Origin of the sequence: Acidovorax sp. Root217 (genome assembly GCF_001428645.1) — a bacterium.
Classification (GTDB): Bacteria; Pseudomonadota; Gammaproteobacteria; order Burkholderiales; family Burkholderiaceae_C; genus Acidovorax.
The window spans coordinates 27789-84305 of record NZ_LMIH01000005.1 but is presented as its reverse complement, the minus strand read 5'-3'; the positions used below and the strand labels follow the sequence as shown (position 1 = coordinate 84305).

Genomic DNA, 56517 nt, shown 5'->3' with positions numbered 1-56517 from the left:
CCTCGGAGGTGCAACTGCCGGAGTTGCGCGGCGCGACACCCCAGCAGCAGGCCACATTTGACCGCTATCTGCGCGCACTGTCGCAGCATGAGCAGGGTCACGTACAAGTCGGGCGCGATGCGGCCCAGGCCATCGACCAGGGCATTGCCCGGCTGCCTGCGGCCGCCGATTGCGCCACGCTGGAGCGCAACGCCGACGCGCTGGGCCGCCGCCGGCTCCAGGAGCATGTGGAGCGGGAAAAGCAGTACGACCGCGACACCGGCCATGGCACCGCCCAAGGTGCACGCCTGGACTGAGGGCGACTATTCGGGCGCCAAGGCAGACAGCAGGCGCGACACGCTGGCCAGCACCGCAGGCACGGGCTCGCCCAACTGCGCGCGCACGATGGCGCCCTCCACCACCAGCGCCAGGGCCTGGGCGTCATGCGCCTTCGTGGCCGCTGGCGGTAGCAGGGTCTCCAGCAGGTCCGCCATGTCCCGCTTGTGGCGGCGGGCAATGGCCTTCACATCGGGCACGGTGTCGCCCAGTTCGCTCACGCTGTTGATGAAGGCACAGCCACGAAAGTCCGCGCGCCCGAACCATTCGGCCAAGGCCGGTGGCAAGGCGGCCAGGCCTTTTTTCGCCCGGCCATGCCGTTGCAGCGCATCGGCAAACCAGCCCATCCACAGCACGTGCCGGTATTCCAGGTAGGCGCAGACGAGATCGTTCTTGCTCGGAAAGTGCCGGTAGAAGGTCACCTTGGTCACCCCCGACTCGGCGATCACCTTGTCGATGCCGGTGGCGCGAATGCCCTCGCGGTAGAAGAGCCGGTGCGCCGTGTGCAGCAGGCGGTCCCGGGCAGGCAGGTCTTTGACGTCAGTGGTCGGGGCAAGCAGCATGGCGCATTGTAGACAAGTCTGTCTACATGCGGATATGATGAGCATGTAGACAGACCTGTCCACATGCATTCCACCCTTTCCGACCGAGGTACTGCCCATGGAATCCCGCCCGCCCCTGCCCCCCTTCACCCTGGAGACCGCGATCCAGAAAGTCCGTCTGGCCGAAGACGGCTGGAACTCGCGCGACCCGGCGCGCGTGGCGCTGGCCTATACGGAAGACACACGCTGGCGCAACCGGGCGGAGTTCCCCGTGGGGCGCGAGGCCGCACGGCAGTTTCTCGAACGCAAATGGGCACGCGAGCTCGACTATCGGCTCATCAAGGAGATCTGGGCGTTCAGCTCGCACCGCATCGGGGTGCGCTTTGCCTACGAATGGCACGACGACGCCGGCAACTGGTACCGCAGCCACGGCAATGAGAACTGGGAGTTCAGCGACGCCGGGCTGATGGCCGTGCGCCACGCCAGCATCAACGACCAACCGATCAAGGCGGCCGACCGGCTATTCTTCTGGCCCCAGGGCCGGCGCCCGGACGACCATCCGGGGCTGACCGAGCTGGGGCTGTAAGGAGAATCAGCTTGCCAGACCGTCCACCGCTTGGAACATGGACTGGCGCGCCTGGCTCACGATCTGGCCCTTCCAGGCGTCCGTGTCGGTGTAGAACGCTTCCATCATCTGCGCCTTGATCTGTTTCGCCTGTTCGGCCGGCGCATCCGGGTGCAGGTTGAGCCACTGCTCGGCGCGGATCGCGTTCATCACGTCGAGCACGGGCACGGTGCCGTATTCCATGGCGATGCCGGTGCTTTCGGCGTGCGGGCATTCGTCGTAGATCGCGTTCCACATCAGCCCGGTGAGGAAGGCCGAGGTCGAGGAGCCGTCGTAGATCGAGGTGACCGGCGTGGCGCCGCCGCCGTCCCACCAGGCGCGAGCGCGGGCCACCGAGGCGTCGTCGTCCTTGCCGGCGTAGATGCGTTCGCCGTGGCCGCTGGGGCCCAGGCCGGTGTGCAGGTCGATCCAGGCGATCTGCGAGGCCCGGGCACCATGCTGGCGCAGCACCTGGCGCAGCGTGCGGTTGCTCCAGGTGGGCTGCGTTCCTCCGAAGAACACGCCTTCGGGAAACTCGTGCTGGCCGCGCGAGATGGCGGCCTGCCAGGATGCCTCGCCTTTGGTGTCTATGTACCGCTGCACGGCCGCCAGGTTGTCGGCCGACGGTGGCCACACTTCGGGCAGCAGCAGCGGCTGCACCTCGCGGTAGGCCTCGTTCACGGGCAGGGGCTTTGAAAAGTCCTGGAAGTTGCGGTTCAGGTCCACGTTCTCGTGCGTGAAGCGGCGCACGTGCGAAAACCCGTAGGGGTTGAGCGCATGGATGTAGAGCGTGGCCACGCCCGCCGCGTGCGCCTTGTCGCGCCACTCCTGGTCGTGCAGCGCAAACACCTGCACGCCGGTGCCGCAGTAGCCTTCCACGCCATGGCAGGCGCTGCTCACGATGAGCAGCTTGGTCGCATCGCCCGGCCCGTCGCGCACCACGTCCATGGCAAGGTCTTCACCATCGCGCCCTTTGAGTGGGTGGGCATGCGACTCGATGGGCAGGCCCGCCGCGGCCGCGCCCTCCAGAAACTTCTTGCGGGCCTGGGCGTAGCTGGGCGAAAAGGCGTCGACGATGCCGATCATGGGCGGTTGCTTTCGTGGGTGGGGTCGGGAACACAAGAAAACCCGGGGCCCGCGAGGGAGCCCTGGGCTTCAGGAAAGAGACGACAACGGGTGCCGGTGTCAGGCCGCCGTGGGCTGCGCCAGCCAATCCTCGGCCAGCTTGACCCAGTAGGTCGCGCCCAGAGGGATCAGGTCGTCGTTGAAGTCGTAGCTCGGGTTGTGCAGCGTGCAGGGGCCGCCGCCATGGCCCATCTCGCGGTGCGCACCGTCGCCGTTGGCGATGAAGCAGTAGGCACCGGGCTTGGCCTGCAGCATGAAGGCGAAGTCTTCTGCGCCCATGGTGGGCTCCTGTACCAGCACGTTGGCCTCGCCCACAATGCCGGCCATCACCTTGCGGGCAAAGTCGGCCTCGGCGGCCGAGTTCACGGTGGGCGGGTAGTTGCGGTGGAAGTGGAACTCGCAGGTGGCGTCGTGCGCGGCGCAGGTGTGCTCGGCCACCTGCTTCATGCGCTTTTCGATCATGTCCAGCACCTCGATGGAGAAGGTGCGCACCGTGCCCTGCAGCTCGCAGCTGTCGGGCACCACGTTGGTGGCCTCGCCGGCATGCACCATGGTCACCGAGATCACGCCGGCATCCACCGGCTTCTTGTTGCGGCTGATGATGGTCTGGAAGGCCTGCACCATCTGGCAGGCGATCGGCACCGGGTCGATGCCGTTGTGCGGCAGCGCCGCATGGCTGCCCTTGCCGCGGATGGTGATCTTGAACTCGTTGCTCGACGCCATCACCGGGCCGGGGCTCACGGCGAACTGGCCCACGGGCATGCCCGGCCAGTTGTGCATGCCGTACACGGCCTGCATCGGGAATTGTTCGAACAGGCCGTCGGTGATCATCTCGCGCGCACCGCCACCGCCCTCTTCGGCCGGCTGGAAGATCAGGTACACGGTGCCATCGAAATTGCGGTGCTTGGCAAAATGCTGCGCTGCAGCAAGCAGCATGGCCGTGTGGCCGTCATGCCCGCAGGCGTGCATCTTGCCGGTGTGCTTGCTGGCGTGGGCAAAGGTGTTGAACTCCTGCATGGGCAGGGCGTCCATGTCGGCGCGCAGGCCGATGGCCCGGCCACTGGCCCCCCCGTCACGCCCCTTGACGATGCCGACCACGCCCGTGGTGCCCAGGCCGCGGTGGATCGGAATGCCCCACTCAGTGAGCTTGTTGGCCACCACGTCGGCCGTGCGCACCTCTTCGAAGCACAGCTCGGGGTGGGCGTGAATGTCCCGGCGCACCGCTGCAATACTGGCCGCCTGGGTGACGATGGAGTCAATAACGTTCATGATATGTGTCCTTACGATTTCACAGTCTAGCGCGAGAACGTATTTACGGCTTTTCCGGGGATCGCGCAAGTTCCTTGCCGGGATGGGATGCTAGGCGCGGTGCGCTGCCAATAGCCCAGCTATTGGCGAGCGCCGCAACGCCGCAGACCGCCCGACAAGGCACTTGCCCTTCGGGTTGAGGTGAAATCGGGCGATTGCGGGGCCAAGTCGCTTGCATGGGCACAAGCCCATGCGGCGCAACATTGGCACCGCACTCATCCCGATTGCACCTCAACGCGACCCCGGAAAAGCCGTAAATACGTTCTCACAGCAACCTATATGCCAACCCGGGTTAATCACCAGTCCAAGCCCATGATTTCTTCCCCCGCCCTCGAATTCGCGCAGACCCTGGTGCGCATGAACACCGTGAGCCAGAACTCCAACCTGGAGTTGATCCACTTCATCCGCGACCACTTGGCGAAACTGGGCGTGCAAAGCCGCCTGACCTACAACGCCGACAAGACCAAGGCCAACCTGTTCGCTACGCTGGGCGAGGGCAAGCCCGCCGGGGTGATCCTCTCGGGCCACACCGACACCGTGCCATGGGACGGCCAGGATTGGACGATGGACCCGCTGAGCGCCCTCGTCAAGGACGGCAACCTGTACGGCCGGGGCAGCGCCGACATGAAGGCCTTCATCGGCATCGCGGTATCGCATGCCGAGCAGTTCCTTGCCAGCGATGCGCCGTTCGCCCTGCACTTTGCCTTCAGCTACGACGAAGAGGTGGGCTGCTTCGGCGTCAAGGAGCTGATCGCCGACCTGCGCGACGCCAGCATCCGCCCGCTGGCCTGCATCGTGGGCGAGCCCACGAGCATGGTGCCGGCCATCGCGCACAAGGGTGTGTACCGCTACAAATGCTGCGTGCGCGGCAAGGAGGCACATTCGTCCCTCACGCCGCAGTCGGTGAACGCCATCGAGATGGCGGCGCGCGTGGTCGGCCGGGTGCGTGACATGGCCGAGGGCTTCGAGCGCAGCGAGCCGCGCTTCGAGGGCTTTGATGTGCCGTTCTCCACCGCCAGCGTGGGCCAATTCCATGGCGGCATTGCCGACAACGTGGTGCCGCGCGACGCCGAGTTCCGCTACGAGTTCCGCGACCTGCCGACTGCCAACGCCGCCCAGATGCAGTCCGAGGTGCTGGCCTATGCGCGCTCGCTCGAACCCGCCATGCAGAAGGTGGCCCCGCAGACCGGCTTTTCCTTCGAGACCATCTGCGAGATCCCGAGCTTTCTGGGAAGCAAGGACGATGCCGTGACCCGCCTGGCGCAGGAACTCAGCGGCGAGCAAGGCACCACCCTGGTGGCCTTCGGCACCGAAGCGGGGCTGTTCAAGAACGCCGGCATCCCCACCGTGGTGTGCGGCCCCGGCAGCATCCAGCAGGCGCACCAGCCCGATGAGTTCGTGAGCCTGGAGCAACTGGGCCGCTGCGAGGCCTTCATGCAGGGGCTGGCACGCACCAAGGCCTTCGGCTGAAACAGGAGGGCCGTCAGGTCCTCACGCGCCCATCACCGGTCAGCATCGACATTTCCACAAAATGCGATGCCGCATGGTCCGTGGCGCTGTACGACACCTGAAAGCCCGAGATGGCCTGCGAGCCCAGGCCTTCGAGCCCGGCAATCAGGCCGTCGCGGGTGAACTTGCCGCTGCCATTGGCCTGGCGCAGGCCCTCGGCAAAGACGCGTGCAGCGACATAGCCTTCCATGCTGGAGTAATTGGCCTGCACCTTGTCGCCGCCTTTCTTGATGGCTTCAAGGAACTCGCGCGTGATCTGGCGCGAGGGCTGGTAGGGCGAGGGCATGACCTGCGAGACGACCACCCCGGCACCGTCCTTGCCCAATTCATCGGCGAGGGCCTGCGTCCCCACGAAGGACACGTTGTAGAACGTGCCGCCAAAACCCGCCTTGCGCGCCGCGCGCACGAAGGCTGCGCTGCCCGCATAGGCAGCGATCTGCACCACCGCGTCGGGCTTGGCGGCCACCAGCTTGTCCACCGCGGCCTTCACATCCACCGAATTGCGCTCCACCGTGGCCGTGGCGGCGGGCGCCAGCTTCTGCTCGGTCAGCGCGCGCACCACGCCGTCGAGCCCGGCCTTGCCATAGGCATCGTTCTGGTAGAAGACCGCGATCTTCTTGATCCCCAGGTTGGTGAGCTGGCGCACGATGAGCGCGGTTTCGTCGTAGTACGAGGCGCGCACATGGAACACCAGCCGGTTGAACGGCTGGCGCAATGCCTCGGCCCCCGTGAACGGGCCGAAGAACGGCACCTTCTCCTTGGTGAACAGGGGCAGCGCGGCCAGGCTGGTAGGGGTGCCGATGTAGCCGAACAGCGCAAACACGTCGTCGGCCATGAGCTTCTTGGTGTTCTCGGCGCAGCGGTCGGGCTCGTAGCCATCGTCGAGCGTGCGGATCTCGACCTGCCGCTTGCCCACGCCGCCCTGGGCATTGAGCTGGTCGAAGAACAGCTTGGCGCCCTGGTGGAACTGAATGCCCAGTTGCGCCGCCGGGCCGGTGAAAGGGGCCGACTGGCCCAGCACGATGCGCCCTTCGCCTTGCGCCCGGGCCATCTGGAAGCCGCCAAGCGCCGCAGCGCCCAGCCCCACCGAAAACTGCCTGCGCCCCACTACAGTCTGGTTCATGGTGAAATCCTGGTTTCAGGGCTTTGCGCCCCATTTGCCATCGCCGCAAGGCGACCCCTCTGGAAGGGCGCGCCACGAGCGCGCAGCCTCCAGCCCCGCAGCCAGTTTAACGACCAGCCCACCAAATGCCCACGATTTCGGCCTCTGTCCCCACTGATTCCGTGCCCTTTGCCGTGCGCGGCGCCTGCCCCCATGACTGCCCCGACACCTGTGCGCTGCTGACCACCGTGGTCGATGGCGTGGCCACCCGGGTGCAGGGCAACCCCGAACATGCACACACCGATGGCGTGCTGTGTGCCAAGGTTTCGCGCTACACCGAGCGCAGCTACCACCCGGAGCGTGTGCTCACCCCCCTCAAGCGCAGCGGCCCCAAGGGCAGCGGACAGTTCACGCCCGTTAGCTGGGACGAAGCCCTGGCCGACATCGCGCAGCGCCTGTCCACCATCGCCGCGCACGACCCTGAGGCCATACTGCCCTACAGCTACGCCGGCACCATGGGCATGGTGCAGGGCGAGAGCATGGACCGGCGCTTCTTCAATCGGTTGGGCGCCTCGCTGCTGGACCGCACCATCTGTGCGTCGGCCGGTGCCGAGGCCCTGGTGCAGACCCTGGGTGGCAAGGTCGGCATGAAGGTCGAGTTCTTCGCCGAGGCGCAGCTGATCCTGATCTGGGGCAGCAACTCCATCGGCAGCAACCTGCACTTCTGGCGCTATGCGCAGCAGGCCAAACGCAATGGCGCCCGGCTGGTCTGCATCGACCCGCGCAAGACCGAGACGGCCGACAAGTGCCACGAGCACATCGCCCTGCGCCCCGGCACCGATGCGGCGCTGGCCCTGGCGCTGATGCACGAGCTGATCGCCCACGACTGGCTGGACCACGACTACATCGCGCACCACACCCTGGGCTGGGAGGGCCTGCGCGAGCGCGCCCTGCAGTGGCCGCCCGAGCGCGCGGCCGAGGTCTGTGGCGTGCCCGTGGAGCAGATCCGCCAGCTGGCGAAGGACTACGGCACCACCCAACCCGCCGCCATCCGCCTGAACTACGGCATGCAGCGCGTGCGCGGTGGCGGCAACGCCGTGCGCGCCGTCACCTGCCTGCCCGCGCTCACGGGCGCCTGGCGCCACCGCGCGGGCGGCATGCTGCTGTCGAGTTCGGGCCAGTACCCGGTGCAGCGCGCCGTGCTGCAGCGCCCCGACCTGCTGGCGGGGCGCCAGCCGCGCACCATCAACATGTCCACCATCGGCGACGACCTGCTGCGCCCGGCCTCGCCCCCCTTCGGCCCGCAGGTGCAGGCCGTGGTGGTCTACAACAGCAATCCCGTGGCCGTGGCGCCCGAATCGGGCAAGGTGGTGCAGGGCTTTGCGCGCGAAGACCTGTTCACCGTGGTGCTGGAGCACTTTCGCACCGACACGGCCGATTACGCCGACTACATCCTGCCCGCCACCACGCAGCTCGAGCACTGGGACGTGCACCTGTCGTACGGCCACACCGATGTGGTGCTCAACCGCCCGGCCATCGAACCGCTGGGCCAGGCGCGCTCCAACGCCCAGATCTTCCGCGACCTGGCCGCCCGCATGGGCTACACCGACCCTTGCTTTGCCGACGACGACGCCACCCTGTGCCGCCAGGCCTTCGGCGATGCGGTGGACTTCGCGCTGCTCGAATCGCAGGGCTTTGCCACGCTGGCCATGCCCGATGCGCCGTTTGCCGAGGGGCAGTTCCCCTCGCCTTCGGGCAAGTGCGAGTTCTACAGTGCCCGCCTGGCCGCCCAAGGCCTGGACGGCCTGCCCGACCACCTGCCCAACTACGAGCTGCAGGGCAGCTCGGCCCAGTACCCGCTGGCCATGATCTCGCCGCCGGCGCGCAACTTCCTGAACTCCAGCTTCGTCAACGTGAAGAGCCTGCGCGACATCGAAGGCCGGCCGCTGCTGGAGATCCACCCCGACGACGCCGAAGCGCGCGGCATTGCCAACGACAGCATCGTGCGCGTGTTCAATGCCCGGGGCAGCTACCGCTGCCACGCCAGCGTGTCGCGCCGCGCCCGGCCCGGCGTGGTCAACGGCATGGGCATCTGGTGGCGCAAGCTGGGGCTCGATGGCACCAACGTGAACGAGATCACCAGCCAGGCCCTGACCGACCTCGGCCGCGCCCCCACCTTCTATGACTGCCTGGTGGAGGTGGAGGCCGTGGACGCGACGGACGCCGTGGCCTGATCCTTCACCCGGGCGCCAGCGCCAGGAAGTGGTGTACTGCGGGCTTGTCCGGCCCCTGGTGAAAGCGCAGCGCCTGGGCCTGCAGGTCGGCATCGGCCTGGGAAACGCGGTCGTGCTGGCGCAGGTGCTCGGCCCAGGATTCGACCAGGAACCATTCGATCACACGCTCCGGCTCGCCCGTGTGCTCGGCCACGCCCCAGGCATAGGCCCCGTCGCGCCGGCGCTCTGCCGCCACGAGTTGCATGGCCTGCAGGAAGGCGGGCTGGTCCTCCTTGCGGATGCAGTATTCGACCTGCACCATGACCGGACCGCGATCGTGCGCCACAGGTTCTGCCAACAGGGGCTCGGGCCAGTGGCGCGAGGGCTGCAGGTCCGCCTCGCCCGTGGGCAGCTTCACGCGGTGGAACAGGAAGGCCACCACCACCAGCCCGGCCGCGCCGATGAGCAGCGTTGCCGCCAACCCCAATTGCCCCGCCACCAGGCCCCAGCCCAGGCTGCCGGCGGCCATGGCGCCGTTGAACACCATGAGGTAGATGGCCAGGCCGCGCCCGCGCACCCAGTTGGGCAGCACGGCCTGGGCCACGCCGTTGAGGGTCGTCAGCGCGATGATCCAGCCCAGGCCCAGCACCATCATCAGCGCCACGGCGGCCCATTGCGGCGGCGCCAGGGTCAGCGCGCCCATCACAACCGCCGTGAGCAGCGAGGCGGTGAGCACCAGGCCATCGGTATCGAGCCTGCGGCGCAGGCGCGGCAGCAGCACGGCGCCCAGGATGGCGCCCGCCCCCACGGCACCCAGCAGCACGCCATAGAATCCAGCCGAGCCGCCCAGCATGCGCCGGGCCACCAGCGGCAACAGCGCCCACACGGAACTGGCGAACAGAAAGAACACCGCCGCGCGCAGCAGCACCACGTGCAGCTCGCGGCTGGCGCGGGCATAGCGCACGCCGGCCCGGAAGGCGCCGAAGAACTGCTCGTTGCGCCCCGTGTCCACGGCCGGCGGCCGGCGCCACCACAGCAGTGCCGCCACCACGAACACATAGCTCAGCACGTCGAGGCCATAGGCCGCAGCCGCACCGAAGCTGGCCAGCAGCAGGCCGCCCACTGCGGGCCCCACGGCCCGTGCGATGTTGATGCCCAGCGAGTTGAGCGCCACGGCGTTGCGCAGCTCGCTGCGCGGCACCAGCTCGGGCACGATGGACTGCCAGGTGGGGCCCATGAGGGCCGCGCCCACGCCGCCCAGGAAGGTCAGCGCGATCAGGTACTCCACCGTGAGGGTGTGGGTCTGCGCCAGCAGCAGCAGGGCACCGCTCACGCCGGCCAGCAGGATCTGCACGCCGATCAGAAAGCGCCGGCGGTCCAGGATGTCCGACAGCACGCCCGCCGGCAGCGCCAGCAAAAAGATCGGCAGCGTGGCCGCCGTCTGCACCAGGGCCACGGCCGTGGGGCTGGTGGACAGCTCGGTCACCATCCAGGCGCTGGCCACATCGCGCATGAAGCTGCCGATATTGCCCAGCACCGTGGCAGCCCACAGCACCGCGAACACCGGCAGGCGCAACGGTGCGAAGCTGCCGGACTGCGCAGCGGGCACTGCCGCTGGCGCAGGGGTTTCAGGATGGTGGTGGTCGTTTTCATGTGCCATGCAGGCCTCCCAGGTCGTGCCAGGCCACGAGCACGAAACCGCCCGCCAGACCCCAGTGTTCAAAGAATGCGTTGGCCGCGCGCCGGCGCTCGGCCGGTGCTGCCTGCCAGAAGCGGTCGGCCAGAAATGCTGCCAGCACCGTGAAGCCTGCGAGCGCCAGCGCCCCGACCCACCGATACCAGCCCGAAACCACGAGGGCCGAGGCCCCGAGCTGCAATGCGATGGTGGCGGCCGCCAGCGGCGCGGCCGGCGCCAGGCCGAAGTGCCGCATCTCGGCCACGGCACCGGCGAAGTCGCGTGCCTTGGCGAGGCCGCCCTGCAGGTAGGCCGCGCACAGGCATAGCAGGGCCAGCGACTGCACCCAGGGTGCGGTCGCGGCGGAATGGAGGGCTTGTGCCATCACACCGCCCAGCAGGCGCAACCGAGCGCACCCCAGAAGCCCTTGAGGTCGGCAATCGGCAGCTGGCTGCTCCAGGCCGTGGCGTGCTGGTGGCCATGCACATTGCAGTCGTTGGCGCAGGCACAGGCGGCCGCCGCGCGGCGCACCACGGCCTGCAGCGGCGCGCCTTCCTGGTCGCCCCAGCCGCCGTAGCCGCCGAAGGTGCGCACGGGCGACCAGTCGGGCATGGCCGGCGGCGGCGCAGCGCCATCGTGCGCGGCGAAGTCGCCCACGCCGTAGACCACCTTGCCGCCCACCACGGTGAGCAGGGCCGTGGTGTCGGCGATGTCGGACTCGGGGCAGGCGAAGAAGTCGCGGTCGGGCACCACCAGGTCGGCGAGCTGGCCCACCTCGATGCGGCCCTTCTTGCCCTCTTCGTTGGAAAACCAGGTCACGTTCTCGGTCCACATGCGCAGCGCGGCTTCGCGGTCCAGGCAGTTGCGCTGGGGGGTCAGCTGCAGGCCGCCCACCGTCTTGCCCGTGACCAGCCAGGACAGCGAGACCCAGGGGTTGTACGAAGCCACGCGCGTGGCGTCGGTGCCGGCGGAGACCTTGACGCCTTTCTCCAACATGCGCTTGACCGGTGGCGTGGCCTCGGCGGCGCCTGCGCCGTAACGCTCGACGAAATACTCGCCCTGGTAGGCCATGCGGTGCTGCACGGCCACGCCGCCGCCCAGCGCGGCAATGCGGTCGATGGAGCGCTCGGAGATGGTCTCGGCATGGTCGAAGAACCAGTTCAGGCCGGCCAGCGGCGTGTCGCGGTTCACCTTCTCGAACACGTCGAGCGCGCGGGTGACGGTCTCGTCGTAGGTGGCGTGCATGCGCCAGGGCCAGCGGTTCTGCGCCAGGATGCGCACCACGTCCTCCAGGTCGTCTTCCATCTCCGGGCCCATGTCGGGCCGGGGCTGGCGGAAGTCCTCGAAGTCGGCGGCCGAGAACACCAGCATCTCGCCCGCGCCGTTGTGGCGAAAGTAGTCCGTGCCCTGCTTGTACTGCGAGGTCGCCGTCCAGTGCAGGAAGTCCTCTTTCTCCCCTTTGGGCTTTTGCGTGAACAGGTTGTAGGCCAAGCGGATGGTGAGTTGCTCCGCGTCGGCCAGCTCCTGGATCACGGCGTAGTCGTCCGGGTAGGCCTGGAAGCCCCCGCCTGCATCGATGGCGCCCGTGACGCCCAGGCGGTTGAGCTCGCGCATGAAGTGGCGCGTGGAGTTGACCTGGTAGTCGTGCGGCAGCCTGGGGCCCTTGGCCAGCGTGGCGTACAGGATGGCGGCATTGGGCTTGGCCAGCAGCAGGCCCGTGGGGTTGCCCGCGCTGTCGCGCACGATCTCGCCGCCCGGGGGCGCGGGGGTCTCGCGCGTGTAGCCCACGGCGCGCAGCGCCGCGGCGTTGAGCAAGGCCCGGTCGTACAGGTGCAGGATGAACACCGGCGTATCGGGCGCCACGGCATTGAGCTCGGCAATCGTGGGCAGGCGCTTTTCGGCGAACTGGTGTTCGGTGAAGCCCCCCACCACGCGCACCCACTGCGGCGCAGGCGTCACCGCCACCTGGCGGCGCAGCATGGCCATGGCGTCGGCCAGGCTGCGCACGCCGTCCCAGCGCAGCTCCATGTTGAAGTTCAGGCCGCCACGGATGATGTGCAGGTGGTTGTCGATGAGCCCGGGCAGCACAGAGCGGCCCTGCAGGTCGATGACGCGCGTGCCGGGGCCGGCCAGCGGCAGGATCTCGCGGTCCGCACCGACCTGGGCGAAGCGGCCGCCCGCGATGGCCACGGCGCTGGCCGTGGGCTGGGCCCGGTTGAGCGTGGTGAAGCGGCCGTGGTGCAGGATCAGGTCGGGCGTGCTGGTCTGGGCCATGGGAGAGGTTCCTTCAGAGGCGGGAGATGGCGAGGTGCCGCAGTATCGGGCACCCCTCGGGGCTGTTGGGTGACTCGGGGAAAGCGCAGCCCATCAACCTTCGTGCGCGTTGAACATGCTTTTCGCGTAGGTGATGCCCAAGCCGTAACCCCCGCCGAACTTCTTCGCGATGCCCGTCGTCATGTCATAGGTGTCGGTGCGGGCCCAGTCGCGCTGCAGCTCCAGCAGGTACTGCAGCGCGGTGATGGGCCGTGCGCCGGCCTGCACCATGCGCTCCATGGCGCGGTTGTGGGCCTCGGTGGAGATGTCGCCGCTGGCATCGGCGATCACGTAGACCTCGAACCCCTGGTCCAGTGCCGACAGGGCCGGCCCGACGATGCAGACGCTGGTCCACAGGCCGGCCAGCACGATGCGTGGCTTGCCGATGGCGTTGATGCGATCGATCACCGCGGCATCCTCCCAGGTGTTCATGGAGGTGCGGTCCAGTAGCGCCTGGCCGGGGAACGGGGCCGTGACTTCCTCGAACATGGGGCCCGAGAAGCTCTTTTCGGCCACGGTGGTGAGGATGGTCGGCACCTTGAAGCCGGCCGCTGCGCTGGCCACCAGGCCGGCATTGGAGCGCAGCGTGATCGCATCGATGGAGTGCGTGGCAAAGGCCATCTGCGACTGGAAGTCGATCATCACCAGGGTGTGGTCGTTCGGGGTCAGTAGCGTGGAACCGGCGGCGGGCTTGGCGATGGGCATCATGGGAATCTCCTAAAAATTGGAAAAAGGCCTTGGAAAAAGGGATCGGACTCAGCCGGGCATCACAGGCAACTCGTTGGGGCGCAGGTCGAACACCAGCACCTCGGCCTGCTCGCCATCGGCAAAGCGCAGCGCCTCGGGCTCGCGGATGCGGGCCCCGTCGCCTTCGGACAGGCGCTCGCCGTTGACCGTGAGGCTGCCGCGGGCCACGTGCACATACACATGGCGGTCGACACCCACGTCCAGCGTGGCGGACTCGGCACCATCGAACAGACCGGCATAGACCCGGGCGTCCTGGTTCACGGCCAGGGAGCCATCCGTGCCTTCGGGCGAGATGATCTGGCGCAGGCGGCCACGCTTGTCGGCCTCGCTGAAGTGCACCTGCTGGTAGCGCGGTGCGGCACCGCGCACGCCGGGCACGAGCCAGATCTGCAAAAAGTGCACGGCTTCGTCACCCGAGTGGTTGAACTCGCTGTGCTCCACGCCGGTGCCGGCGCTCATCATCTGCACGTCGCCAGGGCGGATGACCGAACCCGTGCCCATGGAGTCCTTGTGCTCCAGCGCGCCTTCGAGCACGTAGGAGAAGATTTCCATGTCGCGGTGGCCGTGGGTGCCAAAGCCCTTGGAAGGGGCGACGCGGTCGTCGTTGATCACCAGCAGGTCCGAAAAGCCTTGCTGCTTGAGGTCACGGTAGTGGCCGAACGAAAAGGTGTGGCGCGAGTGCAGCCAGCCGTGGTTGGCATTGCCGCGGTGTTGGGCTTTGCGGATGTCGAGCATGGTGATGTCCTTTCTTCAGATTCGATGGGGTTCACACTGAACTTCTGGCCTGCCGTCCGGCAGTTGTCAGAGAGCTGCAGTGCTCGGGTGAAGAAAGTATCTCGCCGCAGAGGGGGGCATAGGTTGAAACATCAACGGCTCCATGATCGATAATTTCGATGATTGAAACATCCCGCTTTTGGCCATGCTGAAACTGACCCTGGAAGCCATCGAACTCGTGGACGCCATCGCGCGGCACGGCTCCTTCGCGGGCGCGTCCGAGCAACTGCACAAGGTGCCCTCCACCATCTCCTACGCCGTGGGCAAGCTGGAGGAACAACTGGGCTTTGCCCTGTTCACACGCAACGGCCCGCGCGTCACGCTCACGCCTGCTGGGCAGGAGATGCTCAAGGAAGGCCGCTGGTTGCTGGTGGCCGCCGGTCACCTGGAATCGCGCATGCGCCAGATCGCGACGGGCTTCGAGTCGGAGCTGCGCCTGGTGCACGACTCGCTGATCCCTACCAGCGCCTTCAACGACGACATCTGCGCCTTCGAGGACCTCCATTGCGGCACGCGCCTGCGGATTGGCTGCGAAGCGCTCACCGGCACCTGGGAGGCGCTGCGCGAGGGCCGCGCCGACATCGTCGTGGCGGCAGGCGAAGGCCCGGCTGGCGGGGGTTACAAGGCCGTGGCCGTGGGCAGCCTGGAGTTCGCGTTCTGCGTGACGGCCACGCATCCGCTCGCGCAGCTCCAGCGCCCGCTGGCACGCAACGACCTGCTGGAGCACACGGCCGTGGTGGTGGGGGATGGCGCGCGATCGCTGTCGGACCGCACGGTGGGCCTGCTGGCGGGGCAGCGGCGCATCACCGTGCCCTCGATGCAGGCCAAGATCGCCTGCCAGGCCGCGGGCCTGGGCCATGGCTTCGTGCCGCGCGCCTGCGTGCGCCACGAGCTCCAGACCGGCATTCTGGTCGAGCTGGTGGTGCAGGAGCCCCGCGCCGACGAGACCTTCTGGCTGGCCTGGAGGCCCGAGCACATGGGCGAGGCGCTCAAGTGGTGGCGCCAGCGGCTGGCCCGGCCGCTGCTGCCCGGGATCCTGCCACACTGATCCGGCCAGGGCCCAAGCCCCGGGCCAGGCTTTAGCCCAGTTGCTGCAGCACGGCGTGTGCGCCCTGCTTCGACGAGGCCGGGTTCTGGCCCGTGATCAGGTTGCCATCGGTCAGCACATAGGGCGCCCAGTCGGCACCCTTGGAATACTGGCCGCCGTTGGCCTGGAGCATGTCTTCCACGAGGAAGGGCACGATCTTGGTCAGTTGCACGGCCTCTTCCTCTGTGTTGGTGAAGCCGGTGACCTTCTTGCCGTCGACCAGCGGCTTGCCGTTGGGCGCCTTGGCATGGCGCAGCACGCCCGGGGCATGGCAGACCAGGGCCAGGGGTTTGCCGGCGGCAAAGGTCTTCTCGATCAGCGTGATCGACTGCGCATCCTCGGCCAGGTCCCACAGCGGGCCATGGCCGCCGGGGTAGAACACGGCGTCGAAGTCCTCGGCGCGCACGCTGGCCAGCGCCACGGTGTTCGCCAGCACGCGCTGCGCGTCGGTGTCGGCCTTGAAGCGGCGCGTGGCATCGGTCTGCGCGCTCGGGTCATCGCTCTTGGGGTCCAGCGGCGGCTGGCCGCCCTTGGGCGATGCCAGCGTGATCTGCACGCCCGCGTCCTTGAACACGTAGTACGGAGCGGCAAACTCTTCGAGCCAGAAGCCCGTCTTCTTGCCGGTGTCGCCCAGTTGGTCGTGCGAGGTCAGGACCATCAGGATGTTTTTCGTCATGGTGTGGCTTTCAGGGTTGGTGAAGGAAATGGAAAGCAGTGATCAAAGTGCCGCTTCGAGCACGCGGCGGCTCACGGCCGGTGTCACGTCGCGGTGCTCGCCGAGCGTGACCATGCCGTGCGCTTCGAGCTGGGACACCAGCTTGTCCACGCTGTCCGCGCCCACGCCGTAGGCCGACAGGCGCGTGGGAATACCCATGCGCTCGAAGAAATCGCGCGTGGAGGCAATCGTGGCGTCGATGCGTTCGTCGTCGGTGCCGGTGCGGATGCCCCAGATCCGTTCGCCGTACTGCAGCAGCTTGGCGGCCTTGGTGGCGCGCTGCGCGTCGAGCAGCGAGGGCAGCACCACGGCTAGCGTGCGCGCATGGTCGATGCCGTGCAGGGCGGTCAGCTCGTGGCCGATCATGTGCGTGGCCCAGTCCTGCGGCACGCCGGCACCGATCAGGCCGTTGAGCGCCAGCGTGGCCGTCCACATCAGGTTGGCGCGGTCGGCATACACCGGCTCGGGTGCGGCCAGAATGCGCGGGCCCACCTCGATCAGCGTCTGCAGGATGCCTTCGGCAAAACGGTCCTGCACCGCCCCGTCCACCGGGTAGGTCAGGTACTGCTCCACCGTGTGCACGAAGGCATCGACCACGCCATTGGCCAGTTGCTGCGGCGGCAGGGTGTAGGTCTTGGTCGGATCGAGCACCGAGAACACGGGGTAGGTGTGCTGGCTGCCGAAGGCCAGCTTGGCCCCCTTGGCGCGGTGCGTGATGACGCCGCCGTTGTTCATCTCCGAGCCCGTGGCGGGCAGCGTGAGCACCGAGCCGAAGGGCAGCGCGCCGGTGACGTTGCGGCCATGCTGCTCCAGGATGGCCCAGGGGTCGCCGCCCTCGAACTGCACGGCGGCGGCGATGAACTTCACCGCATCGATCACCGAGCCGCCGCCCACGGCGAGCAGGAAGTCGAAGCCGCCGCCCTTGATCTGCGCCACGGCCTTCATCGAGGTCTCGTAGCTCGGGTTGGGCTCGATGCCGCTGAAGGTGGCGTGCTGGCGCGCGCCGAGCGCCGTGCGCACCTCGGCCAGCGTGCCGGTCTTCTCGGCGCTGGCGCCGCCCACCAGGATGAGCACCTTGGCATGGGGCGGCACCAGCTTGTCCAGGTCGGCGATGCGGTCCTTGCCGAAGGCGATGTGGGTCGGGTTGTGGAAGTCGAAGTTGAGCATGGGGGTTCCGTGGGGTTGGGGTGGTGAAGCGTTGGAAGAAAGTCGATCAGAGTAGACCGGTCGGCTAGTTATTCAAATGGGCATGGCACGGTACTGACACGACTGCTTTCAGGCGGACTGGCGCGGCGCCTTGCCTTTGCCTCCGCGAGGCGCCGCCCGGCTCCTCTGCGCATGTGCGGCTTGCGGCCTGGCTGGAGCAACGGGCCCGGCATCCGCGCCGCCCAGCAAGGCGTTCGTGGCGCGCAGCGCGTGCTCGAACGATGAGCCATCGCGCCGCAGTTTGGCCAATAGGCTGGCGCCCAGCCACATCTCGTAGAGCGTGAGCGCCATGGCCTCGGGGTCCGTGGCCTGCGGCACCGAACCGTCCTGAACGGCCTCGCGCAGGCAGCGGGCGAGCCGCGCCACGATCTGCGTAGTGCCATCGCGCAGGGCGATGCGCATGGTGTCCGACATGTCGGCCACCTCGGCGCTGAGCTTGACGACCAGGCACTTGCTGCCTTCGCCCGCCCCTGCATCGCAGGCCGGGCCGTCCACCCCGCACTGCGATACGTTCCAGTAGGCCCAGTAGCGCATCAGCCGTGCGCGTGCTGGCTGGCCATCGGGTGCCAGCACCTGCTCGAGGTGGGCCAGGTAGCGCTCTATGTAGCTGGCCAGCAGGGCCTCGCCGAAGCGCTCCTTGGAGCTGAAGTAATGGTAGAACGAGCCCTTGGGCACGCCGGCCGCAGCCAGGATCTCGGCCAGCCCCACGCCCACGAAGCCCTTGGTGGCAATGAGGCGCTCGCCACAGCGAAGAATGTGGGTCTTGGCGGAGGGTTGGTCGGTGGTCACGGGGCTATTGTGCGCCGATTAGACCGGTCGTCTAGCAATCTGCCGGAACGACCCTGTCGCCGTAATGGCCTTCCCGCTCAGCGGTTCAGGCCGCTCCGTACGCAGTGCATGAGCAGCGCTGCGCCATCCGGCGTGGTGATCTCTGCCACCGGCCGAAAACCGGCCTGCGCGTAGCAGCGGATGGCGCGCGCATTGTCGGGGCTGGGGTGCGTCTGGACCAGGCTCACGGCAGGGTCGGCCAGCAGCCGGTCGGTGAAGGCGCGCACCATGGCCCGGCCGATGCCCTGGTTCAGCCAGGGCCTGGTCGATGCCGCGCACGCCGGGGTCGGTGACATCCTCCCACCAGCCGTGGCCCGAGCCCATCGCCACATAGGACTGGATGAACCCCACAGGCTCTCCGTTCAGCGAGGCGATGTAGCCAGCGTGGCGCCGGGTGCGCCCTGCCCGGCCACATGGTCCGCGTGCAGTTGCTCGATGGATTCGGCCGGCCCCCGCCATTGCGCCAAATGCGGCCGCAGCAGCCAGCCATGCAGCATCGGCAGATCCTGCGCGCACACCAGCCCAACCAGAAGTCGGATGCGCCAGGCAAGCGCGCAGCTCCGCCCATCACACCGGGCGGCGGGCCATCAAGGCCCACACGCCCGCAGCGCTGAGCAGCGAGCCCCCTGCCAGGTTGAAGCGGCGCTGCGCACGCGGCGAAGCCAGCAGTTGGCTGGCCGAACCGGCAAACACAGCATAGGCCGTGGCGTTGAGCGCTGCCAGCGTGACGAAGGTCGCGGCCAGGATCCACAGCTGCTGCGCAATCGGCGCACCCGGGCGGATGAACTGCGGCAAAAAGGCCACGAAAAACACGATGCCCTTGGGGTTGAGCGCGGTCACGAGGTAGGTGTTGGCGAACAGCTTCCAGCGCGAGCCCGGGGCTTTGGGCGCGGCCAGTTCGGCCACCCCCACGCCGGCGCGCAGCATCTTGATGCCCAGGTACAGCAGGTACAGGCCACCGGCCCACTTGATGACCGTGAACCAGAAGGCCGAGGTGGCCAAGAGCGTGCCCAGGCCCAGCAGTGAGACCGCCAGCGCCGTCGAATCGCCCAGCGCCACGGCAGCGACCAGCGGCACGTTGGCGCGGCGCCCGTGGGCCATGGAATAGCTGATCACCGTGAGGACGGTGGGCCCGGGGATGATGAGCATCACCGCGCAGGCGGCGACGAAGGCGAACCAGATGTCGAGGGACATAGGCGAAGGCTCCTTGGAAGGCGCAACGGCTGCGCCTGTGCAATACGCCCTCAGTATGGCAAAAAGCCGGGATGCCTGCCTTGCGTCCGCGCGCTCAGTACCCGGCAGGGATGTCCGGCTCGACCAGCTGGATCAGCAGCGTCAGCGACTCCTGCCAGCCCAGGTAGCAGGCCTCGGTGGGGATCACGGCGGGGATGCCTTCCTGCACCACGCTCATCTCGGTGCCGCAGGACACCGGGGCCAGCGTGACCGTGGTGGTCATTTCGCCGGGCAGGTTGGCATCGTCGAAACGCGCGTTGTAGCGCAGGCGCTCGCCAGGCACCAGCTCCAGGTAGGTACCGCCGAACGAATGGCTGCCGCCCGCGCCGTGGTTGGTGAACGACATGCGGTATTCGCCACCCACGCGGGCATCGAGGGCGTGCACCTCGCCCGTGAAGCCGTGCGGCGGCAGCCACTTGGCCAGGGCCTGGGGGTTGAGAAAGGCGCGGTAGATGCGGTCGGGCGTGGAACGGATCACGCGGTGCAGACGAACAGTGCCGGTGGTGGTCATGGTTGGTGCCTGTGAAGCAGAGGACGGCCCTCTGAAACCTACGACGTTCGACCATGGCGGATATCGACAAGGCCATGACCAGGGAAAACCCTCGGCACCGGAATACCAATGCCCAACCTAAAAGGGCTGCCACCGCACGGATGTCGCGGCGATGGCACCCCTTTGGAAAGGCTGGGCCGGCAAGGCCCCGCGCACAACAATCAGTCCAGCTTCACGCCCGCCGCCTTGATGATCTCGCCCCAGCGTTTGGATTCAGCGCGGGCCATGGCGCGGAACTGCTCGGGCGTGCCGGGCAGCGGCTCCATGCCGAAATCGGTCATGCGCTTGAGCACGGCGGGGTTGGCCAGCGCCTTGTTCAGGTCGCCGTTCAGGCGCGCCGTGATAGCGGCAGGCAGGCCGGCGGGGCCGAGGATGCCCTGGAAGGCGTAGACCTCGGTATTGGGCACGCCGGCTTCGGCCAGGGTGGGCACGTCGGGCAAGGCCGCCACGCGCTTGGCCGAGCCAATGGCCAGGGCGCGCACCTTGCCCGAGGTGATCACGGGCAGGCCGGCCGCCAGGTCGAGGAACATGCACGGCACCTGGCCGCCCATCACGTCCTGCAGCGCGGGCGCCGCGCCGCGGTAGGGGATGTGCGTCAAGAAGGTCTTGGTGCGGTTCTTGAACATCTCCATCGCCAGGTGGTGCGGCGAGCCGTTGCCGGGCGATGCGTAGTTGACCTTGCCGGGGTTGGCGCGCACGTAAGCCAGGAATTCCTTGACGGTCTTGGCCTCGAACGAGGGGTGCACCACCAGCGCCAGCGGAAAGCGGCTGATGCCGCCCACGTAGGTGAAGTCCTTCTCGGGGTTGAAGGGCAGCTTGGTGAACAGGTGCTCGTTGAAGGCCAGCACGGCGTTGTCGGCCGACATGAAGGTGTTGCCATCGGGCTTGGCCGTGGCCACCAGCTGCGCGCCGATGTTGGTGGCAGCACCCGGGCGGTTGTCCACCACGATCTGCTGGCCCAGGGTTTGGCGCATGGCCTCTGCCACCGTGCGGGCCAGCACGTCGGTGCCGCCGCCGGCCGGGTAGGGCACGACCCAGCGCAGGGGTTGGTCGGGCCAGGCAGCCTGGGCCTGGGCCAAGGGGGCTGCGGCAGACGCGCCGGCAGCGGCCAGGGCGGAAAGAACGGTACGGCGTTGCAGGGTCATGGTTTTGTCTCCGTTGCAGGAAGAAAGAAAAGGAAACTGGGAACGGGACTATCGCGGCGCATTCGGTGGCTTGCGCTGCCGTGAGCCCGATGCGGCAGGGGGCACGCGCGTCACGCGAAACCCCTGGGCGGCCATCAGGGCGGGCAGGCCCTCGGGGCCCACCATGTGCAGCACCCCAACGGCCGCGAACACCGCGTGGCCGGCCGCATGCTGCGCTGCGATGCCGGCGGCCAGGGCGGGGTTGCGGCCCTCCACGATGCGTGCGTAGTCGGCGCGGTCTTCGGCGGTCTTGAGGCAATCGCACCAGTCGCCGTAATTGCGCAAGGTTTCAAGCTGGCCGTCGGCCCAGGCACGTGTGAGGGTGGCAATGATCTTGCGGGCCTGCCCGCCTTCGAGCTGCCGCAGGCCCTCGTCCATGGTGCGCGCCACCTTGGCCGGGTCGTCCGACACCAGCAGCGCGATCTGCGCCTCGGCGGACTCCAGCGAGACGACCTTCTTGTCCATGGCGCGCGCCAGACCCGCGAGGAACAGGTCGATGCCATAGGCCGGGTCGATCCCGGCGGTGCGCGCAGCCAGGCCGACCAGCGACATGAGCTGAATCTCGGGCCGCAGGCGCGCCAGCGCCGCATCGGCGCACAGTGCTTCGCTCTGCACGCGCAGGCGCTTTGCCAAGGGCTCGGGCAGGGGTGGCGTATTGGGGCCTGGCATGACGGCGGTGGCCAGTCCACCGGCGACCGCCGGGTCCATCAGGTCCACTTCCAGCGCGATGCGGTCGGCACGCCGCAGTGCTTCGCGCACCGCAGGTCCGGGCAGCACCCAGCCACGCTCGGCCGCATGGATGGTGCCGTAGAGCCAACTGGTGCGGCCGTCCTTCTCGATGCGCCAGAGCAGGCCGCGGTCGCGGTCGTCACGGCGGGCCGCCTCGGCATCGGCGGGGCCGATGGGGGTCGCGGCGGGTGGGCAGGCAGTGGCGTCGCTCTTGGCATGCACTACAAGGGCCGACACCAGCAAGGCCAGACCGACAAGGCCTGCGCGCAGGCAGCGGCCTGGGAGTGGCAGGAAAAGACTGGGCATATCAGCAGCCCAATGTGCCAAGCATCGCCACGGCTTGTAAAACTGGCGCGCTCCATACCAGTGCCCCCGCGCAAGGGCCGCCCCGCCGCGAAGGCGGCGTATCCAGCGCTTGCGCTGGGGGCGTCCCCCTCCCAGATTGCGAAGCAATATGAGAGAGGGGTGAAGGCGCGAAGCGACTCAGGGGGTGCATCTCAACCCGGCTCCACGATGGCCTGGTCGATGGCGCCAAAGATGCTCGCGCCGTCCTTGCCCTTGACCTCGATGCGAATGGTGTCGCCGAACTTCATGAACTCGGTGCTGGGCTTGCCGTCCTGGATGGTCTCGATGCAGCGCTTTTCGGCAATGCAGCTGTAGCCCTTGGGCCACTCGGTGCGGCCGTTCTGCTCCACGCCCTTGTTGCTCACGGTGCCGCTGCCGATGATGGAGCCGGCGCGCACGTTGCGCGTCTTGGCCACATGGGCGATGAGCTGGCCGAAGTGGAAGGTCATCTCCGGGCCGGCATCGCACATGCCGACCTTGCGGCCGTTCCAGGTGGACTGCACCACCAGGTCCAGGCGGCCCTGGTGCCAGGCGTCGCCCAGTTCGTCGAGCGTCACCGCCACCGGGCTGAAGGCAGTGGCCGGCTTGCTCTGGAAGAAGCCGAAGCCCTTGGCCAGCTCGGCCGGGATCAGGTTGCGCAGGCTCACGTCGTTGGCAACCATCACCAGGCGGATACCGTCTAGCGCCTGCTCGGGCGTGGCGCCCATCTTCACGTCGCCGGTGATGACCGCGATCTCGGCCTCGAAGTCGATGCCCATGGCTTCGCTGGGCACCACCACGTCATCGCAGGGGCCGATGAAGTCATCGCTGCCGCCCTGGTACATCAGCGGGTCGGAGTAAAAGCTCTCGGGCACCTCGGCATTGCGCGCCTTGCGCACCAGCTCCACATGGTTGAGGTAGGCCGAGCCGTCGGCCCACTGGTAGGCGCGTGGCAACGGGGCCATGCACTGGGCCGGGTCGAACGGGAAGGCATGGCGCGCGCGGCCGGCGTTGAGCTGGTCGTACACGTCCTGCAGCTGGGGCGAGAGGAAGCCCCAGTCGTCGAGCACCTGCTGCAGCTTGCTGGCAATGCCGGTCGCATAATGGGCCGTGCCCAGGTCGCGCGAGACGACGACCAGTTGGCCGTCGCGCGAGCCGTCTTTGTAAGTGGCTAGTTTCATGGGGCAGAACCTCTGTCTCTGGAAGGTGGATGGCACAACCCTTGGCGAAAATTACGCTTGGGTAAACTGATTTAACTAAACAAAACTACCAAATTTTAGTGCACATGGACAAAGAACGTGCAGGTATCCAGTCCGTGGAAGTCGGCTTTGCCTTGCTGGAAGGCCTCACCCATGCGCGAGGCCCGTTGATGCTCAAGGACGTGGCGGCCTCGGCCGGCATGAGTGCCGCCAAGGCCCACCGCTACCTGGTGAGTTTTCAGCGCCTGGGCCTGGTTACGCAGGATAGCCGCACCGCGCGCTACGACCTGGGCCCGGCGGCTCTCAAGCTGGGCCTGGCATCGCTAGCGCGGCTCGACGCGGTGCGACTGGCGCGCGAGCGCATGCCGGCCCTCATGGGAGACATCGGCCACACCCTGGCACTGGCGGTATGGGGCAACCATGGGCCCACCATCGTGCACTGGGAGGAGTCGCCCCAGGCCGTCACCGCCAACCTGCGGCTGGGCGACGTGATGCCCTTGCTGGCCTCGGCCACCGGCCGCTGCTTCGCCGCCCACCTGCCGCCCGAGGTGGCCGCCCCCCTGCTCAAGGAAGAACTGGCCCGCGCCAGCAAGATGCGCCGCACCGACCTGCCCACCACCATGGCCGAGGTGCAGACCATGCTGGCCGAGGTGCGCGAGCGCGGCGCGGCGCGTGTGGTGGACACCCTGCTGCCCGGCATCGTGGGCTTCTGCGCGCCGGTGTTCGATGCCGACGGCCACCTGGAGCTGGGCATCACCACGCTGGGCTCCATCGCCACCTTCGACCCCGAATGGGGCGGCGCCATCGACACCCCGCTGCGCGCCGCGGCGGGCCAGCTGTCGCGCGATCTGGGCGCGGGCTGCGCATGACGCACGGGCAGCCCCGCTGATGCCCCGGCGCGCGCTGATCGCCCTCACCGCGCTGGTGCTGGTGCTGCACTGGCTGCTGCTCCAAGGCGTGCCCCTGGTGTGGGACAGCCCGGCCGCTCCCACGGGTCAGGTGTTCAGCACGCGCACCATTGCGGCGGCACCCGCGCCCGTGGCCGCACCTGCACCGACACCCACGCCTTCGGCCACCCCGCCACCCGCCGCGCCGGCACCCATGCCACGCAAGAGACCGCCGCGCCCCGCACCGGTCGCCGAAGCCCCCCCCACCGAGCCGCCAGTGGCAGCACCAGAGCCTGTAGCGCCCCCCGAGCCAGCGATGGAGACGGCGGCCGCGGCGCCCCCCCCTCCTGCCACGCCCGAGCCCGCAGCCTCTGCCGCCGTGGCAGCGGCATCCGCACCAGTCGCACCCGCGTCCACCCCGGCAGAGGTGAACCCCACGGCCGCCGGCATCGACATCGCACCGCCCGGCAGCGGCACGGGCCAGAACGCCAGTGCCACGCCACCGCCGGTGCAGATTCCGCCCCCGGTGCGCCTGACCTACGAGGTCAAGGGCCAAGTCAAGAAATTCGACTACACGGCCCGGGCCGAGCTGCTGTGGCAGCACGACGGCAGCCGCTACGAGGCGCGCCAGGAGGTGAGCGCCTTCCTCATCGGCTCACGCACCCAGCGCAGCACGGGCCTGGTCAGCGCCCAAGGCCTGCAGCCTGAGCGCTTCGGGGACCGCTCGCGCAGCGAGCAGGCCGCGCATTTCGACTATGCCCAGGGCCGCGTGACCTTCAGCGCCAACACGCCGCAGGCCGCTATCGGCCCCGGTGCGCAGGACAGGCTGAGCATGTTCATCCAGCTCGCGTCCATGCTGGCGGCCGACCCGGCCCGCTACACCCCGGGCACGCAGATCACGCTGACCACCGTGAGCGCCCGCAATGCCGACCGCTGGACCTTCAGCATCGAGGCCCCGGAGACCCTGAACCTGCCGGTGGGCGCCACCCCCACCCTCAAGCTGCTGCGCCTGCCCCGGCGCGACTACGACCAGAAGGCCGAGCTGTGGCTTGCGCCCAGCCTGGGCTACCTGCCCGCGCGCATCAAGCTCACCCAATCCAACGGCGACTTTGCGGACCTGTTGCTGCGCGGTAGTGAAAAGCCCTGAGCCGCCGTAGGCCATGGCGCCCTGGCCCACGGCCGAATTGGCGAAGTGGAAGTAGGAACCGCGCCTGCGCCGGTGTTGCGTTATCCCCACCGCCTGCGAAATACCCCTGCGGAACCACCGCTTCGCACAATTCGTGAAATACTGTTACCACGCAGGGCCAGCCCACAAGCCTTGAACTCTGCCGACCCGCTGTCATCTGACATTCATATCGACAAAGGGAACACGATGCACATGCTCTACGACTCCGAATCCTTTGTGGTGGTCCATATGCTGCCCGACGCCCGGGAGTCCGTTGGCCAGGTACTCAACGACACCGCACCACCCAAGCCCCAGCTGGCACGCCACGGCTTCGAGATCGTGGACAAGCGCTCGGGCAAAGAGGTGTACCTGGACGGATCGTGGGCAGAGATGTTCCAGCAGCAGATCCTGGCCTGGCAGCGCGACACCCCCACGCAGGAAGAAGTGGAAGATGCCCTGGACCGCTATGCAGGCCTGGCACAGAACCCCGTCGTCGTCCACTGACCCGTCGGCGCAATCGGGCGCCAGCGGTCACTCCACCGGATAGAGCCGCCTGAACAGTGGCTCCACCAGGATCAGTACGGCAATCAGCCGGCACACCTGGAAGGCCGTGACCACCGGCACGCCCAGTTGCAGCACCTTGGCCGTGATGGCCATCTCGGTGATGCCGCCTGGGGAGGTGCCCAGCAGCAGCGTCACCCAGGGCAGGCCCGTGCCCCAGGCCAGCACGGCGGCGAACAGTGCGCAGATGCCCATCAGTCCCAGCGTCCCCGCGGCCACGCTGGCCAGCCAGCGCGGCGCGGTGTGCAGAAAATCTGCCCGGAAGCGCACCCCCAGGCTGACCCCAATCACCAGCTGTGCGGCATTCACCAGCCACTGCGGCACGGCCGAGAAGCCGATGCCCGCCATGGCAAAACCCATGGACACCACCAGCGCGCCCATGAACCAGGGGTTGGCACGGCCCAGCCGGTCCATGGCCAGGGCGCCCGCGCCGGTGAGCAAGGCCATGAGCGCGAGGCCGGGCCAGTCCACCACGCGCGTGGCGGGCGGCAGGATGTCGATGCCGTGCAACCCGCTCCACTGCAGCGCGAACGGGATGGTGATGGTCACGATCAGCAGGCGCAGGCTGTGGCTGGCGGCCACCAGATCGGTGCGGGCGTTCTCGCGCTCGGCCAGCAGGGTCATCTCCGACGCGGCGCCGATGGCGCCCGAGAAATAGCTGGTCGCACGCATCATGCTGGCCGGCACGCCGTGCATGCGCGGCGCATGCACCCGGTACAGCCAGGCGCCGAACAGCCAGCCCAGCACCAGCGCCCAGACGATGCCCAGCGCAATCGCCCACCACAGGCCAGCCACCAGGCCCATGACCTGGGGCGTGAAATACAGGCCCAGGGCCGCGCCAATGGTCCACTGCCCCCCATTGCGCAGCGGCCCCCAACTCTCGGTGGGCGCACCGGCGATGGACAGCAGCGAGGTGGCCAGCAGCGGCCCGATCATCCACGGCAGCGGGGTCTTGAGGGCGACGCAGGCGGCGGCCGCAGCCCATGCCACGGCAAGGGTCAGCACCACGCGGCTGGTGAATTGAAAATAAGTACGCATACGAAAGACAGCAACCCGCGAGTATCGCTTGCGCACTCGGATGCGCCCAAAAGCCCTGCACTGCCCGTGGGGCATGGCAGGCATCGCACATGGCGGGGGGTCACGCCCGGCGGACGTCTCCTGCCAGTTGCGACAGCCGCTGCACGAGCGGCGCAAACAGCTCCACGGGCGTGTGGCCATAACCCAGCACCAGGCCGTTGTCCTCGGGCCGGGGCTGGAGGGCAAAGGCCGACAGCGGCGCGGGCGCCATGCCGTGCCCGCGCGCTGCGGTGGCAATGGCCTGGTCCGGGTAAGCGGGCGGCAGGCGCACCATGAGGTGCATGCCGCAGTGCCCGCCCTCGATGCCATGCGGCACCACGAGGTGCTGCGCCAGCGCCGCGCGCAGCTGGTGCTGGCGCTCGCGGTACAGGCGGCGCATGCGGCCCAGGTGGCGGCTGAACTGGCCGCTGTCGATGAAGTCCGCCAGCGCCAGCTGGGCGTGGCGCTGGCCGCCGCGCAGCATCTCGGCCAAGGGCGGGCGCACGGCGGCCAGCAGCGCCTCGGGCAGCACGACGAAGCCGATGCGCAGCGCAGGGAACATGGTCTTGCTGAAGGTGCCCACATAGAGCACCGGCGCACCATCAGCCAGCCCCTGCATCGCGGCGATGGGCTCGCCGGCATGGCGGAACTCGCTGTCGTAGTCGTCCTCGATGATCCAGGCGCCATGGCGGCGCGCCTGCTCCATCAGCGCCAGGCGCCGCGCCACCGAGAGCACCGACCCGCCCGGGTACTGGTGCGAGGGCGAGGTGTAGACCAGGCGCGGCGTGCGCGTGCGCCAGTCGGCTTCGTCGGCCACCAGGCCCTGGGCATCCACCCGCAGCGGCAGGGTGCGCAGGTCGCCACCATGCAGGGCCGATTGGGCGCCCCGGTAACCGGGGTCTTCCACCCAGGCCGTGTCGCCCGGGTTGGTGAGCAGGCGCACGCACAGCACCAGGGCCTCCTGCGCGCCTTCGGTGATCACCACCTGCTGCGGCGTGCAGCGCACGCTCCGGGCCAGCGCCAGGTGGCGTGCGATGGCGGTGCGCAGCACCATTTCGCCGAGCGGATCGCCATAGCCCAGGGCGGCAGGGCCGCCGTCGCGCACCGCGCGGTCGAGTGCGCGGCGCCAGGCAGCAAATGGAAACTGCGAGAGTGCGGGCATGCCCGGGCTCAGCCAATGGGCCGGCCCTGGGCGCGCAGCCCTGGGCTGGATGAGCGCCAGGCGCGCCGCCGTGGCGGGAGGCTGTACTGCCGGCTGCGGGCTGGACGCGACCACCGATGGCGACGACAGCGCTGCCACCCGTGTGCCCTGCCGGTCGGACTGCACATAGCCCTCGGCCAGCAGGTGCTCATACGCCGCCGTCACGGTATTGCGCGAGATGGCCAGGCCCTCGGCCAGGGCGCGCGAACCGGGCAGCGGGCTGCCGGCGGCCAGGCGCCCATCCAGGATGGCCTGGCGCAGCCGCTGGAACAGCTGGCGCCGCAGGGGCGCGGCCCCCGGGCCATGGTCCAACGCCTGCTCCAGCAGGGTTGGGGGAACCGAGGGTTCGGCCGGCAGCGCGGCATCCATGAAGGCATCGGACATGCGTGGCACCTGAAATTTTTCCTGAACTGGCACTTTTCACAATACCACGCCCAGTTTACCGTGCAGCCTGCCCTTCCCTCTTTGATCAACCCAAAGGACAACTCCCGCATGGCTTCCACCCTGAACGCCTACCAGCAGCCCGTCGGCTCCCCCCTGCCCGGCTGGAGCGCACGCCCGCGCCCCGCACGCGATGCCATCGAAGGCCGGCACTGCCGCCTCGAACCTCTGGATGCAGCCCGCCACGCCGCCCAACTGCATGCCGCCTACGTGAAGGCCTCGGACGGCCGGGACTGGACTTACATGAGCGTCGGCCCGTTTGCCGACGAGGCCAGCTACCGCGCCCACTGCGAGCAGGCGGCGGCCAGCACCGACCCGCTGCACTACGCCGTGATCGACCAGCGCACCGACAAGGCCGTGGGCACGCTGGCGCTGATGCGCATCGACCCGGCCAACGGCGTGGTCGAGGTCGGGCATGTGATGTTCTCGCCGCTGCTCAAGCGCACGCCGATCTCCACCGAGGCGCAGTACCTGCTGATGAAGTACGTGTTCGCCGACCTGGGCTACCGGCGCTATGAATGGAAGTGCGACAGCCTGAACGGCCCCTCGCGCCAGGCGGCTGCACGCCTGGGCTTCACGTTCGAGGGCATCTTCCGCCAGGCCATCGTCTACAAGGGCCGCAACCGCGACACGGCCTGGTTCTCCATCATCGACAGCGAGTGGCCTGTGATCAAGACTGGCTTCGAGCGCTGGCTGGCAGCCGCCAATTTCGACACCCAGGGCGCGCAGCGCGCCTCGCTCACGCAATTGCGCGCGGCCGGGCCGGTGGCGGTATGACCTGCCGCCTGGATGCCATCTCGCGCCCCATGGGGGCCAGGGCTTCGGGTGGCAACAGCTGCTGCACGGCCGGGTAGGCCGCGCCTTCCTCGTCCTCGATGTGGCGCGCATAGCGCAGGGCAAAGCGCTCCAGAGCGGCCTCGTCCTCCGCGCTGAAGGCACTGGCCTGGCCGTCCGCCAGGGCCTGCAGGGGCTGCCGCGCCGCAGCCCACTCGGCCACCATGTCCTGGTGGTCCTGCAGCAGGCGCTGCACCAGCGCGACCATCGCGGCGTCCCCCTCGGCCAGCAGCGGCGGGAACACATGCAGTTCCTCGTCCCGGTGGTGCAGGGGCGCCGCGATGTCGAAGTAGCGCAGCACGTCGTGCGCGGCCTGCCGGGCGGACTCGTCGCTGCCCTGCAGCGCTACATGCGCGCGCAACCGGCCCAGCAGTGCCAGCGTGCGCTGCACCCGCTCGTGGCAGGCCTCGAGCATGGCAAAGGGCTCCTCGAAGCCCACGGCCGGGGTGTTGAAACCAGGAAGCAGCACCGTCAGACCAGCTTCTCAGCCGATTCAAAAGGCAGCACCACGCCATCGGCTCCCAGCGTGCTCACATAGCTGGTGGTCGCCGGCCGCACGCGGGCCGCTGTCTTGCGCGCCTGCACGCTGCCTATGCTCAGAAAGCACAGGGCCAGTTCGTCCGGGCCCAGTCCGAAGAGCGCACGCAACCCGGCCGACTTGAGGGCCCGGCCACTGGTCAGCGCCGAGCCATAGCCCTGCGCCGTGGCCATGAGCAGCATGTTCTGCAGCGCACAGCCGGTGGACACCAGGCGCTCGGCCAGGTCGATGCGCGGGTCGCCCCGGCCGGCATCCACCACCGCCAGCAGCAGCACCGGCGCGCGGTAGGCCTTCTCGCGCGCCAGCGCCAGTTGCTCCGGCGTGGCGGCCTCGTCGCGCTCGGCCAGCGCCTGGGCAAACACCTCCGCCAGGGCCGCGCGCGCGGCCTCGGGCACCAGCACAAAACGCCAGGGCAGCAACTGCCCGTGGTCGGGCGCATGGGCCGCCGCGTCCAGGATCGCCGAGAGCTCGGCAGCGCTGGGGCCGGGGGCCACCAGCCGCTTGGGCAGCACGGTGCGGCGGGTGCGCATGAGCGCCCAGGCACTGGCCGCCGTGGCCTCCACCGCAGGCGGCACGCCATGGGGCACGGGCCGCAGCGGCCAGGGGATCACCGCCATGCTGGGCTTTCCGGGCCGGCAACGGGCAGGCAGAGGCCGCGCATCAGCCGCAGGCCCCCGTGTGACCGCACTGCGTGCAGTAGTCGCAGCCATCCTTGCGGATCACGGCATGCGCACCGCATTCCACGCACTTCTTGCCGGCCATGGCCTGGGGCACCGCCACGGGGGGCGCTGCCGGTTCGTCCAGCGGCAACTGCTGCTGCACCGGGTCGGCCACGCGGCGTGCGAGGATGTTCTGGATGGCATAGGCCATGGCTGCCACTTCGGAGTCATGCCACATGGGCACCTGCGTGCCGTCCTCCTTGCGGTGCGTGCCCAGGCGCACGGGGCCCCGGTCCCAGGCCACCTTGCGCATGTCGCTGAGCGCACGCTCCAGGAAGCCGCCGCGCGCCGCCAGCGAGAGCATGCGCATGCTGGAGGTGATCCACTGCTGCGACTCGCCGCTCTGCCCCACGGGCATGAAGAACTCGATGGCCCGGTCTACCGTGGCATGGCCCACGCCCGTGGGCACGGGCAGAAAGGAGACCAGCAGGTACAGCGTCTTGCGGCCCTCCTGTGTCCAGTATTCGACCTTCTCGGCCACGGCCGACAGGCCGCCCTTGGGCCGGCTTTCGATCACCGTGCGCATGGGGTCCACCGGCGGCGCGGCGGGTGCCGGGGCCAGCGTCGCTGGGGCGCTGTGGGTTTCGAGCACCGAGCCCAGGATGGCGTTGGGCCGGTAGGTCGCCAGGCCCTTGAGGCGCGCGCGCCAGGCGTGCAGGTACAGGTCCTTGAAACCTTCGTAAGGGTAGTCGGCAGGGATGTTCACGGTCTTGGAGATCGCCGTGTCCACAAACGGCTGCACCGCCTCCATCATCGCGATGTGACCCTCGGCCGGCATGGCCAGCGCCGAGACGAAGTACTCGGGCAGTTGCAGCACGTTGCCGCCGAGTTCGCGGTACAGGCGCCAGGCATGGTCTTCCACCGCGTACTCGCTGGTGCTGCCGTCGGCCTCGCGCTTCTTGCGCTTGTAGGTCCAGGAGAACGGCGGCTCGATGCCGTTGGAGGCGTTGTCGGCAAAGGCCAGGCTCACCGTGCCCGTGGGCGCGATGGACAGCAGGTGGCTGTTGCGGATGCCGTGCGTGCGGATGGCCTCCTTGATGGGTTCAGGCAGGCGGCTGGCAAACGTGCCTTCAGAGAGGTAAGGCCCGGCCTCGAACTTGGGGAAGGCGCCCTTCTCGCGCGCCAGGTCCACCGAGGCCAGGTAGGCCGCATCGCGCATGGCCTGTGCGATGCGCACCGCCATGTCGCGCCCTTCAGGCAGGTCGTAGCGCAGGCACAGCATGGCCAGCGTATTGCCCATGCCCGTGAAGCCCACGCCGATGCGCCGCTTGGCCATGGCCTCGTCGCGCTGCTGCGGCAGGGGCCAGAAGGTCACGTCGAGCACGTTGTCGAGTGCCCGCACCTGCAGCGCCACCGAGGCAGAAAAGGCCTCGAAGTCGAACTGCGCAACCCCGCCGAAGCCGAAGGGGTGGCGCACGAAGCGCGTGAGGATGATGGGCCCCAGGTCACAGCAGCCGTACGACGGCAGCGGCTGCTCGCCGCAGTTGTGCGCCACGATGCCGTTGGCATCGAAGGCATGCACGTCGGCCACCGTCACGTCGTAGACGTCCTCCACGCCATCGTCCACCAGCGCCTGCACGGTGGCCGTGAAGCGCTCGCGGTGCAGTGCGCGGCGATAGCCGGCCAGGGCCCTGGCGAGGCGTTCGGCCTTGTCCGTGTCCGCAAAGCCGATACCTTCGGCGAACACCGCGATGTTGTCGCCGCTGACCACCAGTTCGTGCTGGGCCCGCGTGCCGTACAGGCGCTGGCCGCCGTGGCCATCGGGCAGGGCACGCTCGGCCGCAGGGCGCCGGTCGCGGTAGAGGGTGGAGGCGATGCCCAGGCGCAACAGCATGCGCTGCACGGTCTGCAGCAAGGGCTCGTCGCTTTGCGAAAGGCGCACGCTGACGCCCTTGTCCTGCGTACCCTGCACCGAGCCATCGGCATCGAACAGGCCGCGCAGCAGGCCGCGCGCGAAGTCCGACGATTGGCGCTCCATGGCCGGGGTGATGGTCTTGTGCCCGGGTGCCATACCCAGCCCGAGGGCCAGATTGCGCAAGGCGCCGCTGGCCATGCGCGCCTCGCCGCGCCCGGCCACCGGGCGCTGGAAGCCGCCGAAATCGGCGCGGTGCGCCAGCGTGGCGGCCGCGGCCTCGGCGGCCTGCACGATGCCCGCAGCACCCGTGGCGGCATACGCCACGGTGCCCTGTCCCACGGCCTTGAGTTCGGGCGCCCAGACCGAAATCACCGCCTTGTCGGCCTTGAGCGTGCCGTCGCCGACGAGCAGGCCGAGCAGGTAGCCCTCGGCCTCGCTGCCCGCACCGGCCCAGCCTTGCAGGGCCCGGTGGTCGTGCAGCACGATCTCGTCACCCGGCGAGAGCTGGGCGGCCTCGGTCCACTCGACCTCCAGGCAGTAACGCGTCTTGCGCGCCACGCGGCGCACGCGGTGGTCGGCCGTGAGGCGCAACGCATGGCCCTCGCGGGTCTGCAGGCGCAGCACGGGCCGCGTGCCGGTCTGGAAGAAGCCCTGGCTTTCCACGCGGTAGGCGCGCCCGTCCACCACGGCACTGAAAGGCTGGCCCACCAGATCGGCCACCTGGCGCGGTCCGCCGGTGGTGAGCACCCAGGTATCGGCCGTCACGCAGGGATTGGTGGCGGCGATGTCCTCACAGTAGTGCAGGTTGTTGTCCTCGTTGATGTGGTCGAGGAACAGGATGCCGGGCTCTGCGAAGTCGTAGGCCGACTGCATGATGCTGTCCCACAGCGTGCGCGCCGGCACCGTGGCGTAGACCCATTGGCCATCGGCGCGCTGGTGGGCGCCCTGGGCGATCAGCGGCTCGATGGGACGTGCCTGGTGCACCAGCTCCCAGGGGCCGTCGTTCTGCACGGCCTGGATGAAGGCATCGGGCACGCCGACCGAGACGTTGAAGTTGTTCCAGCGCCCAGGCGCGCGCTTGGCGGTGATGAATTCCTGCACGTCGGGGTGGTCGATGCGCAGCACGCCCATCTGCGCGCCGCGCCGCGCGCCCGCGCTCTCCACCGTGGAGCAGGACTGGTCGAACACGTTCATGTAGCTGCACGGCCCCGAGGCCGTGGAAGCGGTGCCCATCACCCGCGCGCCCTTGGGGCGGATGCGCGAGAAGTCGTAGCCCACGCCGCCGCCGCGACGCATGGTCTCGGCCGCCTCGCGCAGGGCTTCGTAGATGCCGGGGTAGCCGCCGTCGTCCACGCCCTGGATGCAGTCGCCCACGGGCTGCACGAAGCAGTTGATCAGCGTGGCCTGGATGTCGGTGCCCGCCGCGCTCATGATGCGCCCGGCACCGATGGCGCCGGCCTGCAGGTTACCGAGGAAAAGGGCCTCGTACTTGTCGCGCAGGGCGGGTGCCTCGACTGAGGCCAGGGCACGCGCCACGCGCCGGTAGAGGTCGTCGGCGCTGGTTTCGCCGTTCTTGAGGTATTTCTCGCGCAGGACGTCGAGGCTGATGGGTTGCATGGAGGTGGCGCCGGTCAAAGCACTGGATGTTTCGCGTTTCATGGCTGAAGGTCCTTGCGCTCCATCAAACAAACGGGGTTCCCCCCACGCTGCAACCCGGTCATGCGGGGGCGAAGGCAGCACCATACATCGCCGGGATAGCCACACTGCCACCGTGGCCTCAGCCCTGCGGGTCGCGCCGCACGGCGGCCGGGAAATGGCCGCCCGCTAGCATTACGGCATGCATACAAGCTTCTTGTCCACCTCCTCCCTGGCCCGGCTGGGCCCCTTGCTGCTGGCGGCCCTCGCACTCGCCGGCTGCGCAGCCCTGCCGGCCCAGGAGCCCCCTTCCTGGCCCGCCCGCCTGCTGCAAGTGCTGCCCGCCGACGTGCTGCTGCTGGGCGAGCAGCACGATGCCGCCGAGCACCAGCGCCTGCAGCGCGAGGCCGTGCAGTGGCTGGCCGCGCGCGGCGCGCTGGCGGCCGTGGTGATGGAGATGGCAGAACAGGGCGGCAGCACCGCCGGGCTGGCGCGCGATGCGACCGAGGCCCAGGCGCAGACGGCCCTGCAATGGCAGGACAAGGCCTGGCCCTGGGCCCAATACGGCCCGGTGGTGATGGCGGCCGTGGCCGCCGGCGTGCCGGTGCTGGGCGGCAACCTGCCGCGCAGCCAGATGCGCGCCGCCATGGGCCAGGCGCAGTGGGATGCGCACCTGCCCGCGCCCGCACTGCAGCGCCAGTACACCGAGATCCGCGACGGCCACTGCGGCCTGCTGCCGCAAGCGCAGATCGCGCCCATGGCGCGCATCCAGATCGCACGCGACGCGAGCATGGCACAGACCGCCACCTCGGCCCTGCAGCCCGGCAAGACCGTGCTGCTCGTGGCCGGCGCCGGCCATGTCTGGCGCGGCCTGGGCGTGCCCACGCACCTGGGCACCCAGGTGGCGGCCAAGGTGGTGGTGGCCCGCGCTGGCGGCGAACCGGCGGCCGCGCATGCCGATGCCGACCTGGTGGCACCGACACCGGCGCTGCCGCCGCGCGATGCCTGTGCCGAGCTGCGCGAGAAGTGGGGCAATGCCCCGCAAAAGCCGTGACCCCAGGCAGGCCGCAGGAAAAATCCTAGAAGACGGGGTGATCGGACGCAGGTTGGGCCTTGAGCAGCGCAGCAAACGCCTGCGCGCGCAGCGGCCGGCTGCACAGGTAGCCCTGGTAGGTGTCGCAGCCCCGCTCCTGCAGGAAGGCCAGCTGCGCGGGGGTCTCCACCCCCTCGGCCAGCACCGACAGGCCCATGCTGTGCCCCATGGCGATGATGGCCGCGCTGATGGCCATGTCATCGGTGCTTTGCGGGATGTCGCGGGTAAAGCCCTGGTCGATCTTGAGCACGTCGATGGGAAAGCGCTTGAGCTGTGCGAGCGAGGAGTAGCCGGTGCCGAAGTCGTCCACCGCGATCCGCACGCCCAGGCCCCGCAGGCCCAGCAGCACCTGCAGGGCCTCTTCGGCGCGTTCGGCCAGCGCAGTCTCGGTGATCTCCAGCTCCAGCAGCGCCGCCGGAAAGCCCGAATCGGCCAGCGCTGCGGCCGTGCAGCCGGCCACGTCGGTCAGGTGGAACTGGCGCGGCGAGACGTTGACGGCCAGCGTCAGGTCCGGCAGCCCCTCATCGCGCCACTGCCGGCCCTGGCGGCAGACCTCGCGCAGCACCCATTCGCCGAGCGGGCCGATGACGCCCGAGGTCTCTGCCACCGGGATGAAGCGCGCGGGTGAGATGAGGCCTTCGTCGGGGTCGTTCCAGCGCACCAGGGCCTCGGCCCCCACGATGCGGCCGCTGGCGATATCGACCTGCGGCTGGTAGTAGACCTCCATGTGGCCCTGCGCCAGCGCCAGCCGCAGGCGCGACTCCAGCGCCAGGCGCTCGCGCGCGGCCTGGGTCATGGTCTCGTGGAAAAAGCACCAGGCACCGCGCCCGCGCGCCTTGGCGCCATAGACAGCGGCATGCGCGCCCTGCTGCAGGCCCTCCACCGTATCGGCGTGGGTCGGGTACATGCAGATGCCCACGCTGGCCCCGGCCACCACCTCCAGGCCATCGGGCGAGCGCCAGGGCTCGGCCACGGCCGCGATCAGCTGGCGCGCCACGGCGGCTGCGCCCTCGGAGTTGCGCATGTGGCGCGCCACCACGGCCAGTTCGTCCCCGGCCATGCGGCCCAGCAGGTCACCTGGGCGCAAAGCCAACTGCACCTTCTTCGCAATGTGCTGCAGCACCTGGTCGCCGGTGGCGTGGCCATAGCTGTCGTTCACGTCCTTGAAGCGGTCCAGGTTGATCAGCAGCACCGCCAGGTGCTCGCCGCTCAGGCGCGCCTCGCCCACCGCCGCGGCCAGCTCGGCGCCGAAGCGCGTGCGGTTGGACAGGCCGGTGAGCGCATCGTTGTGCGCCAGGAACTCCAGGCGCTGCTGCTGTGCCTTCTCCTCGGAGATGTCGGAGAACATGCACACGTAGTGCGTCACCGCGCCTGCAGGGTCGCGCACGGCGCTCAGCGACATGTGCTCGGGAAAGACCTCGCCGTTCTTGCGCCGGTTCCAGATCTCGCCCTGCCAGTGGCCGGCGCCGTGGATGGACGCCCACATGGCGTCGTAGAAAGCCTTGTCGTGGCGGCCTGACTTGAACACGCGCGGGTTCTGGCCCAGCAGTTCCGTCTCGGTATAGCCCAGCAGGCGCGTGAACGCCGCGTTGACCGACAGGATGCGGCCCTGTGCGTCGGTGACCACCACGCCCTCGATGGTGTTGTCCACCACCGTGCTGGCCAGGCGCTGGCGCTCTTCGCTGGTGGCCAGGGCCGCACGCACGGCCGCGATGTCGACCCTGTCCTGAAGCACGCGCGCCCGGGCCTGCTCGGCCTCGCGTGCGCGGTGCGCCAGCCAGCCGGCCAGCCCCCCGGTGAGCAGCACGTAGAGCCAGCCCTTCCAGGTCTGGTAGCGGGTCAGGTCCTGCGGGTCCGCAACCCAGTGGACTAGCAACAGGTCGCCCACCCACACCCACACCACGCCCAGCACGAGGTACAGCGCCGCCACGCGCCAGGGAACCAACGCCCGTGGGCCTTCCGACTCTTGCATGAAATCCCTCTTCCAAACCCGTCCGGGCCTTGCTGCGACAATGGCGCAGCTATGACGACCCAAGCCTATATCCTTACCCTGTCCTGCCCCGACCGCCTGGGGCTGGTGCACGCTGTCTCCGGCTTCCTGCTGGAGCACGGCGGCAACATCGAAGAAGCCGCGCAGTACAACGACCACGCCACCGGCCTGTTCTTCATGCGCGTGCAGTTCGCCTGCAGCCAGCACGACCATGCCACGCTCAAGGAGCGGCTGACGGCCTTCGCCGACCCGCACGAGATGCGCTGGAGCCTGCACGCCACGGCCCAGCCCGTCAAGGCCGTGCTCATGGTCAGCCGCGAAGGCCACTGCCTCAACGACCTGCTGTTCCGCTGGAAATCCGGCCTGCTGCCCGTGGACATCCGCGCCATCATCAGCAACCACCGCGACTTCTACCAGCTGGCCGCCAGCTACAACGTGCCGTTCCACCACATCCCGGTCACAGCCGCCACCAAGGCGCAGGCCGAAGCCAAACAGTACGAGATCATCGAGGCCGAAGGGGCCGAGCTGGTGGTGCTGGCGCGCTACATGCAGGTGCTGTCGGACGACCTGTGCAGGAAGCTCTCGGGCCGTGCGATCAACATCCACCACAGCTTTCTGCCCAGCTTCAAGGGCGCCAAGCCTTATTACCAGGCGCATGACCGGGGCGTGAAGCTCATCGGCGCCACCGCCCACTACGTCACCGCCGACCTCGACGAAGGCCCGATTATCGAGCAGGACGTGGCCCGCGCCGACCACACCGACACGGTGGAAGACCTCACGGCCCGCGGCCGCGACACCGAAAGCCAGGTGCTGGCCCGCGCCGTGAAGTGGCACAGCGAGCACCGCGTGCTGCTCAACGGGCACAAGACGGTCGTCTTCCGCTGAGCCCCCGCCAAACACACGAACCGCAGTTCGCATGCCACATGTTCAACCAAGCAACGGCAAAATATGCAATCCACTGAAGCTACTACGCGCCCCATTGGCGTAGACCTTTTTGCCGGTGCGGGAGGCCTCTCGCTAGGTTTTGAACAAGCGGGATTTGATGTGGCGGCCGCAGTGGAGATCGACCCGATCCATTGCGCTACCCACGAATACAATTTTCCGCACTCCAAGGCAATTTGCGCCTCAGTCGTCGACTTGTCAGGAGCAGACATTCGACGTATCGCTGGCCTCGGAAAAGCTGACATTGATGTAGTTTTCGGGGGCGCTCCTTGCCAAGGCTTTTCCTTGATCGGAAAGCGTGCGCTGGATGATTCTCGCAATCAATTGGTCTTTCACTATGTGCGACTGGTTCGAGAGCTGAATCCCAAGTACTTTGTATTCGAGAACGTCAGAGGTTTGACTCTTGGCAAACACGTTCGTTTTCTCGAAGAGCTCATCGAGGCTCTTGCAAGTGCAGGATACAAAGTACTGTTGCCGTACCAAGTGCTGAATGCAGCAGACTTCGGTGTCCCCCAAGACCGCAAGCGTCTCTTTCTCATAGGGGCCCGACCAGATCAAACTCTTCCGTGTTATCCCAAGACTTCTGTACTGCGAGCAACTGTGTGGGATGCGATCAGTGACCTGCCAAACGCTGATGACTTTGTGCAATTGGAGAACAGCGATGCGACATCAGTTCGATGGAGTACGCGACCCGCTTACGCTCGACGCTTGCGGTGCATGGACTCTGACGCTACAGATTTCAGCTATGCGCGTGAGTTCAGCAAAGACCTCCTGACAAGCAGCCTACGCACAATTCACACAGATCTTTCAAAAGCACGCTTCTTGGCGACCCCTCCAGGAGAGAACGAGCCAATTAGCCGCTTTAAGAAGCTTCATCCCGATGGACTATGCAATACCCTGCGCGCGGGGACAGACAGTGCACGTGGTGCGTTCACCTCCCCTCGGCCAATCCATCCAACACTACCCCGAGTTATCACTGTTAGGGAGGCCGCGCGACTGCACTCCTACCCTGATTGGTTCCGCTTTCATGCTACGAAGTGGCACGGTTTCAGGCAAATTGGCAACAGCGTCCCCCCGCTCTTGGGGCGCGCAGTGGCAGCGCAGATCATGAGTGCACTGGGCCCAACTCCCCGCAAGCCAAAAGGATCGTTGCAGCTTGGAAACGCCTCGCTATTGAATTTTCAGATGCTAGATGCTTCACGGTATTTCGGTGTTGCAAGGAACGTCATTGCTCAAAGGCAGCGCAGCACTACCAGCCGTGACGTGTTCACAAGAAGCATTGAAGAGGCATATGTCTAAGCTCACGACACAGCATCAACCACATAGTGGCTCCAAAAACCTCAATCGATACTCCGCCATCATTGAGCATGTTTTTCAGAATCACTATGCGCCCGACGCGGACTCCTTTGAGTTCACTCGAGAAGAGCTTTTTGCTGTTGCCTCCGAACTGGGACTGCAACTGCCCAAAAAACGTAGGCGACTTGATCTATTCGTTTCGCTACAGAAATGAACTGCCGGGGAAAATACTAGACGCTGCCAAACCTGGGCTTGAATGGATCATTGAAGGGGCAGGCCGCGCAAAGTACCGCTTTCGCCTCGCACAACGCAATCGCATTCTGCCTCGGGACGATTTGCTCACGATCAAGATGCCGGATTCAACGCCAGAAATTATTGCTGCCTACGCGTTAGGCGACGAGCAAGCCTTGTTGGCCAAAGTCCGCTACAACAGACTGATAGACGTATTCCTTGGCATAGCCGCCTACTCTCTTCAGAATCACCTGCGGACCACCGTCAGAGGCATAGGGCAAATCGAGATTGACGAGATCTATGTCGGCCTGGACAAGCACGGTCGGCAATTCGTGGTCCCTGTACAAGCTAAAGGCGGGTCGGATAAGCACGGCGTCGTGCAGACGCAGCAGGATATCGCACTGTGTGCTCAGTCCTTTCCAGGTTTGATTTGCAGGCCTGTGTCCGCACAGTTCATGACTGATGACCGTATCGCCATGTTCGAACTAACGGTTGTAGATGGAAGTGTGAAAGTCGTGGAAGAGCGACACTATCAATTGGTCAATGCACGTGCCATCACTTCATCCGATCTTGAGCAGTATTCGAGAGCGTAAGCAAGGCATGGCCTCGCGAATACCCCCAATCCAGTGCCTGCTGACCTTCGAGGCGCTGGCACGCCTGCGCAGCGTGACGCAGACGGCCGACGAGCTGTGCGTCACGCCCAGCGCGGTGAGCCACCGCGTCAAGCAGCTCGAGCAGATCCTGGGCGTGCGGCTGTTCGGCCGGGCCGATTTCTCGCTGACCACCGAGGGCAGCGCCTACCTGGCCCATGTGCGCGAGGGGCTGGGGGCGCTGCAGCGCTTTCCGGGCGCAGCCGCAGCGCCTGGGCGCCGCCGGCTCAAGCTGGCCGTGACGCCGACCTTTGCGCGCACCATCCTGATCCCGCGCCTGCGCCAGTTCACCGAGGCCTACCCCGAGATCGACCTGGCACTGCAGGTCTCCATCCCGCTGCTGGATGTGGTGGCCGAAGACGCCGACCTGATGGTGCGCTTTGGCGCAGGCCACTATGCCGACGTGGAGCATGTGGAGCTGGCGCGCGACGTGGTCACCCCGCTGGCCTCGCCGGCCTTCGTGCGCGAGCACGGCCCCTTCGAGCGCCCCGAGGACCTGGAGGGCGTGGCGATGCTGCGAAGCCCGCTCGAACCCTGGCGCACCTGGTTCGGCGCCACCGGCCTGGACTGGGCCGAGCCGAGCGAGGGCTCGCAGTTCAACGACATCGGCCTGATGTGCGACGCCGCATCCGCCGGGATGGGCGTGGCGCTGGTGCGCCTGAAGCTGGGTGCGCCCTGGCTCGAGAACGGCACGCTGGTGCGCCTGTTCGACACCGACACCACCAGCCCCCACGCCCACTACCTGTGCTGGCGCACCGGCACCATGGACCGCTGGGAATGCGCGGCCTTTGCGGAATGGCTGCGCAAGATCATGGTGTGAGCATGCGCATACGCCCAGCGCAACCGGACGATGCCGCCGCCATCGCCCGAATCCACGTGGCGGCCTGGCAGGCGGCCTACGCGGGCATCATCGACGCGGCCTACCTGGCGGCCCTGTCCACCGCCCAGCGCGAAACCTATTGGGCTCAGGCGATTGTCCAAGGCCGGCCCAGGCTGCTGCTGGCGCAGGACGGCGACGGTGCAGTGGCGGGCTGGATCGCCTTCGGCGACTGCCGCGACAAGGATGCGCCGGCCACCCGGGGCGAGGTCTGGGCCATCTACGTGGACCCGGCCCGCTGGTCGCAGGGGGCGGGCCAGGCGCTGTGGCAGCAGGCCCGGGAGCAGCTGAAGCAACAGGGCAAGGACGAGGCCAGCCTGTGGGTGCTGGCCGCCAACCAGCGGGCCATCCGCTTCTATGCGGCGCTGGGCTTCGTGCCCGATCCAGGGAGCGACAGGACCATCACGGTGGCTGGAGCGCTGATCGACGAGGTCCGCCAGGTCTGCCCGCTGGCGCGCGGCGGCTGACGCCCCGCAGCGGATTTCACACCGGCACTCCAAAAATCTCACGGCAGCCGGCGCCGCAATGGCCTACAGTGGCGGCATGCAGACCGCTTCCCTCTCCTCCCTCGCAGCCAAGGCAGCCACCGGGCCCACGCCAGCCGAGCGCGCAGCGCGCCAGGCCGAGGTGGTGCAGGCACTGTCCCGCACCGTGCCGGCCCATGCCCTTCTGTGGCATGCCGAAGACACCACGCCCTACGAATGCGACGGTCTCACCGCCTACCGCCAGCGCCCGCTGGTGGTCTGCCTGCCCGAGACCTACGAACAGGTGCAGGCCGTGCTGCAGGCCTGCCACCGGCTGCACGTACCGGTGGTGGCGCGCGGCGCGGGCACCGGCCTGTCGGGCGGGGCCATGCCCGACGCCCTGGGCGTGACGCTCTCGCTGGCCAAGTTCAACCGCATCCTCGACCTGGACCCGGTGAGCCGCACGGCCGTGGTGCAGTGCGGCGTGCGCAACTTGGCCATCAGCGAGGCGGCCGCGCCCTATGGCCTGTACTACGCGCCCGACCCCAGCAGCCAGATCGCCTGCACCATCGGCGGCAACGTGGCCGAGAACTCGGGCGGCGTGCACTGCCTCAAATACGGCCTCACGGTGCACAACGTGCTCAAGGTGCGCGGCTTCACCGTCGAGGGCGAGGCCGTGGAGTTCGGCAGCGGTGCGCTCGATGCGCCCGGCTATGACCTGCTGGCCGCCGTGATCGGCAGCGAAGGCATGCTGGCCGTGACCACCGAGGTCACGGTGCGGCTGATCCCCAAGCCGCAGTTGGCGCGCTGCATCATGGCCAGCTTCGACGACGTGCGCAAGGCGGGCGCCGCAGTGGCAGCGGTGATCGCCGCCGGCATCATCCCCGCCGGCCTTGAGATGATGGACAAGCCGATGACCGCCGCCGTGGAAGACTTCGTGCACGCGGGCTACGACCTGAACGCCGAGGCCATCCTGCTGTGCGAGAGCGACGGCACGCCCGAGGAGGTGGAGGAAGAGATCGGCCGCATGACCGAGGTGCTGCGCGCCGCAGGCGCCGTGGCCATCTCGGTCAGCTGCGACGAGGCCGAGCGCCTGCGCTTCTGGAGCGGGCGCAAGAATGCCTTCCCGGCCAGTGGGCGCATCAGCCCCGACTACATGTGCATGGACTCCACCATCCCGCGCAAGCGCCTGGCCGACATCCTGCTGGCCATTGCCGAGATGGAAAAGAAATACCAACTGCGCTGCGCCAACGTCTTTCACGCGGGCGACGGCAACCTGCACCCGCTGATCCTGTTCGACGCGAACGACCCCGACCAGTTGCATCGCTGCGAGCTGTTCGGCGCCGACATCCTGGAGACCAGCGTGGCCATGGGCGGCACGGTGACCGGCGAACACGGCGTGGGTGTGGAAAAGCTCAACAGCATGTGCGTGCAGTTCTCTGCTGCCGAGAATGCGCAGATGTTCGGCCTCAAGCATGCGTTCGACCCGGCCGGGCTGCTCAACCCCGGCAAGGTCATCCCGACGCTGCACCGCTGCGCGGAGTACGGCAAGATGCTGGTGCGCGCGGGGCAGATCAAGCACCCCGATCTGCCTCGCTTCTGACGTGCCGCGACAACCGCTCACCACTGCTGCGCCACCCGTCCCCAGCCCCATGAAGGGCCTGCAGGGCCTGGCCTTCCTGCTCCTGATGCAGTCGGCCGGCGAGGCGCTGTCGCACTTTCTGCACCTGCCCGTGCCCGGCCCGGTGGTGGGCATGGTGCTGCTGCTCCTGGCATTGCACTGGGGGCCCGTGCAGCGGGCCGTGGCACCGGCGGCGGGTTTTCTGCTCACGCACCTGTCGCTGCTGTTCGTGCCGGTGGGCGTGGGGGTGATGACGCACCTGGATCTGCTGGGCGCCTACGGCCTGCGCCTGGTCATCGTGATCGTGCTGTCCACCTGGGCCGGCATGGCGGCCACGGTGCTGGTGCTGCGGGCGTTCAAGCCAGAGGCGACCACGCAAGGAGGCAGCACGCAATGACCAACTTCGTGGAGCTCTGGGTCTACCTGTCGCAGGCGCCGCTGTTCGGCCTTACGGCCACACTGGCGGTGTACGTGCTGGCGCAGGCCTTTTCCGCACGCATGGGCCATGCGGCCTGGGCCAATCCGGTGCTCTGGTCGGTGGTGGTGCTGGCCGGTGCGCTGCTGGCCACGGGCACGGCCTACCCCACCTTCTTTGCCGGGGCGCAGTTCATCCACTTCCTGCTGGGGCCGGCCGTGGTGGCCCTGGGCTGGCCGCTGTGGCAACGCCGTGCCGAACTGCGCCAGCGCTGGGGCCGCCTGTTGCTGGCCTCCCTGGCCGGCGGCAGCGTGGCAGCCGCGAGTGCCGTGGGCCTCGGCTGGGCTATGGGCCTGCCGGTGGACATGCTGATGTCCCTGGCACCCAAGTCGGTCACCGCGCCCGTGGCCATGGGCGTGGCCGCGCAGATCGGCGGCGTGCCGGCGCTGGCCGCGCTGTTCGCGGTGCTCACCGGCATGGTCGGCGCGCTCTCGGGCCGCACCCTGTTTGGCTGGCTGCGCGTGGGCACCGACGCATCGGGCATGGTGGCACGCGGTTTTGCGCTGGGCACCGCATCGCACGGCATCGGCGCTGCGCAGGCGCTGCAGGACGATGCCGATGCGGGCGCCTATGCCGGCCTGGCGCTCGGACTGCAAGTGGTGTTGGCGGCGCTGCTGGTGCCGCTGGTGGTCAAGCTTTTCTAGCGCACCACGCGCCAGATCTCACCCGCGTGCGACAGGCCGAACAACACCAGCCCGATGAGCCCGCCCACCACCGTGCCGTTGATGCGGATGTACTGCAGATCCCGGCCGACCTGCAGCTCGATGAGGTCCGACATCTCACGCGCATCCCAGCGCTGCACCGTGTCCTCGATGTGCTGGGCGATGAAGGCCGACACATCGGGTGCCAGGCCCTGCACCCAGCGCTCGAGCCGCGCATTGAGCGATTCGCGCAGCGCCGGGTCACCTGCCAGCGATTGCCCCAGCCAGCCCCCCATGGCCTGCACGTTGCGCGCCACCGCAGACCCGGGATTGTCCAGGTCGCGCTGCAGCGCCGCGCGCATGCCCTGCCACAGCTCCTGCACATACCTGCCCAGCGTGGCATCGGTCTGCAGGTAGGTGCGGATCTCCTCGCCCCGGCGCTGCCAGTCGGGGTCGGTCTGCAGCCGCGCCACCAGGCGCTGCACGGCATCGTCGAACTGGGCGCGCAGCTGGTGCTGCGGGTTCTCTGCCACCTCGCCCAGAAGACCGGCCAGGGCATTGGCCACCATGGCCGATCCCTTGTCGCCCAGCCAGTCGGTGGGCAACACCTTTTCCTTGACCGGGTGGTCCTTCTTGAGCCACTGCACGATGGTGTGCGCGATCAGATGGCGCGTCTCCTCGTTCTGCAGCAGGGTGATGAGCCGGGCCAGCGCATCGTCGAGCAGCGCCTGGTGGCGGCCGTTGTGCGTGAGCGCGCCCAGCACCGTGGCCATGGTCTGCGACAGATCGATCTGCCCGATCAGCGTGCGCGCGGCGCGCTGGATGAAGCGCTCCACCTGGGCATCCTGCACGGCATCGAGCCCGGCCGAGAGCAGGCGCACGGCCTGTTGGCCCAGCAGCGCGGCATGGCCCGGCGCCACCAGCCATTCGGCCAGGCGCGCGACCGGGTCGTGCCGGCGAATCAGCGCCACCAGCGAGGGCGGATCGAGGAACTTGTCGCGCACGAAGCCGGCCAGGTTGCGGCCAATGCGGTCCTTGTTGCGCGCGATGATGGCCGTGTGCGGGATGGGCAGGCCCAGGGGGTGGCGAAACAGCGCCACCACCGCGAACCAGTCGGCCAGCGCGCCCACCATGGCCGCCTCGGCCACGGCCTTCAGGCAATCGAGCGCCAGGCCCCGCTCCACCAGGCTGGTGCCGATGAACACCGCGGTAGCAAGCAGCAGCAGGGCCAGCGCCTGGCGCTTGGCCGTGCGCAGCGCCGCGCGCGCGGCGTCCGGCTCGGTGCGGGATGTCATCGTGCCGGCCCCATGGGCAGGAGAAAGCTCAGGCGGCTGCCGCGATCTGGCCCAGCGCCGTGGACAGGTGGCCCACCGTGCGCTCCACGTTGTGCCATTTTTCCAGGCCGAACAGGCCGATGCGGAAGGTCTTGAAATCCGGGCCTTCGTCGCACTGCAGCGGCACGCCGGCAGCGGTCTGCAGGCCGACCTCCATGAACTTCTTGCCGTTCTGGATGCCGGGGTCGGTGGTGTAGCTCACGACCACGCCCGGGGCCTTGAAGCCTTCGGCCGCCACGCTCGGGAAGCCCTTGGATTCGAGCAGCGCGCGCACCTTGGCGCCGAGCTCGATCTGCTCGTCGCGCACCTTGTCGAAGCCGTACTCGCGCGTCTCCAGCATCACCTCGCGCAGGCGCACCAGTGCATCGGTGGGCATGGTCGTGTGGTACGCATGCTGGCCCTTTTCGTAGCCCTCGGCGATCTGCATCCACTTCTTGAGGTCGCACGAGAAGCTGCTGCTGGTCGTGCCCTCGATGGCTTGGCGCGCCCGTTCGCTGAGCATTACCATGGCGCAGCAGGGTGAGCCGCTCCAGCCCTTTTGCGGGGCCGAGATCAGCACGTCCACGCCGGTGGCCTGCATGTCCACCCACATCGCGCCCGAGGCCACGCAGTCGAGCACGAACAGCGCGCCGACCTCGTGCGCGGCCGCCGTCAGCGTGCGCAGGTAGTCGTCGGGCAGGATGATGCCGCTGGCCGTCTCCACATGCGGTGCGAACACCACCTTGGGCCGCTCGGCGCGGATGGCAGCCGCCACCTCGTCGGCCGGGCACGGCGCCCACGCGTCCTGCGGGCCATCGCCCTGCTTGCGCGCCTTGCAGACCACGGCACCGCCGCCCAGGCCACCGGCCGCGTCGAAGATCTGGCTCCAGCGGTAGCTGAACCAGCCGTTGCGCACGATGAGCACTTTTTCGTTGTTGGCGAACTGGCGCGCCACGGCTTCCATGCCGAAGGTGCCGCTGCCGGGCACCAGCACGGCGGTGTGGGCGTTGTAGACCTGCTTGAGCGTGGCCAGGATGTCCTGCATCACGCCGGTGAAGCGCTTGGACATGTGGTTGAGCGCGCGGTCGGTGTAAACCACCGAGAATTCGAGCAGGCCGTCGGGGTCGATATCGGGCAGCAGTCCGGGCATGGGAAAAATCTCCATTGGAAGGGGCACAGGGCAGCACGCGACCATTCGGCCGCAGGCGCCTCAATCAGCCGGCCAGCTTAGCATGGCCCTTTCACACCGGCGTGGCTACCAGGTATCGACAAAGCGATGCCCCATGGGCGCCACCTGGGCCGATGCCAAGCCCCGCGCAAGCCAGGCGCGGGTATCTGCCGGGTCGATCACGGCGTCGATTTCCAGCGTCGCCGCCATGTGCAGGGCCTCGCCATTGGCGTACTGGCGTGCCACCAGCTTCTGAAACAAGGCGTCGCGCTCCGCCCCCTCGGGCACGGCCTCGAGCTCCTTGCGAAAGCCCAGGCGCACGGCGCCTTCGAGCCCCATGGCACCGAACTCGCCCGTGGGCCACGCCACGGTGAACACGGGGGCATGGAAGCCCCCGGCCGTCATGCCCATGGCGCCCAGGCCGTAGCCCTTGCGCAGCACCACGCTGAAGCAGGGCACGCGCAGGCTCGCGGCGGTCACGAACAGGCGGCTCACGTGGCGCACCTGGGCCGTGGACTCCACCTCGGGGCCGACCATGAAGCCGGGCGTGTCCACCAGGCTCACCAACGGCAGGCCATGGGCGTTGCACAGCTGCATGAAGCGCGCGCCCTTGTCGGCTGCATCCGCATCGATGGCGCCGCCCAGGTGCAGCGGATTGCTGGCCAGCAGGCCCACGGGGCGCCCCTCGATGCGCGCCAGCGCCGTGTGGATGCCGGCGCCGAAGCCGGTGCGCAGCATCAGCAGGCTGCCTTCGTCCACCAGGCCCATCATGGCGACGCGCGTGTCGTACACGCGCATCCGGTTCTCGGGCACCACAGCGCGCAGCAGGCGCTGGTCGGGCGCAGCCCACTGCGCCACGCGCCCCTGGAAGAACGAAAGATAGTGCCGCGCCGCACGCACCGCGCCGGCTTCGTCCTCCACCAGCACGTCGATCACACCATTGGCATGCTGCACGCGGCTCGGGCCGATCTGCTCTGGCTTGAACACACCGAGCCCCCCGCCCTCGATCATGGCGGGCCCACCCATGCCGATGTTGCTGGCGCGCGTGGCGATGACCACGTCGCTGCAGCCCAGCAGCGCCGCATTGCCGGCAAAGCAGCGCCCCGCGGCGATGCCCACCACGGGCACCTGGCCCGACAGCGCGGCATAGCTGGCAAAGGTGTGCACGTGCAGGCCGGCCACCACCGGTATGTCGGTGTCACCGGGCCGCCCGCCCCCGCCTTCGGCGAACAGCACCACGGGCAACTTCTGCGCCAGGGCAATGGCGAGCATGCGGTCGGTCTTGGCATGGTTGCGCGCGCCCTGCGTGCCGGCCAGCACCGTGGCGTCGTACGACAGGACCACCGCGCGCGATTTCTCGGGCCCGAACTCGGCACCGTTGATGCCGCCGATGCCCGTGACCATGCCATCGGCCGGCGTGTTGGCGACCAGGTCGTCCAGGCTGCGCCGGCGCGTCTGCGCGGCAATGGCCAGCGCGCCGTACTCGATGAAGCTGCCCTCGTCGCACAGGTCGGCAATGTTCTCGCGCGCGCTGCGCCCGCCCTGGGCGCGGCGCCTGGCCATGGCCTCGGGGCGCGCGGCGTCGAGCGTGAAGGCGTGGCGATCAAGCACGCGCTGCAGGTCGGGGCGGATGTGGTCGGCGCCCTGCGCCGCAGCGGCGTCCTCCACCACGGCCTGCGCGCCTTGCGCTGCGTCGAGCACCAGCAGCGGCTGGCCCTGTACCAGGTAGCCGCCCGGCACCGCGAGCAGTGCGCGCACCCGGCCCGCATGCGGCGCCAGCAGCACATGCTCCATCTTCATGGCTTCGAGCACGGCCAGCTCGGCCCCGGCGGCCACCACATCGCCCTCGGCCACCGACCATTGCACCAGCCGCGCAGGCATGGGTGCCAGCACCGCCCCTTCGGGTGCGGATTCTGGCTGCGCGGCCTCGTGACCAGCGGCCGCAGCCAGGGGCTCATCCGCCAGGTGCCCCGCCACATCCAGCAGCTCGGGCAGCACCGTCTCCAGCCAGCGCGTGTGCACCTGCTGGCTTTCCATTTCGGGCCGTGCGGCCAGCGCGCGCAACAACGCCACATTGGTTGCTACGCCGCCGATCCGGCATTCGGCCAGCGCGCGCCGGGAGCGGCGCAGCACGTCGGCAAAGCGGGGGCTGCGCGTGTGCACGATGAGCTTGGCCAGCAGCGTGTCGTAGTGCGGCGAGGGGGCCACCCCCGCCACGCCATGCGTGTCCACGCGGATGCCCGGTCCGGCCGGCAGATCAAAGCGCGTGAGCGGGCCGCTGCCCGGCATGGCGCCACCCTGCGCATCCAGGGTTTCGGCGTTGATGCGCCACTGCAGGGCAAAGCCTTGCACCACGGGCGGCGCACCGGGGTCGAGCCCCAGATCGCGCAGGCTCCGGCCGGCCGCCAATGCAATCTGGGTCTGCATCAGGTCCACGCCCGTGACTTCCTCGGTGATGGTGTGCTCCACCTGCAGGCGCGGGTTGGCCTCGATGAAGACGAAGGGCAGCGTCTCGGACGCCAGGTCCACCAGGAACTCGAAGGTGCCCAGGCCCTCGTACGCCACCGCGCGCGCCATGGCAAGCGCTGCCGCCACTATGCGTTCGCGCAGCGGTGCAGGCAGCGAGGGGCTGGGCGCCACCTCCACCAGCTTCTGGAAGCGCCGCTGCAGCGTGCACTCGCGCTCGCCCAGGGACATCACCTCGCGCCCGTCGCCGAGCACCTGCACCTCGATATGGCGCGCCCCGGCCATCAGCCGCTCGACATAGACGCCATCGACCCCGAAGGCCGCCAGCGCCTCGCTGCGGCAGCGCGCATAGGCAGCCGGCAACTCATCGGCGTACTGCACGGCGCGCATGCCGCGTCCGCCACCACCGCCGATGGCCTTGACCACGATGCCCGCGCCACCCTGCGCCTGCCAGAACTGCAAGGCCTCCTCCAGCGTGATGGCGGCCTGCGTGCCCGGCATCAGCGGCACGCCGCAGCGCAGTGCCATTGCGCGCGCCCGGGCCTTGTCGCCGAACAGTGCCAGTTGTTCAGGTGTGGGGCCGATGAAGCGCAGACCGGCCTCGGCACAGGCACGCGCGAAGTCGGCGCGTTCGCTCAGGAAGCCATAGCCCGGGTGCACGGCATCACAGCCCTGGGCGCGCGCGATGGCGATGAGGTTCGCGCCATCCAGGTAGGCCGCCGGGCCCGTGGCCCCAAGCGCCACCGCCGCATCGGCCGCACGCACGTGGGGCGCCTGGGCATCGTCCTGCGCGTACACGGCCACGCTGGCGATGGACAGGTCTTGCAGTGCGCGCACGGTGCGCAGGGCGATCTCGCCGCGGTTGGCGACCAGGACTTTGTGGAACATCGGAGAAGGGGCAGACGGCATGGGGGCTTTCCGGTCGGGCAAGTGGCACGGCATTCTGGCGCGCGCTGCGCGCCGCAGGTGGTACGCAGGGGACAACGGCCCAGGCGCATTAACCCCCAAGGTTCCACCCGCCATCGGTGCCCGCTACCATGCCTTGCATTTCCACAGCCTCCGAGAAGCCCCATGCCCGACTTTCGCAGCGACACCGTCACCCAGCCCACGCCCGCCATGCGGGCGGCCATGTTCGATGCCCCGCTGGGCGACGACGTGTTTGGCGACGATCCTTCCGTGAACGCGCTGCAGGACTACGCGGCGCAGTTGCTGGGCTTCGAGGCCGCTCTGTTCGCGCCTTCGGGCACGCAGACCAACCTGATCGCCCTGTGGGGCCACTGCCAGCGTGGCGACGAGGCCATCGTCGGCCAGAGCTGGCACACCTACCGCTGGGAGGCCGGTGGCATGGCGGTGCTGGGCTCCATCCAGCCCCAGCCCGTGGAGACCCAGCCCGACGGAACCTTGCGCCTGTCCGACATCGCCGCCGCCATCAAGCCCGACGACCCGCACTTCGCGCGCACCCGCCTGGTGGTGCTGGAGAACACCACGGGCGGCCAGGTGCTGCCCCCGGCCTACGTGGCCGAGGTGGCCGCGCTGGCACGCCAGCGCGGTCTGGCCATGCACCTGGACGGCGCACGCATGTTCAACGCCGCCACGGCCAATGCGGCGAAGGCCGGCACCGATGTGTACGACGAGGCCCGCGCCCTGTGCAGCCACTTCGATTCGGCCTCGCTGTGCCTGAGCAAGGGCCTGGGCGCGCCCATCGGCTCGCTGGTGCTGGGATCGCACGATTTCATCCGCCAGGCGCGGCGCACGCGCAAGATCCTGGGCGGCGGCATGCGCCAGGCTGGCGTGCTGGCCGCGGCCGGCCGCTATGCACTGGAGCACCATGTGCGCCGTATGGCCGACGACCACGGCCGGCTGGCCCAATTGGCCGAGGGCCTGGCCGAGGCCAACCGCAGCCACCCGGTGCTGCGCGGCAAGATCACCGTGCACCCCTGGCAGACCAACATTCTGTTCACCGACCTGCACACGGATGTGGCCCCCGCCTTCACCGCCTGGCTGGCCCAGCACGGCGTGCGCGTGACCAGCGGCCTCTACGCCGGCCAGACCCGCCTGCGCTGGGTGTCCCACCTGGATGTGAGCGACGCCGACATCAAGGCCGCGCTGGACTGCGTGGCGATCTTCACCGGGAACTGACCCCGGGGTTCAGCCGGCGGGATACGTCCGCCCGCCGAAGATGCCGGTCCCCACCCGCACCAGGGTGGCGCCCGCATGGATAGCAGCCTCCAGATCAGCCGTCATGCCCATCGACAGGGTGTCAAAGTCCGCCAGGCCCGGTTCGCCGCTGGCCTTGATCTGCCCAAAAAGGCGCTGCGCGCGCAGGTGCAATTCCTTTTGCACCTCGAAATCGGGGGCATGGTCAGGGATGCTCATGAGCCCGCGCACCACGAGCCGTGGCAGTTTCGCCACAGCCTGGGCCAAAGGCAGCGCCTCCTCGGGGGGGACGCCGGACTTGGTGTCGCCCCCATCCACGTTGACCTGGATGCACACTTGCAGCGGGGCCAGGTGCTCGGGGCGCTGGGCCGACAGGCGCTCGGCGATCTTCAGGCGATCCACCGTGTGCACCCAGTCGAAATGTTCGGCCACCAGGCGCGTCTTGTTGCTCTGGATGGGGCCGATGCAGTGCCACTGCAGGCTGGCGGGCGACAGCTGGCGCAGGGCTGCCACCTTCTCCACCCCCTCCTGGATGTAGTTTTCGCCAAAGGCCCGCTGGCCTGCGGCCACGGCCTCGGCCACCGCGTCGGCACCGAAGGTCTTGGAAACCGCCAGCAGCGACACCTCGGCCGGATCGCGCCCGGCAGCAGCGCACGCCTGTGCGATACGTCGCATAACCTGTTGGAGGTTGTTATCAATCGTGGTCATAATGATTGGCAAGCGTACCAAACGATAGAGGGGATCCCGTGGACATTACCCAGCTGCTGGCGTTCAGCGTCAAGAACAAGGCTTCCGACCTGCACCTTTCCGCAGGCCTGCCGCCCATGATCCGGGTCCACGGGGACGTTCGGCGCATCAACGTCGACGCACTGGACCACAAGACGGTCCACGGCATGGTGTACGACATCATGAGCGACTCCCAGCGAAAAACCTACGAGGAGTTCCTGGAAGTCGACTTCTCGTTCGAAATCGAGGGCCTGGCCCGTTTTCGCGTCAACGCCTTCAACCAGAACAGGGGCGCAGCCGCCGTGTTCCGGACGATTCCGAGCAAGATCCTGACGCTGGAGCAGCTCAATGCCCCCAAGATCTTCGGCGACCTGGCCCTGAAGCCGCGCGGCCTGGTGCTGGTGACCGGCCCCACGGGCTCGGGCAAGTCCACCACGCTGGCCGCCATGGTCAACTACCTCAACGAAACCGAATACGGCCACATCCTCACGGTGGAAGACCCGATCGAGTTCGTGCACGAATCCAAGAAGTGCCTGATCAACCAGCGCGAAGTCGGCCCGATGACGCTGTCCTTCGCCGCCGCGCTGAAATCCGCCCTGCGCGAAGATCCGGACGCCATCCTGGTGGGTGAAATGCGCGACCTGGAAACCATCCGCCTGGCCATGACGGCCGCCGAAACGGGCCATCTGGTCTTCGGCACGCTGCACACCTCCAGCGCCGCCAAGACCATCGACCGGATCATCGACGTGTTCCCCGCCGAGGAAAAGGAAATGGTCCGCGCGATGCTCTCCGAATCGCTGCAGGCCGTGATCTCGCAGACGCTGTGCAAGACCAAGGACGGCTCGGGCCGCGTGGCCGCACACGAGATCATGCTGGGCACCAGCGCCATCCGCAACCTGATCCGCGAGGCCAAGGTGGCGCAGATGTACTCCACCATCCAGACCAGCAACAGCGTGGGCATGCAGACACTGGACCAGAACCTCACCGACATGGTGCGCCGCAACATCATCAGCCCCGCAGAAGCCCGCGGCAAGGCCAAGATTCCGGAAAACTTCCCCGGGTGACCATGAGCCCTCCCCTGAGTCGCTTCGCGCCTTCCCCTTCAAAGGGGACGCCGCCAGCGCGGCGGGGCGGCCCTTGCGCGGCGGCCGCTGGCCCGGGCCGCGCCGGTTTCATGCGCGGCGGCAGAACCCGCAGCACAATGGGGCATTCGCAGGCCAGCCAAGGCTGCCATTTCCCCACATTGACAGACGACACGGCGGCGCAGTGCGCCGCACTACGGAGCACACTATGAAAGGCATTCTCGGCCTTCTGCGCATGAAGTCGATCGGCAACAAGCCGGCGGAGGACAACACCGATTCCGTGCTGTTCTCCACGGCCTTTGCCGGCCAGGGGGTGGACGACTCCATGCTGGTGCCCTGGGAGGCCCGCGCCGTGGAGGTGGGGGCCAAGCGCCTGCCCACGAGCCGCGGCGGCAAGCTGCTGCAGGGGCTGTGGGCCAAGGACAAGTACATGGCCCACCTGGACAAGGACGCCGTGGAGCGCATGGAGCGCTTTTTCGAGTTTGCCGCCATCCCCTCCAACCGCGACGTGATCCGCCAGGACGAGTACGGCAACTTCATGGTGGTGCTGCTCACCGGCACCATTGCCGTGGACCGCGTACAGCCCTGGGGCGAGCACCTGCGCCTGGCCGAGACCCGGCCCGGTGACATCCTGGGCGAAATGTCGCTGCTGGACAGCGGTATCCGCTTTTCGGCCTGCACCACGCTCACCGACTGCGAGATCGCCGTGCTGAGCGCCGAAGCCATGGACGACATGATGACCAAGGACCCCCAGCTCGCGGCCAGCCTGATTGCGCTGCTGGCCCGCAAACTGTCGTTGCGCCTGCGCGTGGTGAGTGCCCGCCTGAGCGACAACAACCAGAAATGACAATGACCGTCCGGCAGACCAGGACCCCAAGGGAGAAACTCTGATGGAACGCGATCAGGCCAGTAAATTCATCAACGACCTGCTCAAGCTGATGGTCAGCCGCAACGGCAGCGACTTGTTCATCACGGCAGAGTTTCCACCGGCCATCAAGGTCGATGGCAAGGTGACCAAGGTGTCGCCGCAGCCGCTCACGCCCAACCACACGCTCACGCTGGCGCGTGCCGTCATGAGCGACAAGCAGGTGGCCGACTTCGAGCGCACCAAGGAATGCAATTTCGCGATCTCGCCCGCAGGCATCGGCCGCTTCCGGGTGAATGCCTTCATCCAGCAGGGCAAGGTCGGCATGGTGATGCGGACGATTCCGCTCACGCTGCCCACCATCGATGGCCTGGGCGTGCCCCAGGTGCTCAAGGAAGTGACCATGGCCAAGCGCGGCCTGTGCATCCTGGTGGGTGCCACGGGCTCGGGCAAGTCGACCACGCTGGCCGCCATGGTGGACTGGCGCAACGAGAACTCGTTCGGCCACATCATCACGGTGGAGGACCCGGTCGAGTTCGTGCATCCGCACAAGAACTGCGTGGTGACGCAGCGCGAGGTGGGCCTGGATACCGACAGCTGGGAAGCCGCACTCAAGAACACGCTGCGCCAGGCGCCCGACGTGATCCTGATGGGCGAAATCCGCGACCGCGAGACCATGGAGCATGCCGTGGCGTTTGCCGAGACCGGTCACCTGTGCCTGGCCACGCTGCACGCCAACAGTGCCAACCAGGCGCTGGACCGCATCATCAACTTCTTCCCCGAAGAACGCCGCGCTCAGCTGCTAATGGACCTGTCGCTGAACCTGCGCGCCATGGTCTCCCAGCGCCTGATTCCCAAGCAGGACGGCAAGGGCCGTGCTGCTGCCGTGGAGATCATGCTCAACACGCCGCTGATCTCGGACCTGATCTTCAAGGGCGATGTCTCCGAGATCAAGGAGATCATGAAGAAGAGCCGCAACCTGGGCATGCAGACCTTCGACCAGGCGCTCTTCGACGCCTATGAGGCCAACGTCATCAGCTACGAAGACGCGCTGCGCAACGCCGACTCGCTCAACGACCTGCGACTGCAGATCAAGCTCAACAGCCAGCGCGCCAAGTCGCCCGACCTGGCCCAGGGCACCGAGCATTTCGCGATCGTCTGAGTTTTCACCCTACAACAAGTACCGAGCAGAACCACACACACTCGCCCGCCCATGAGGGCGGGCTTTTTTTTGACCCCATCACGGACCGAATCCCATGCCAAGCACCAATCCCCGCAGCTACGACGCCACCCCTTCGCGCAAGGTCGCCTTCCTGGGCCTGGGCGTCATGGGCTACCCCATGGCCGGCCACCTGGCCATGGCGGGCCACGCAGTCACCGTGTACAACCGCACGGCCGCCAAGTCGGCCGCCTGGTGCGAGGAGTTCGCCGGCAGCCAGGCACCACGCCAGGCCGCCACGCCCCGCGAGGCGGCCGCAGGCGCTGACATCGTGTTCTGCTGCGTGGGCAATGACGACGACCTGCGCTCAGTCACCCTGGGTGCCGACGGCGCCTTCGCGGGCATGCAGGCCGGCGCCATTTTCGTGGACCACACCACGGCGTCGGCCGAGGTGGCGCGTGAGCTGTACGCCGCAGCGCAGGCTGCGGGCCTGCAGTTCGTCGATGCACCGGTATCCGGCGGCCAGGCGGGTGCGCAGAACGGTTTGCTCACCGTGATGTGCGGTGGCGACACTACGGCCTTCGAGACCGCCCAGCCTGTGGCCATGGCCTTTGCGCGGGCTTTCACGCTGCTGGGCGCCAGCGGCTCGGGCCAGTTGGCCAAGATGGTCAACCAGATCTGCATCGCCGGGCTGGTGCAAGGCCTGTCCGAAGCCGTGGCCTTTGGCCAGAACGCGGGCCTGGACATGAAGCAGGTGCTGGACGTGATCGGCAAAGGCGCAGCGCAGAGCTGGCAGATGGACAACCGCGGCAAGACCATGGTCGACGGCAAGTTCGACTTCGGCTTTGCCGTGGACTGGATGCGCAAGGATCTGGGCCTGGTGCTCGACGAGGCCCGGCGCAATGGCTCGCGCGTGCCCGTCACCGCGCTGGTGGACCAGTTCTATGCCGACGTGCAGGGCATGGGCGGCAACCGTTGGGATACATCCAGCCTGGTCAAACGCTTGAAATAAGCTCCCCCTGAGGCGCTGCGCGCCTCGGTGCGTACGCCAGAGGCGGCCGCTCTTTGGGCACGTCCAAGCCTGCGCAGGCAGGCTTGGAGCCGCGGCCCTCAGCCCCCTCTCTCTC

49 protein-coding genes and 2 pseudogenes (1 of these 51 cut by a window edge) are annotated in these 56517 nt (G+C 68.2%); 23 read left to right on the top strand and 28 right to left on the bottom strand.

Annotated elements, in window-relative coordinates:
• A protein-coding gene (locus tag ASE31_RS01935; protein WP_057199846.1) for a DUF922 domain-containing Zn-dependent protease crosses the window boundary here: on the top strand, positions 1-296 show its 3' portion. 268 nt of this gene lie to the left of the window's left edge; only the last 296 of its 564 coding nucleotides appear in the window; its start codon lies beyond the left edge, outside the window; the stop codon is at positions 294-296.
• A 6-nt stretch (positions 297-302) separates the two neighbouring features.
• Here the strand turns inward: ASE31_RS01935 and ASE31_RS01930 are convergent, their stop codons facing one another.
• A complete protein-coding gene (locus ASE31_RS01930; RefSeq protein ID WP_057199845.1) occupies positions 303-878 on the bottom strand; it encodes a TetR/AcrR family transcriptional regulator in 576 nt (191 codons plus the stop codon).
• A gap of 97 nt (positions 879-975) precedes the next feature.
• Here ASE31_RS01930 and ASE31_RS01925 point away from each other — a divergent pair, with 97 nt between their 5' ends.
• Entirely contained in the window at positions 976-1443 is a 468-nt protein-coding gene (locus ASE31_RS01925; RefSeq protein ID WP_057199844.1) for a nuclear transport factor 2 family protein, read from the top strand.
• A gap of 6 nt (positions 1444-1449) precedes the next feature.
• On the opposite strand, the gene ASE31_RS01920 is transcribed toward ASE31_RS01925, so the two are convergent.
• Together ASE31_RS01920 and ASE31_RS01915 are read right to left on the bottom strand one after the other, a co-directional pair.
• Positions 1450-2547, bottom strand: coding sequence for a M14 family metallopeptidase (locus ASE31_RS01920; RefSeq protein WP_057199843.1), 1098 nt, complete (start codon positions 2545-2547; stop codon positions 1450-1452).
• A 99-nt stretch (positions 2548-2646) separates the two neighbouring features.
• Positions 2647-3855, bottom strand: a complete 1209-nt coding sequence (locus tag ASE31_RS01915) for a M20 aminoacylase family protein (protein ID WP_057199842.1) — start codon at positions 3853-3855, stop codon at positions 2647-2649.
• A gap of 351 nt (positions 3856-4206) precedes the next feature.
• Here ASE31_RS01915 and argE point away from each other — a divergent pair, with 351 nt between their 5' ends.
• Positions 4207-5364, top strand: a complete 1158-nt coding sequence (argE, locus tag ASE31_RS01910) for an acetylornithine deacetylase (protein ID WP_057199841.1) — start codon at positions 4207-4209, stop codon at positions 5362-5364.
• A 13-nt stretch (positions 5365-5377) separates the two neighbouring features.
• On the opposite strand, the gene ASE31_RS01905 is transcribed toward argE, so the two are convergent.
• Positions 5378-6526, bottom strand: coding sequence for an ABC transporter substrate-binding protein (locus tag ASE31_RS01905; protein ID WP_057199840.1), 1149 nt, complete (start codon positions 6524-6526; stop codon positions 5378-5380).
• Between the two features lie 125 nt (positions 6527-6651).
• On the opposite strand from ASE31_RS01905, the gene ASE31_RS01900 reads away from it, so the two are divergent.
• A complete protein-coding gene (locus ASE31_RS01900) occupies positions 6652-8739 on the top strand; it encodes a molybdopterin-dependent oxidoreductase (protein ID WP_057199839.1) in 2088 nt (695 codons plus the stop codon).
• Between the two features lie 4 nt (positions 8740-8743).
• Here ASE31_RS01900 and ASE31_RS01895 read toward each other — a convergent pair whose 3' ends face one another.
• From ASE31_RS01895 to ASE31_RS01875, 5 genes are all read right to left on the bottom strand, one after another.
• Positions 8744-10378, bottom strand: a complete 1635-nt coding sequence (locus ASE31_RS01895; protein WP_082603986.1) for an MFS transporter — start codon at positions 10376-10378, stop codon at positions 8744-8746.
• Positions 10368-10778, bottom strand: a complete 411-nt coding sequence (locus ASE31_RS01890) for a DoxX family protein (RefSeq protein WP_057200220.1) — start codon at positions 10776-10778, stop codon at positions 10368-10370. Before ASE31_RS01890 ends, ASE31_RS01895 begins: the two co-directional genes overlap by 11 nt.
• Complete coding sequence (locus ASE31_RS01885; protein WP_057199838.1) at positions 10778-12667, bottom strand: amidohydrolase; 1890 nt, start codon at positions 12665-12667, stop codon at positions 10778-10780. The genes ASE31_RS01890 and ASE31_RS01885 overlap by 1 nt, the downstream gene beginning before the upstream one ends.
• Positions 12668-12760: 93 nt before the next feature.
• Positions 12761-13411, bottom strand: a complete 651-nt coding sequence (locus ASE31_RS01880; RefSeq protein ID WP_369819433.1) for a hydrolase — start codon at positions 13409-13411, stop codon at positions 12761-12763.
• A gap of 51 nt (positions 13412-13462) precedes the next feature.
• Positions 13463-14188 (bottom strand): pirin family protein, encoded by a 726-nt coding sequence (locus ASE31_RS01875; RefSeq protein WP_057199836.1) that lies wholly within the window; start codon positions 14186-14188, stop codon positions 13463-13465.
• A 184-nt stretch (positions 14189-14372) separates the two neighbouring features.
• On the opposite strand from ASE31_RS01875, the gene ASE31_RS01870 reads away from it, so the two are divergent.
• Positions 14373-15275, top strand: a complete 903-nt coding sequence (locus tag ASE31_RS01870) for a LysR family transcriptional regulator (RefSeq protein WP_057200219.1) — start codon at positions 14373-14375, stop codon at positions 15273-15275.
• Positions 15276-15306: 31 nt separating this feature from the next.
• Here the strand turns inward: ASE31_RS01870 and ASE31_RS01865 are convergent, their stop codons facing one another.
• From ASE31_RS01865 to ASE31_RS01825, 9 genes and pseudogenes are all read right to left on the bottom strand, one after another.
• Positions 15307-15990, bottom strand: a complete 684-nt coding sequence (locus ASE31_RS01865; protein WP_057199835.1) for a type 1 glutamine amidotransferase domain-containing protein — start codon at positions 15988-15990, stop codon at positions 15307-15309.
• A gap of 42 nt (positions 15991-16032) precedes the next feature.
• Positions 16033-17196, bottom strand: a complete 1164-nt coding sequence (locus ASE31_RS01860) for an iron-containing alcohol dehydrogenase (RefSeq protein ID WP_057199834.1) — start codon at positions 17194-17196, stop codon at positions 16033-16035.
• A gap of 108 nt (positions 17197-17304) precedes the next feature.
• Entirely contained in the window at positions 17305-18024 is a 720-nt protein-coding gene (locus ASE31_RS01855; protein ID WP_057199833.1) for a TetR/AcrR family transcriptional regulator, read from the bottom strand.
• A 77-nt stretch (positions 18025-18101) separates the two neighbouring features.
• Positions 18102-18560, bottom strand: a pseudogene (locus ASE31_RS01850) (GNAT family N-acetyltransferase).
• Positions 18561-18630: 70 nt separating this feature from the next.
• Positions 18631-19257, bottom strand: coding sequence for a LysE family translocator (locus ASE31_RS01845; protein WP_057199832.1), 627 nt, complete (start codon positions 19255-19257; stop codon positions 18631-18633).
• 94 nt (positions 19258-19351) lie between these two features.
• Positions 19352-19807, bottom strand: coding sequence for an SRPBCC family protein (locus tag ASE31_RS01840; protein WP_057199831.1), 456 nt, complete (start codon positions 19805-19807; stop codon positions 19352-19354).
• A 200-nt stretch (positions 19808-20007) separates the two neighbouring features.
• Complete coding sequence (locus ASE31_RS01835) at positions 20008-20985, bottom strand: tripartite tricarboxylate transporter substrate binding protein (protein ID WP_057200218.1); 978 nt, start codon at positions 20983-20985, stop codon at positions 20008-20010.
• Positions 20986-21039: 54 nt separating this feature from the next.
• Complete coding sequence (locus tag ASE31_RS01830) at positions 21040-22065, bottom strand: TraB/GumN family protein (protein ID WP_057199830.1); 1026 nt, start codon at positions 22063-22065, stop codon at positions 21040-21042.
• A gap of 191 nt (positions 22066-22256) precedes the next feature.
• Positions 22257-23264 carry a fumarylacetoacetate hydrolase family protein gene (locus ASE31_RS01825; RefSeq protein WP_057199829.1) on the bottom strand — a complete coding sequence of 336 codons (1008 nt, stop codon included), beginning with the start codon at positions 23262-23264 and terminating at the stop codon, positions 22257-22259.
• A gap of 104 nt (positions 23265-23368) precedes the next feature.
• Here ASE31_RS01825 and ASE31_RS01820 point away from each other — a divergent pair, with 104 nt between their 5' ends.
• From ASE31_RS01820 to ASE31_RS01810, 3 genes are all read left to right on the top strand, one after another.
• Positions 23369-24151, top strand: coding sequence for an IclR family transcriptional regulator (locus ASE31_RS01820; RefSeq protein ID WP_057199828.1), 783 nt, complete (start codon positions 23369-23371; stop codon positions 24149-24151).
• A 19-nt stretch (positions 24152-24170) separates the two neighbouring features.
• Positions 24171-25316, top strand: a complete 1146-nt coding sequence (locus tag ASE31_RS01815; RefSeq protein WP_057199827.1) for a DUF3108 domain-containing protein — start codon at positions 24171-24173, stop codon at positions 25314-25316.
• Between the two features lie 225 nt (positions 25317-25541).
• Positions 25542-25838, top strand: coding sequence for a DUF3567 domain-containing protein (locus ASE31_RS01810; protein ID WP_057199826.1), 297 nt, complete (start codon positions 25542-25544; stop codon positions 25836-25838).
• 27 nt (positions 25839-25865) lie between these two features.
• Here the strand turns inward: ASE31_RS01810 and ASE31_RS01805 are convergent, their stop codons facing one another.
• Both ASE31_RS01805 and ASE31_RS01800 read right to left on the bottom strand, forming a co-directional pair.
• Positions 25866-26933 (bottom strand): AbrB family transcriptional regulator, encoded by a 1068-nt coding sequence (locus ASE31_RS01805; protein WP_057199825.1) that lies wholly within the window; start codon positions 26931-26933, stop codon positions 25866-25868.
• 100 nt (positions 26934-27033) lie between these two features.
• Positions 27034-28536: a PLP-dependent aminotransferase family protein gene (locus tag ASE31_RS01800; RefSeq protein WP_235514223.1), complete on the bottom strand. Its 1503-nt coding sequence runs from the start codon at positions 28534-28536 to the stop codon at positions 27034-27036.
• Between the two features lie 108 nt (positions 28537-28644).
• Between ASE31_RS01800 and ASE31_RS01795 the strand changes: the two are divergent.
• A pseudogene (locus ASE31_RS01795) lies at positions 28645-29352 on the top strand (GNAT family N-acetyltransferase); the annotation flags it as partial.
• On the opposite strand, the gene ASE31_RS01790 reads toward ASE31_RS01795, so the two are convergent.
• From ASE31_RS01790 to ASE31_RS01780, 3 genes are read right to left on the bottom strand one after another with little or no spacing between them, the layout of a single operon-like run.
• Positions 29333-29842 carry a hemerythrin domain-containing protein gene (locus ASE31_RS01790; RefSeq protein ID WP_082604017.1) on the bottom strand — a complete coding sequence of 170 codons (510 nt, stop codon included), beginning with the start codon at positions 29840-29842 and terminating at the stop codon, positions 29333-29335. The pseudogene ASE31_RS01795 and the gene ASE31_RS01790 sit on opposite strands and share 20 nt — an antisense overlap.
• A 56-nt stretch (positions 29843-29898) precedes the next feature.
• Positions 29899-30582 carry a nitroreductase gene (locus ASE31_RS01785; RefSeq protein ID WP_057199822.1) on the bottom strand — a complete coding sequence of 228 codons (684 nt, stop codon included), beginning with the start codon at positions 30580-30582 and terminating at the stop codon, positions 29899-29901.
• Between the two features lie 43 nt (positions 30583-30625).
• A complete protein-coding gene (locus ASE31_RS01780) occupies positions 30626-34198 on the bottom strand; it encodes an LAGLIDADG family homing endonuclease (RefSeq protein WP_057199821.1) in 3573 nt (1190 codons plus the stop codon).
• 178 nt (positions 34199-34376) lie between these two features.
• On the opposite strand from ASE31_RS01780, the gene ASE31_RS01775 reads away from it, so the two are divergent.
• Positions 34377-35228 carry a ChaN family lipoprotein gene (locus tag ASE31_RS01775; protein ID WP_057199820.1) on the top strand — a complete coding sequence of 284 codons (852 nt, stop codon included), beginning with the start codon at positions 34377-34379 and terminating at the stop codon, positions 35226-35228.
• 25 nt (positions 35229-35253) lie between these two features.
• Here ASE31_RS01775 and ASE31_RS01770 read toward each other — a convergent pair whose 3' ends face one another.
• Positions 35254-37239 (bottom strand): bifunctional diguanylate cyclase/phosphodiesterase, encoded by a 1986-nt coding sequence (locus ASE31_RS01770; protein WP_057199819.1) that lies wholly within the window; start codon positions 37237-37239, stop codon positions 35254-35256.
• 51 nt (positions 37240-37290) lie between these two features.
• Between ASE31_RS01770 and purU the strand changes: the two genes are divergently transcribed.
• The 8 genes from purU (at position 37291) to ASE31_RS01730 (ending at position 44457) form a co-directional block, all read left to right on the top strand.
• Complete coding sequence (gene purU, locus ASE31_RS01765; protein WP_057199818.1) at positions 37291-38142, top strand: formyltetrahydrofolate deformylase; 852 nt, start codon at positions 37291-37293, stop codon at positions 38140-38142.
• Positions 38143-38205: 63 nt separating this feature from the next.
• Entirely contained in the window at positions 38206-39498 is a 1293-nt protein-coding gene (locus ASE31_RS30820) for a DNA cytosine methyltransferase (protein ID WP_082603985.1), read from the top strand.
• Positions 39499-39605: 107 nt separating this feature from the next.
• A complete protein-coding gene (locus tag ASE31_RS01755) occupies positions 39606-40319 on the top strand; it encodes a hypothetical protein (protein WP_200961058.1) in 714 nt (237 codons plus the stop codon).
• Between the two features lie 7 nt (positions 40320-40326).
• Positions 40327-41196 carry a LysR substrate-binding domain-containing protein gene (locus tag ASE31_RS01750; protein WP_057199816.1) on the top strand — a complete coding sequence of 290 codons (870 nt, stop codon included), beginning with the start codon at positions 40327-40329 and terminating at the stop codon, positions 41194-41196.
• 2 nt (positions 41197-41198) lie between these two features.
• Entirely contained in the window at positions 41199-41720 is a 522-nt protein-coding gene (locus ASE31_RS01745) for a GNAT family N-acetyltransferase (RefSeq protein ID WP_057200216.1), read from the top strand.
• Positions 41721-41796: 76 nt separating this feature from the next.
• Entirely contained in the window at positions 41797-43320 is a 1524-nt protein-coding gene (locus ASE31_RS01740; RefSeq protein ID WP_057200215.1) for an FAD-linked oxidase C-terminal domain-containing protein, read from the top strand.
• 49 nt (positions 43321-43369) lie between these two features.
• The gene (locus ASE31_RS01735; protein ID WP_057199815.1) at positions 43370-43735 is read left to right on the top strand and encodes a CidA/LrgA family protein; all 366 of its coding nucleotides are present in this window, start codon (positions 43370-43372) and stop codon (positions 43733-43735) included.
• Positions 43732-44457, top strand: a complete 726-nt coding sequence (locus ASE31_RS01730; protein WP_057199814.1) for an LrgB family protein — start codon at positions 43732-43734, stop codon at positions 44455-44457. The genes ASE31_RS01735 and ASE31_RS01730 overlap by 4 nt, the downstream gene beginning before the upstream one ends.
• On the opposite strand, the gene ASE31_RS01725 is transcribed toward ASE31_RS01730, so the two are convergent.
• From ASE31_RS01725 to ASE31_RS01715, 3 genes are all read right to left on the bottom strand, one after another.
• Positions 44454-45749: a DUF445 domain-containing protein gene (locus ASE31_RS01725; protein WP_057199813.1), complete on the bottom strand. Its 1296-nt coding sequence runs from the start codon at positions 45747-45749 to the stop codon at positions 44454-44456. The genes ASE31_RS01730 and ASE31_RS01725 overlap by 4 nt on opposite strands.
• Positions 45750-45777: 28 nt before the next feature.
• On the bottom strand, positions 45778-46917 hold the full coding sequence (locus tag ASE31_RS01720; protein ID WP_057200214.1) for an aminotransferase class V-fold PLP-dependent enzyme: 1140 nt from the start codon (positions 46915-46917) through the stop codon (positions 45778-45780).
• 105 nt (positions 46918-47022) lie between these two features.
• Positions 47023-50289: a carboxyl transferase domain-containing protein gene (locus tag ASE31_RS01715; protein ID WP_057199812.1), complete on the bottom strand. Its 3267-nt coding sequence runs from the start codon at positions 50287-50289 to the stop codon at positions 47023-47025.
• A gap of 183 nt (positions 50290-50472) precedes the next feature.
• On the opposite strand from ASE31_RS01715, the gene ltaE reads away from it, so the two are divergent.
• Positions 50473-51540, top strand: a complete 1068-nt coding sequence (gene ltaE, locus ASE31_RS01710) for a low-specificity L-threonine aldolase (protein WP_057199811.1) — start codon at positions 50473-50475, stop codon at positions 51538-51540.
• A gap of 9 nt (positions 51541-51549) precedes the next feature.
• On the opposite strand, the gene ASE31_RS01705 is transcribed toward ltaE, so the two are convergent.
• Positions 51550-52266, bottom strand: a complete 717-nt coding sequence (locus ASE31_RS01705; protein ID WP_057199810.1) for a YggS family pyridoxal phosphate-dependent enzyme — start codon at positions 52264-52266, stop codon at positions 51550-51552.
• A gap of 38 nt (positions 52267-52304) precedes the next feature.
• Between ASE31_RS01705 and ASE31_RS01700 the strand changes: the two genes are divergently transcribed.
• The 4 genes from ASE31_RS01700 (at position 52305) to ASE31_RS01685 (ending at position 56402) form a co-directional block, all read left to right on the top strand.
• Positions 52305-53348 carry a type IV pilus twitching motility protein PilT gene (locus ASE31_RS01700; RefSeq protein WP_007855993.1) on the top strand — a complete coding sequence of 348 codons (1044 nt, stop codon included), beginning with the start codon at positions 52305-52307 and terminating at the stop codon, positions 53346-53348.
• A 226-nt stretch (positions 53349-53574) separates the two neighbouring features.
• A complete protein-coding gene (locus tag ASE31_RS01695; protein WP_057199809.1) occupies positions 53575-54213 on the top strand; it encodes a cyclic nucleotide-binding domain-containing protein in 639 nt (212 codons plus the stop codon).
• Between the two features lie 43 nt (positions 54214-54256).
• Positions 54257-55393 (top strand): PilT/PilU family type 4a pilus ATPase, encoded by a 1137-nt coding sequence (locus ASE31_RS01690; RefSeq protein WP_057199808.1) that lies wholly within the window; start codon positions 54257-54259, stop codon positions 55391-55393.
• Positions 55394-55487: 94 nt separating this feature from the next.
• A complete protein-coding gene (locus ASE31_RS01685; RefSeq protein WP_057199807.1) occupies positions 55488-56402 on the top strand; it encodes an NAD(P)-dependent oxidoreductase in 915 nt (304 codons plus the stop codon).
• Positions 56403-56517: the final 115 nt, after the last annotated feature.

What these genes read in the sequence shown, in the direction of transcription:
- ASE31_RS01930 (WP_057199845.1), bottom strand. Translation starts at nt 878, where the DNA reads ATGCTGCTTGCCCCGACCACTGACGTCAAAGACCTGCCTGCCCGGGAC.
- ASE31_RS01925 (WP_057199844.1), top strand. Translation starts at nt 976, where the DNA reads ATGGAATCCCGCCCGCCCCTGCCCCCCTTCACCCTGGAGACCGCGATC.
- ASE31_RS01920 (WP_057199843.1), bottom strand. Translation starts at nt 2,547, where the DNA reads ATGATCGGCATCGTCGACGCCTTTTCGCCCAGCTACGCCCAGGCCCGC.
- ASE31_RS01915 (WP_057199842.1), bottom strand. Translation starts at nt 3,855, where the DNA reads ATGAACGTTATTGACTCCATCGTCACCCAGGCGGCCAGTATTGCAGCG.
- argE (WP_057199841.1), top strand. Translation starts at nt 4,207, where the DNA reads ATGATTTCTTCCCCCGCCCTCGAATTCGCGCAGACCCTGGTGCGCATG.
- ASE31_RS01905 (WP_057199840.1), bottom strand. Translation starts at nt 6,526, where the DNA reads ATGAACCAGACTGTAGTGGGGCGCAGGCAGTTTTCGGTGGGGCTGGGC.
- ASE31_RS01900 (WP_057199839.1), top strand. Translation starts at nt 6,652, where the DNA reads ATGCCCACGATTTCGGCCTCTGTCCCCACTGATTCCGTGCCCTTTGCC.
- ASE31_RS01895 (WP_082603986.1), bottom strand. Translation starts at nt 10,378, where the DNA reads ATGGCACATGAAAACGACCACCACCATCCTGAAACCCCTGCGCCAGCG.
- ASE31_RS01890 (WP_057200220.1), bottom strand. Translation starts at nt 10,778, where the DNA reads ATGGCACAAGCCCTCCATTCCGCCGCGACCGCACCCTGGGTGCAGTCG.
- ASE31_RS01885 (WP_057199838.1), bottom strand. Translation starts at nt 12,667, where the DNA reads ATGGCCCAGACCAGCACGCCCGACCTGATCCTGCACCACGGCCGCTTC.
- ASE31_RS01880 (WP_369819433.1), bottom strand. Translation starts at nt 13,411, where the DNA reads ATGCCCATCGCCAAGCCCGCCGCCGGTTCCACGCTACTGACCCCGAAC.
- ASE31_RS01875 (WP_057199836.1), bottom strand. Translation starts at nt 14,188, where the DNA reads ATGCTCGACATCCGCAAAGCCCAACACCGCGGCAATGCCAACCACGGC.
- ASE31_RS01870 (WP_057200219.1), top strand. Translation starts at nt 14,373, where the DNA reads ATGCTGAAACTGACCCTGGAAGCCATCGAACTCGTGGACGCCATCGCG.
- ASE31_RS01865 (WP_057199835.1), bottom strand. Translation starts at nt 15,990, where the DNA reads ATGACGAAAAACATCCTGATGGTCCTGACCTCGCACGACCAACTGGGC.
- ASE31_RS01860 (WP_057199834.1), bottom strand. Translation starts at nt 17,196, where the DNA reads ATGCTCAACTTCGACTTCCACAACCCGACCCACATCGCCTTCGGCAAG.
- ASE31_RS01845 (WP_057199832.1), bottom strand. Translation starts at nt 19,257, where the DNA reads ATGTCCCTCGACATCTGGTTCGCCTTCGTCGCCGCCTGCGCGGTGATG.
- ASE31_RS01840 (WP_057199831.1), bottom strand. Translation starts at nt 19,807, where the DNA reads ATGACCACCACCGGCACTGTTCGTCTGCACCGCGTGATCCGTTCCACG.
- ASE31_RS01830 (WP_057199830.1), bottom strand. Translation starts at nt 22,065, where the DNA reads ATGCCCAGTCTTTTCCTGCCACTCCCAGGCCGCTGCCTGCGCGCAGGC.
- ASE31_RS01825 (WP_057199829.1), bottom strand. Translation starts at nt 23,264, where the DNA reads ATGAAACTAGCCACTTACAAAGACGGCTCGCGCGACGGCCAACTGGTC.
- ASE31_RS01820 (WP_057199828.1), top strand. Translation starts at nt 23,369, where the DNA reads ATGGACAAAGAACGTGCAGGTATCCAGTCCGTGGAAGTCGGCTTTGCC.
- ASE31_RS01815 (WP_057199827.1), top strand. Translation starts at nt 24,171, where the DNA reads ATGCCCCGGCGCGCGCTGATCGCCCTCACCGCGCTGGTGCTGGTGCTG.
- ASE31_RS01810 (WP_057199826.1), top strand. Translation starts at nt 25,542, where the DNA reads ATGCACATGCTCTACGACTCCGAATCCTTTGTGGTGGTCCATATGCTG.
- ASE31_RS01805 (WP_057199825.1), bottom strand. Translation starts at nt 26,933, where the DNA reads ATGCGTACTTATTTTCAATTCACCAGCCGCGTGGTGCTGACCCTTGCC.
- ASE31_RS01800 (WP_235514223.1), bottom strand. Translation starts at nt 28,536, where the DNA reads ATGTCCGATGCCTTCATGGATGCCGCGCTGCCGGCCGAACCCTCGGTT.
- ASE31_RS01790 (WP_082604017.1), bottom strand. Translation starts at nt 29,842, where the DNA reads ATGCTCGAGGCCTGCCACGAGCGGGTGCAGCGCACGCTGGCACTGCTG.
- ASE31_RS01785 (WP_057199822.1), bottom strand. Translation starts at nt 30,582, where the DNA reads ATGGCGGTGATCCCCTGGCCGCTGCGGCCCGTGCCCCATGGCGTGCCG.
- ASE31_RS01780 (WP_057199821.1), bottom strand. Translation starts at nt 34,198, where the DNA reads ATGAAACGCGAAACATCCAGTGCTTTGACCGGCGCCACCTCCATGCAA.
- ASE31_RS01775 (WP_057199820.1), top strand. Translation starts at nt 34,377, where the DNA reads ATGCATACAAGCTTCTTGTCCACCTCCTCCCTGGCCCGGCTGGGCCCC.
- ASE31_RS01770 (WP_057199819.1), bottom strand. Translation starts at nt 37,239, where the DNA reads ATGCAAGAGTCGGAAGGCCCACGGGCGTTGGTTCCCTGGCGCGTGGCG.
- purU (WP_057199818.1), top strand. Translation starts at nt 37,291, where the DNA reads ATGACGACCCAAGCCTATATCCTTACCCTGTCCTGCCCCGACCGCCTG.
- ASE31_RS30820 (WP_082603985.1), top strand. Translation starts at nt 38,206, where the DNA reads ATGCAATCCACTGAAGCTACTACGCGCCCCATTGGCGTAGACCTTTTT.
- ASE31_RS01750 (WP_057199816.1), top strand. Translation starts at nt 40,327, where the DNA reads ATGGCCTCGCGAATACCCCCAATCCAGTGCCTGCTGACCTTCGAGGCG.
- ASE31_RS01745 (WP_057200216.1), top strand. Translation starts at nt 41,199, where the DNA reads ATGCGCATACGCCCAGCGCAACCGGACGATGCCGCCGCCATCGCCCGA.
- ASE31_RS01740 (WP_057200215.1), top strand. Translation starts at nt 41,797, where the DNA reads ATGCAGACCGCTTCCCTCTCCTCCCTCGCAGCCAAGGCAGCCACCGGG.
- ASE31_RS01735 (WP_057199815.1), top strand. Translation starts at nt 43,370, where the DNA reads ATGAAGGGCCTGCAGGGCCTGGCCTTCCTGCTCCTGATGCAGTCGGCC.
- ASE31_RS01730 (WP_057199814.1), top strand. Translation starts at nt 43,732, where the DNA reads ATGACCAACTTCGTGGAGCTCTGGGTCTACCTGTCGCAGGCGCCGCTG.
- ASE31_RS01725 (WP_057199813.1), bottom strand. Translation starts at nt 45,749, where the DNA reads ATGACATCCCGCACCGAGCCGGACGCCGCGCGCGCGGCGCTGCGCACG.
- ASE31_RS01720 (WP_057200214.1), bottom strand. Translation starts at nt 46,917, where the DNA reads ATGCCCGGACTGCTGCCCGATATCGACCCCGACGGCCTGCTCGAATTC.
- ASE31_RS01715 (WP_057199812.1), bottom strand. Translation starts at nt 50,289, where the DNA reads ATGTTCCACAAAGTCCTGGTCGCCAACCGCGGCGAGATCGCCCTGCGC.
- ltaE (WP_057199811.1), top strand. Translation starts at nt 50,473, where the DNA reads ATGCCCGACTTTCGCAGCGACACCGTCACCCAGCCCACGCCCGCCATG.
- ASE31_RS01705 (WP_057199810.1), bottom strand. Translation starts at nt 52,266, where the DNA reads ATGACCACGATTGATAACAACCTCCAACAGGTTATGCGACGTATCGCA.
- ASE31_RS01695 (WP_057199809.1), top strand. Translation starts at nt 53,575, where the DNA reads ATGAAAGGCATTCTCGGCCTTCTGCGCATGAAGTCGATCGGCAACAAG.
- ASE31_RS01690 (WP_057199808.1), top strand. Translation starts at nt 54,257, where the DNA reads ATGGAACGCGATCAGGCCAGTAAATTCATCAACGACCTGCTCAAGCTG.
- ASE31_RS01685 (WP_057199807.1), top strand. Translation starts at nt 55,488, where the DNA reads ATGCCAAGCACCAATCCCCGCAGCTACGACGCCACCCCTTCGCGCAAG.